The 55,464-nt window shown below is 71.9% G+C and carries 55 protein-coding genes, 5 tRNA genes and 1 pseudogene; 49 read left to right on the forward strand and 12 right to left on the reverse strand.

Going from position 1 to position 55,464, the window contains the following annotated elements; all coding sequences use genetic code 11:
* Positions 1-91: 91 nt before the first annotated feature.
* A pseudogene (locus ACFYOJ_RS22830) lies at positions 92-928 on the reverse strand (Scr1 family TA system antitoxin-like transcriptional regulator); the annotation flags it as partial.
* A gap of 125 nt (positions 929-1,053) precedes the next feature.
* Here ACFYOJ_RS22830 and ACFYOJ_RS22835 point away from each other — a divergent pair.
* The 7 genes from ACFYOJ_RS22835 to ACFYOJ_RS22865 all read left to right on the forward strand — a co-directional run bounded on the left by ACFYOJ_RS22835 (position 1,054) and on the right by ACFYOJ_RS22865 (position 2,894).
* Positions 1,054-1,518 (forward strand): ATP-binding protein, encoded by a 465-nt coding sequence (locus ACFYOJ_RS22835; protein WP_356553795.1) that lies wholly within the window; start codon positions 1,054-1,056, stop codon positions 1,516-1,518.
* Between the two features lie 35 nt (positions 1,519-1,553).
* Positions 1,554-2,288, forward strand: a complete 735-nt coding sequence (locus tag ACFYOJ_RS22840; RefSeq protein ID WP_356553793.1) for an HAD family hydrolase — start codon at positions 1,554-1,556, stop codon at positions 2,286-2,288.
* A gap of 93 nt (positions 2,289-2,381) precedes the next feature.
* Positions 2,382-2,453, forward strand: a tRNA-Gln gene (locus ACFYOJ_RS22845).
* A 39-nt stretch (positions 2,454-2,492) separates the two neighbouring features.
* Positions 2,493-2,565 (forward strand) — tRNA-Glu (locus tag ACFYOJ_RS22850).
* A gap of 62 nt (positions 2,566-2,627) precedes the next feature.
* A tRNA-Glu gene (locus ACFYOJ_RS22855) sits at positions 2,628-2,700 on the forward strand.
* A 21-nt stretch (positions 2,701-2,721) separates the two neighbouring features.
* Positions 2,722-2,793 (forward strand) — tRNA-Gln (locus tag ACFYOJ_RS22860).
* Between the two features lie 28 nt (positions 2,794-2,821).
* A tRNA-Glu gene (locus ACFYOJ_RS22865) sits at positions 2,822-2,894 on the forward strand.
* 68 nt (positions 2,895-2,962) lie between these two features.
* On the opposite strand, the gene ACFYOJ_RS22870 is transcribed toward ACFYOJ_RS22865, so the two are convergent.
* Entirely contained in the window at positions 2,963-3,607 is a 645-nt protein-coding gene (locus ACFYOJ_RS22870) for a MerR family transcriptional regulator (RefSeq protein ID WP_356553791.1), read from the reverse strand.
* 71 nt (positions 3,608-3,678) lie between these two features.
* Here ACFYOJ_RS22870 and ACFYOJ_RS22875 point away from each other — a divergent pair, with 71 nt between their 5' ends.
* Positions 3,679-4,173 (forward strand): DUF4188 domain-containing protein, encoded by a 495-nt coding sequence (locus ACFYOJ_RS22875; protein ID WP_356553813.1) that lies wholly within the window; start codon positions 3,679-3,681, stop codon positions 4,171-4,173.
* An 89-nt stretch (positions 4,174-4,262) separates the two neighbouring features.
* Here ACFYOJ_RS22875 and ndgR read toward each other — a convergent pair whose 3' ends face one another.
* The gene (gene ndgR, locus ACFYOJ_RS22880; RefSeq protein ID WP_356553789.1) at positions 4,263-4,979 is read right to left on the reverse strand and encodes an IclR family transcriptional regulator NdgR; all 717 of its coding nucleotides are present in this window, start codon (positions 4,977-4,979) and stop codon (positions 4,263-4,265) included.
* Between the two features lie 197 nt (positions 4,980-5,176).
* Here ndgR and leuC point away from each other — a divergent pair, with 197 nt between their 5' ends.
* The 4 genes from leuC to ACFYOJ_RS22900 all read left to right on the forward strand — a co-directional run bounded on the left by leuC (position 5,177) and on the right by ACFYOJ_RS22900 (position 8,577).
* Entirely contained in the window at positions 5,177-6,607 is a 1,431-nt protein-coding gene (leuC, locus tag ACFYOJ_RS22885; RefSeq protein WP_356553787.1) for a 3-isopropylmalate dehydratase large subunit, read from the forward strand.
* A 6-nt stretch (positions 6,608-6,613) separates the two neighbouring features.
* Positions 6,614-7,207 (forward strand): 3-isopropylmalate dehydratase small subunit, encoded by a 594-nt coding sequence (gene leuD, locus ACFYOJ_RS22890; RefSeq protein ID WP_356553785.1) that lies wholly within the window; start codon positions 6,614-6,616, stop codon positions 7,205-7,207.
* Positions 7,208-7,560: 353 nt separating this feature from the next.
* The gene (locus ACFYOJ_RS22895; protein WP_356553784.1) at positions 7,561-7,791 is read left to right on the forward strand and encodes a hypothetical protein; all 231 of its coding nucleotides are present in this window, start codon (positions 7,561-7,563) and stop codon (positions 7,789-7,791) included.
* Positions 7,792-7,926: 135 nt separating this feature from the next.
* Positions 7,927-8,577 (forward strand): HU family DNA-binding protein, encoded by a 651-nt coding sequence (locus ACFYOJ_RS22900; protein WP_356553782.1) that lies wholly within the window; start codon positions 7,927-7,929, stop codon positions 8,575-8,577.
* 103 nt (positions 8,578-8,680) lie between these two features.
* Here the strand turns inward: ACFYOJ_RS22900 and ACFYOJ_RS22905 are convergent, their stop codons facing one another.
* A complete protein-coding gene (locus ACFYOJ_RS22905) occupies positions 8,681-8,884 on the reverse strand; it encodes a hypothetical protein (RefSeq protein ID WP_356553780.1) in 204 nt (67 codons plus the stop codon).
* Between the two features lie 10 nt (positions 8,885-8,894).
* Positions 8,895-9,533 carry a 2-phospho-L-lactate guanylyltransferase gene (gene cofC, locus ACFYOJ_RS22910; protein WP_356553779.1) on the reverse strand — a complete coding sequence of 213 codons (639 nt, stop codon included), beginning with the start codon at positions 9,531-9,533 and terminating at the stop codon, positions 8,895-8,897.
* A gap of 143 nt (positions 9,534-9,676) precedes the next feature.
* Here cofC and ACFYOJ_RS22915 point away from each other — a divergent pair, with 143 nt between their 5' ends.
* The 3 genes from ACFYOJ_RS22915 to ACFYOJ_RS22925 all read left to right on the forward strand — a co-directional run bounded on the left by ACFYOJ_RS22915 (position 9,677) and on the right by ACFYOJ_RS22925 (position 12,734).
* On the forward strand, positions 9,677-10,474 hold the full coding sequence (locus ACFYOJ_RS22915) for a lysophospholipid acyltransferase family protein (RefSeq protein ID WP_356553777.1): 798 nt from the start codon (positions 9,677-9,679) through the stop codon (positions 10,472-10,474).
* A complete protein-coding gene (locus ACFYOJ_RS22920) occupies positions 10,471-11,481 on the forward strand; it encodes an NAD(P)H-dependent glycerol-3-phosphate dehydrogenase (protein WP_356553776.1) in 1,011 nt (336 codons plus the stop codon). The genes ACFYOJ_RS22915 and ACFYOJ_RS22920 overlap by 4 nt, the downstream gene beginning before the upstream one ends.
* Positions 11,482-11,573: 92 nt before the next feature.
* Positions 11,574-12,734, forward strand: a complete 1,161-nt coding sequence (locus tag ACFYOJ_RS22925; protein ID WP_356553775.1) for a D-alanine--D-alanine ligase family protein — start codon at positions 11,574-11,576, stop codon at positions 12,732-12,734.
* 21 nt (positions 12,735-12,755) lie between these two features.
* On the opposite strand, the gene ACFYOJ_RS22930 is transcribed toward ACFYOJ_RS22925, so the two are convergent.
* Positions 12,756-13,238: a DUF3515 domain-containing protein gene (locus ACFYOJ_RS22930; RefSeq protein WP_356553773.1), complete on the reverse strand. Its 483-nt coding sequence runs from the start codon at positions 13,236-13,238 to the stop codon at positions 12,756-12,758.
* Between the two features lie 20 nt (positions 13,239-13,258).
* Positions 13,259-13,492, reverse strand: a complete 234-nt coding sequence (locus tag ACFYOJ_RS22935; RefSeq protein ID WP_356553772.1) for an Lrp/AsnC ligand binding domain-containing protein — start codon at positions 13,490-13,492, stop codon at positions 13,259-13,261.
* Positions 13,493-13,691: 199 nt separating this feature from the next.
* Between ACFYOJ_RS22935 and ACFYOJ_RS22940 the strand changes: the two genes are divergently transcribed.
* Positions 13,692-14,660, forward strand: coding sequence for a thiamine-phosphate kinase (locus tag ACFYOJ_RS22940; RefSeq protein ID WP_356553770.1), 969 nt, complete (start codon positions 13,692-13,694; stop codon positions 14,658-14,660).
* Positions 14,657-15,460, forward strand: a complete 804-nt coding sequence (gene thiD, locus ACFYOJ_RS22945) for a bifunctional hydroxymethylpyrimidine kinase/phosphomethylpyrimidine kinase (RefSeq protein ID WP_356553768.1) — start codon at positions 14,657-14,659, stop codon at positions 15,458-15,460. The genes ACFYOJ_RS22940 and thiD overlap by 4 nt, the downstream gene beginning before the upstream one ends.
* Before the next feature lie 114 nt (positions 15,461-15,574).
* Here the strand turns inward: thiD and rpmB are convergent, their stop codons facing one another.
* Positions 15,575-15,760, reverse strand: coding sequence for a 50S ribosomal protein L28 (rpmB, locus tag ACFYOJ_RS22950; RefSeq protein ID WP_004924906.1), 186 nt, complete (start codon positions 15,758-15,760; stop codon positions 15,575-15,577).
* Positions 15,761-16,023: 263 nt separating this feature from the next.
* Here rpmB and ACFYOJ_RS22955 point away from each other — a divergent pair, with 263 nt between their 5' ends.
* The 9 genes from ACFYOJ_RS22955 (at position 16,024) to mutM (ending at position 25,243) form a co-directional block, all read left to right on the forward strand.
* Positions 16,024-17,739 (forward strand): DAK2 domain-containing protein, encoded by a 1,716-nt coding sequence (locus tag ACFYOJ_RS22955; protein ID WP_356553766.1) that lies wholly within the window; start codon positions 16,024-16,026, stop codon positions 17,737-17,739.
* Between the two features lie 50 nt (positions 17,740-17,789).
* Entirely contained in the window at positions 17,790-19,997 is a 2,208-nt protein-coding gene (recG, locus tag ACFYOJ_RS22960) for an ATP-dependent DNA helicase RecG (RefSeq protein ID WP_356553764.1), read from the forward strand.
* Positions 19,998-20,075: 78 nt separating this feature from the next.
* Positions 20,076-20,663, forward strand: a complete 588-nt coding sequence (gene rsmD, locus ACFYOJ_RS22965) for a 16S rRNA (guanine(966)-N(2))-methyltransferase RsmD (protein ID WP_356553762.1) — start codon at positions 20,076-20,078, stop codon at positions 20,661-20,663.
* A gap of 26 nt (positions 20,664-20,689) precedes the next feature.
* The gene (coaD, locus tag ACFYOJ_RS22970; RefSeq protein WP_356553812.1) at positions 20,690-21,169 is read left to right on the forward strand and encodes a pantetheine-phosphate adenylyltransferase; all 480 of its coding nucleotides are present in this window, start codon (positions 20,690-20,692) and stop codon (positions 21,167-21,169) included.
* Between the two features lie 142 nt (positions 21,170-21,311).
* On the forward strand, positions 21,312-22,430 hold the full coding sequence (locus ACFYOJ_RS22975; protein WP_356553811.1) for an ATP synthase F0 subunit B: 1,119 nt from the start codon (positions 21,312-21,314) through the stop codon (positions 22,428-22,430).
* A 145-nt stretch (positions 22,431-22,575) separates the two neighbouring features.
* Positions 22,576-23,220: a DUF177 domain-containing protein gene (locus ACFYOJ_RS22980; RefSeq protein ID WP_356553760.1), complete on the forward strand. Its 645-nt coding sequence runs from the start codon at positions 22,576-22,578 to the stop codon at positions 23,218-23,220.
* 2 nt (positions 23,221-23,222) lie between these two features.
* Entirely contained in the window at positions 23,223-23,396 is a 174-nt protein-coding gene (rpmF, locus tag ACFYOJ_RS22985; protein ID WP_003951102.1) for a 50S ribosomal protein L32, read from the forward strand.
* Positions 23,397-23,403: 7 nt separating this feature from the next.
* On the forward strand, positions 23,404-24,303 hold the full coding sequence (rnc, locus tag ACFYOJ_RS22990) for a ribonuclease III (protein ID WP_356553757.1): 900 nt from the start codon (positions 23,404-23,406) through the stop codon (positions 24,301-24,303).
* A 79-nt stretch (positions 24,304-24,382) separates the two neighbouring features.
* Positions 24,383-25,243: a bifunctional DNA-formamidopyrimidine glycosylase/DNA-(apurinic or apyrimidinic site) lyase gene (mutM, locus tag ACFYOJ_RS22995; RefSeq protein WP_356553756.1), complete on the forward strand. Its 861-nt coding sequence runs from the start codon at positions 24,383-24,385 to the stop codon at positions 25,241-25,243.
* Here the strand turns inward: mutM and ACFYOJ_RS23000 are convergent.
* Positions 25,198-25,629, reverse strand: a complete 432-nt coding sequence (locus ACFYOJ_RS23000) for a helix-turn-helix domain-containing protein (RefSeq protein ID WP_356553754.1) — start codon at positions 25,627-25,629, stop codon at positions 25,198-25,200. The two genes, mutM and ACFYOJ_RS23000, sit on opposite strands and share 46 nt — an antisense overlap.
* A gap of 74 nt (positions 25,630-25,703) precedes the next feature.
* On the reverse strand, positions 25,704-26,858 hold the full coding sequence (locus tag ACFYOJ_RS23005) for a CAP domain-containing protein (protein WP_356553752.1): 1,155 nt from the start codon (positions 26,856-26,858) through the stop codon (positions 25,704-25,706).
* A gap of 177 nt (positions 26,859-27,035) precedes the next feature.
* On the opposite strand from ACFYOJ_RS23005, the gene ACFYOJ_RS23010 reads away from it, so the two are divergent.
* The 5 genes from ACFYOJ_RS23010 (at position 27,036) to ftsY (ending at position 34,805) form a co-directional block, all read left to right on the forward strand.
* Complete coding sequence (locus ACFYOJ_RS23010) at positions 27,036-27,317, forward strand: acylphosphatase (protein ID WP_356553751.1); 282 nt, start codon at positions 27,036-27,038, stop codon at positions 27,315-27,317.
* A 369-nt stretch (positions 27,318-27,686) separates the two neighbouring features.
* Complete coding sequence (locus ACFYOJ_RS23015; RefSeq protein ID WP_030188592.1) at positions 27,687-27,899, forward strand: hypothetical protein; 213 nt, start codon at positions 27,687-27,689, stop codon at positions 27,897-27,899.
* A gap of 234 nt (positions 27,900-28,133) precedes the next feature.
* Complete coding sequence (gene smc, locus ACFYOJ_RS23020) at positions 28,134-31,721, forward strand: chromosome segregation protein SMC (RefSeq protein WP_356553749.1); 3,588 nt, start codon at positions 28,134-28,136, stop codon at positions 31,719-31,721.
* 202 nt (positions 31,722-31,923) lie between these two features.
* Positions 31,924-33,342, forward strand: coding sequence for a sugar porter family MFS transporter (locus tag ACFYOJ_RS23025; protein ID WP_356553748.1), 1,419 nt, complete (start codon positions 31,924-31,926; stop codon positions 33,340-33,342).
* Between the two features lie 251 nt (positions 33,343-33,593).
* Entirely contained in the window at positions 33,594-34,805 is a 1,212-nt protein-coding gene (ftsY, locus tag ACFYOJ_RS23030; RefSeq protein WP_356553746.1) for a signal recognition particle-docking protein FtsY, read from the forward strand.
* 131 nt (positions 34,806-34,936) lie between these two features.
* On the opposite strand, the gene ACFYOJ_RS23035 is transcribed toward ftsY, so the two are convergent.
* Positions 34,937-35,608, reverse strand: coding sequence for a bifunctional DNA primase/polymerase (locus tag ACFYOJ_RS23035; protein ID WP_356553744.1), 672 nt, complete (start codon positions 35,606-35,608; stop codon positions 34,937-34,939).
* 446 nt (positions 35,609-36,054) lie between these two features.
* Here ACFYOJ_RS23035 and ACFYOJ_RS23040 point away from each other — a divergent pair, with 446 nt between their 5' ends.
* The 6 genes from ACFYOJ_RS23040 (at position 36,055) to ftsH (ending at position 45,798) form a co-directional block, all read left to right on the forward strand.
* On the forward strand, positions 36,055-37,548 hold the full coding sequence (locus tag ACFYOJ_RS23040) for a hypothetical protein (protein ID WP_356553742.1): 1,494 nt from the start codon (positions 36,055-36,057) through the stop codon (positions 37,546-37,548).
* A 390-nt stretch (positions 37,549-37,938) separates the two neighbouring features.
* Positions 37,939-39,285: an ammonium transporter gene (locus tag ACFYOJ_RS23045; protein WP_356553740.1), complete on the forward strand. Its 1,347-nt coding sequence runs from the start codon at positions 37,939-37,941 to the stop codon at positions 39,283-39,285.
* Positions 39,282-39,620 carry a P-II family nitrogen regulator gene (locus ACFYOJ_RS23050; RefSeq protein WP_356553738.1) on the forward strand — a complete coding sequence of 113 codons (339 nt, stop codon included), beginning with the start codon at positions 39,282-39,284 and terminating at the stop codon, positions 39,618-39,620. Before ACFYOJ_RS23045 ends, ACFYOJ_RS23050 begins: the two co-directional genes overlap by 4 nt.
* A gap of 28 nt (positions 39,621-39,648) precedes the next feature.
* Positions 39,649-42,081: a [protein-PII] uridylyltransferase gene (locus ACFYOJ_RS23055; protein ID WP_356553737.1), complete on the forward strand. Its 2,433-nt coding sequence runs from the start codon at positions 39,649-39,651 to the stop codon at positions 42,079-42,081.
* Between the two features lie 120 nt (positions 42,082-42,201).
* Entirely contained in the window at positions 42,202-43,752 is a 1,551-nt protein-coding gene (gene ffh / locus ACFYOJ_RS23060) for a signal recognition particle protein (protein WP_356553735.1), read from the forward strand.
* A 102-nt stretch (positions 43,753-43,854) separates the two neighbouring features.
* Positions 43,855-45,798, forward strand: a complete 1,944-nt coding sequence (ftsH, locus tag ACFYOJ_RS23065) for an ATP-dependent zinc metalloprotease FtsH (RefSeq protein ID WP_356553733.1) — start codon at positions 43,855-43,857, stop codon at positions 45,796-45,798.
* 51 nt (positions 45,799-45,849) lie between these two features.
* Here the strand turns inward: ftsH and ACFYOJ_RS23070 are convergent, their stop codons facing one another.
* Positions 45,850-46,728, reverse strand: a complete 879-nt coding sequence (locus tag ACFYOJ_RS23070; protein ID WP_356553732.1) for a class I SAM-dependent methyltransferase — start codon at positions 46,726-46,728, stop codon at positions 45,850-45,852.
* A gap of 670 nt (positions 46,729-47,398) precedes the next feature.
* On the opposite strand from ACFYOJ_RS23070, the gene ACFYOJ_RS23075 reads away from it, so the two are divergent.
* The 12 genes from ACFYOJ_RS23075 to ACFYOJ_RS23130 all read left to right on the forward strand — a co-directional run bounded on the left by ACFYOJ_RS23075 (position 47,399) and on the right by ACFYOJ_RS23130 (position 55,384).
* Positions 47,399-47,995, forward strand: a complete 597-nt coding sequence (locus ACFYOJ_RS23075; protein WP_356553730.1) for a hypothetical protein — start codon at positions 47,399-47,401, stop codon at positions 47,993-47,995.
* A gap of 209 nt (positions 47,996-48,204) precedes the next feature.
* On the forward strand, positions 48,205-48,624 hold the full coding sequence (gene rpsP, locus ACFYOJ_RS23080) for a 30S ribosomal protein S16 (protein WP_356553729.1): 420 nt from the start codon (positions 48,205-48,207) through the stop codon (positions 48,622-48,624).
* A gap of 2 nt (positions 48,625-48,626) precedes the next feature.
* Positions 48,627-48,866, forward strand: coding sequence for an RNA-binding protein (locus ACFYOJ_RS23085; RefSeq protein ID WP_003973401.1), 240 nt, complete (start codon positions 48,627-48,629; stop codon positions 48,864-48,866).
* A 127-nt stretch (positions 48,867-48,993) separates the two neighbouring features.
* A complete protein-coding gene (rimM, locus tag ACFYOJ_RS23090; protein ID WP_356553727.1) occupies positions 48,994-49,548 on the forward strand; it encodes a ribosome maturation factor RimM in 555 nt (184 codons plus the stop codon).
* Positions 49,548-50,381: a tRNA (guanosine(37)-N1)-methyltransferase TrmD gene (trmD, locus tag ACFYOJ_RS23095; RefSeq protein WP_356553725.1), complete on the forward strand. Its 834-nt coding sequence runs from the start codon at positions 49,548-49,550 to the stop codon at positions 50,379-50,381. Before rimM ends, trmD begins: the two co-directional genes overlap by 1 nt.
* Before the next feature lie 136 nt (positions 50,382-50,517).
* Positions 50,518-50,868 carry a 50S ribosomal protein L19 gene (rplS, locus tag ACFYOJ_RS23100; RefSeq protein WP_016432403.1) on the forward strand — a complete coding sequence of 117 codons (351 nt, stop codon included), beginning with the start codon at positions 50,518-50,520 and terminating at the stop codon, positions 50,866-50,868.
* 45 nt (positions 50,869-50,913) lie between these two features.
* Positions 50,914-51,636, forward strand: coding sequence for a signal peptidase I (lepB, locus tag ACFYOJ_RS23105; RefSeq protein WP_356553724.1), 723 nt, complete (start codon positions 50,914-50,916; stop codon positions 51,634-51,636).
* A complete protein-coding gene (gene lepB, locus ACFYOJ_RS23110) occupies positions 51,629-52,840 on the forward strand; it encodes a signal peptidase I (protein WP_356553722.1) in 1,212 nt (403 codons plus the stop codon). Before lepB (ACFYOJ_RS23105) ends, lepB (ACFYOJ_RS23110) begins: the two co-directional genes overlap by 8 nt.
* Positions 52,800-53,618, forward strand: a complete 819-nt coding sequence (gene lepB, locus ACFYOJ_RS23115; RefSeq protein WP_388597731.1) for a signal peptidase I — start codon at positions 52,800-52,802, stop codon at positions 53,616-53,618. The genes lepB (ACFYOJ_RS23110) and lepB (ACFYOJ_RS23115) overlap by 41 nt, the downstream gene beginning before the upstream one ends.
* Positions 53,619-53,728: 110 nt before the next feature.
* The gene (gene lepB, locus ACFYOJ_RS23120) at positions 53,729-54,505 is read left to right on the forward strand and encodes a signal peptidase I (protein WP_356553719.1); all 777 of its coding nucleotides are present in this window, start codon (positions 53,729-53,731) and stop codon (positions 54,503-54,505) included.
* The gene (locus tag ACFYOJ_RS23125; RefSeq protein ID WP_356553718.1) at positions 54,495-55,019 is read left to right on the forward strand and encodes an NUDIX hydrolase; all 525 of its coding nucleotides are present in this window, start codon (positions 54,495-54,497) and stop codon (positions 55,017-55,019) included. Before lepB (ACFYOJ_RS23120) ends, ACFYOJ_RS23125 begins: the two co-directional genes overlap by 11 nt.
* 56 nt (positions 55,020-55,075) lie before the next feature.
* Positions 55,076-55,384, forward strand: a complete 309-nt coding sequence (locus ACFYOJ_RS23130; RefSeq protein ID WP_003965949.1) for a DUF2469 domain-containing protein — start codon at positions 55,076-55,078, stop codon at positions 55,382-55,384.
* Positions 55,385-55,464: the final 80 nt, after the last annotated feature.

A 55,464-nucleotide genomic window follows, 5' to 3' on the forward strand; every position in this document is an offset into this window, starting at 1 on the left:
GGCGAGCGTTTTGTGGGCACTGCTGCGCGACAACCGGGTGTTCACCCCCGATCCGCCCGTCCCGCAAACAGCTTGACACCGTCATTGAGACTCCTTGCAGCGACTTTTCGATGAAGCGCTGAGACTCCTGAGGGGACAGCGCCTGTGCCCGGATGATTCCATACCGGGCGGCGATCCCCCGGACGGTTTCCCGATGGCTGAGGACGCGACCGCTCCCCTGACTCTCCAGGTAGGCCACTTGCTCCCCTCCCTCCGGCACCATGAGGGTGAAGGGACCATCCACACAGGCGTGGTCGATCGTTCGGGTCGGCATCACCTGGATCTCCACGTTGGGGTTCTGCCCAGTCAGGAGCAGATGCTCCAACTGCCCCCGGAGGACGTCCACCCCGCCGATGGGCCGTTGGAGGACTGCTTCCTCCAGTACGAAACTGAGTACAGGCGCGGGTTTGCGGTCGAAGAGCTTGTGCCGTTCAAGCCGTGCCGAGACCATTTGTTCAATCTCGGCTTCGCTCCGCCGTGGACGCCAGACGGTGAACATGGCTCTGGCGTACTCCTCGGTCTGGAGCATGCCGGGAACGATCAGCGGGGCGTACTGGTGGAACTCGGCCGCCGTCTCCTCGATCCGGGCCGCGTCCCGGAAGAACGCTGGGTACCGGGTCAGCGCCACGGGTCGCTTCATGACCAGCAGCATGCCTTCGGCTTCCAGCAACTGATCGAGCTTGTCGATGGTGTCGGGCCGTGGGATGCGCCGTCCTTGCTCGATGGCTGCGATCTGCGCCTCGCTATATCCGAGAAGCTGCCCCAGAGCGGCCTGGGTGTGCCCGGCCCGCTCGCGGAGAATCTTGACCTGCCTGCCGAACGACCGCAGCAACTCGTCGGCCGGGTCCTCGCTCCGCCGCGCGACAGCCTGCTCCGGAATCTGCGTCATGGGTTTTCCCTCCAGCACCTGGCTCACCACTGACCCCGACAGGGCACCCACCGCAGCCGTACGACGACGCTGTGTGAGGATGTCGTTGCTGGTCAAGGTAAGCGCGTCGGCCCACGCTCGTGGCCATGACGACAGAAACGCACTCTTCCGGGGAGACCTGCCGACTTCCGCTGCCCGTGCGGGAGTTCCGTATGGCGTTCACGTCCACGCCGCGCGGCGCACGGCTGGCCCGCCGGCTCGCCTCCCATCGCCTCGACGCCTGGGGGCACCCGTACGAGTCCGACCTGAACCGCACGGTGACCCTGATCGTGGGCGAGCTCACCGCCAACGCCGTGACGCACGGTCGCGTACCCGGTCGTGACTTCAGGCTGTGTCTGTGGCTCGACCCGGCCGCAGGACTCGTACGGGTGGAAGTGACGGACACCCGGGACGACCGCCTGCCACCGCAGTCACCCTCACTGCCGCCCGAGCCGGATGCGGAGTCGGGCCGCGGCCTCTGCCTGGTCTCGGCTCTGGCGAGCCGGTGCGCGGTGGTACCGCGCACGGACGGAGGGCCGGGCAAGACGCTGCGCGCGGAGGTGGACATCTGAGGAGCCGGCGGCCCCGGCCGCCTAGGCTGGGTGTCATGCCGATCAGAGCCGTCGTCTGGGACGTCGACGACACCCTCTTCGACTACACCACCGCCGACCGCGAGGGCATGCGCGCCCACCTGGCCGCCGAGGGCCTGCTCGCCGGGTACGGGTCGGCCGAGGAGGCCCTCGTGCGCTGGCGGGAGATCACCGACCGGCAGTGGGCCCGCTTCGCGGCCGGCGAGGTGGACTTCCTCACACAGCGGCGCGACCGCACCCGCGTCTTCCTGGGCCGCCCCGGCATGACGGACGCCGAGGCCGACGACTGGTTCCGGCGTTACGTCGCCCACTACGAGGCCGCCTGGTCCCTCTTCCCGGACGTGCTGCCCGTCCTCGACGCCCTCGCCGGCAGCCACCGGCACGCGGTGCTCTCCAACTCCAGCCTCACCGTCCAGGACCGCAAGCTGCGGATCCTCGGCGTGCACGACCGCTTCGAGGCGATCCTGTGCGCCGCCGAGCTGGGCGTCTCCAAGCCCGAGCCCGGAGCCTTCCTGGCCGCCTGCGACGCCCTGTCGCTGGCCCCGGCCGAGGTCGCCTACGTCGGCGACCACCCGGAGATCGACGGGCGCGGGGCCCACGACGCCGGGCTGCTGTCGGTCTGGATCGACCGCGGCGGCGCGTACGCGACCCTCGATCCACCCACCGGTCCGCGCCGTATCGCGTCCCTCTCGGAGCTGCCGGCGCTCCTCGCCGCCGATACTCGTTTTGGAGCCCCGTCCACCTTCGGGTAATGTTCTTCCTGCGCCGCCGGGGAGCGGGCCGAAAGGGCCGGGAACCGGAAGCGCGAAACTAGAACAAGAACCCCTCTGGGGCTTGCGTTCCAGTGGCCTATGGTGTAATTGGCAGCACGACTGATTCTGGTTCAGTTAGTCTTGGTTCGAGTCCAGGTAGGCCAGCTCGCAGAGCTTATCTGCACCGCGGAGATCATCCGCAAAGCCCCCGTTGTGTAGCGGCCTAGCACGCTGCCCTCTCAAGGCAGTAGCGCCGGTTCGAATCCGGTCGGGGGTACAGATCCTTCCCGCGAGGACAGTCAGGGTAGCTCCCGCTGGCCTCGATGCAGGATCGCTAGGGCCCCCGTTGTGTAGCGGCCTAGCACGCCGCCCTCTCAAGGCGGTAGCGCCGGTTCGAATCCGGTCGGGGGTACTGACTGGTCTAAACCATCATTGGTCTATGGTGTAATTGGCAGCACGACTGATTCTGGTTCAGTTAGTCTTGGTTCGAGTCCAGGTAGACCAGCTCGGACCTGCGGAAACGCAGAGTCCACGCCCCCGTTGTGTAGCGGCCTAGCACGCCGCCCTCTCAAGGCGGTAGCGCCGGTTCGAATCCGGTCGGGGGTACACAGAGAAGGCCCTCCGCTTCGGCGGAGGGCCTTCGTCGTATCCGCCCGGCCGACTCGGCCCCGCCCTCACTCGAAGCCGTACCGCCGCGCCGTCTCCTCCTCCTGCGCCAGCCGGTGCAGCGCCTGGAGCACCGGCTCGTTGAGGACCGCCCCCAGGACCGCGAACTCCGCCCGCTCCGCCTCCGTCGGGTACCGCTCCAGGTTGTCCAGGTCCAGGGCGGCCGTGCGGTACATCAACTCCGCGTACGGCGCGAGCTGTTCGGCCCCCCAGTCGTAGCCGAGCCGGCGGAACGTGGCCACCCCCGTGACCAGCGCCCGGTACGCGGGGGAGAGGCTCGTCAGCTGCTTGGCGTTCTCCCAGCCGAGCCGGTCCAGGAGCGCGGCGACCTCCTGGTGCGCGGCCCGGACGTGCTCGTCCTCCTCGTCCGGCTGCGGGCCCTGCGGCAGCTCCCACACGGCCGCGCCCAGCCGGACGGAACGGCCCAGGGAGTCGTCGTCGATGTGCCGCAGCACCTCGCGGACGGTGGCCACCGGCACCTTGCCGACCTGGATCAGCGCCCGCACCAGCCGCAGCCGGCGCAGGTGCGTCTCGTCGTACTCCGCGGTGGTCGCGTTGATCTGGCGGCCGGGCGGCAACAGCCCCTCACGCAGGTAGTACTTGATCGTCGCGGTGGAGACACCGCTGCGGTTGCTCAGTTCGGCCAGCCGCATGTCTTGCGCCTTCCTTTGGGTAGCGGCACTATCCAAGCATGGCCGACACGGGAGAAGAGACCGGCCGCACCATGCGGCTGACGACCGCGGATGCTCGGGGGGACGTCGTCGTCCTGCTGATCGGGATGCGGATCAACAGGTTCTGGGCGGTGCACCACTGGCTGCCCGTGATGCTCGCGATGTTCCGGATGCTGGCGGAACTGAAACGGGCCCCGGAACGGGGACTGCTGTCGAAGGTGATGCTCACGGCCTCCCCGCGGACGTACTGCATCGTCCAGTACTGGGAGTCGAAGGAGAAGCTGTACGGGTACGCGAGCGCGGCGGACGCGTTCCACCGCGTCGTGTGGGCGCGGGTGAACCGGATGGACCGCAGCGGCAAGGTACGGGGTCACGTCGGCATCTGGCACGAGGCGTACGTCGTGCCGGAGGGGTCGTACGAGGCGGTCTACGGGGACATGCCGGCCTTCGGGCTGGCGGAGGCGCACGGTCAGGTGCCGCTGGAGGCCCGGGGGCGGTACGCGAAGGACCGGTTCGCCCACCGGTCGGGGGAGGAGAAGGCCGTCTGAACACCGTCGGGATCGCACTCCCGGCCGGGGAGGGCCTGCCGCGGCGTTGAGGCCGGCCCTTCCCGACGGGGAGTGCTCGCGGACACGGGTCAGCCGGAGCGGCGCAGAGCCTCGGAGAGGCGGCCGGCGGCGTCTATGACGGCCTGGGCGTGCATCCGGCCCGGGTGGCGGGTGAGACGCTCGACGGGACCGGAGACGGACACGGCGGCCACCACGCGGTTCGAGGGGCCGCGCACCGGGGCGGAGACGGACGCGACGCCGGGCTCCCGCTCGCCGATCGACTGGGCCCAGCCCCGGCGCCGTACGCCGGACAGCGCCGTCGCTGTGAAACGGGCGCCCTGCAGGCCGCGGTGGAGACGCTCGGGCTCCTCCCAGGCCATCAGGATCTGCGCCGAGGAACCGGCCTTCATCGTGAGCGTCGAGCCCACCGGGACGGTGTCCCTGAGGCCCGAGAGCCGCTCGGCCGCCGCCACGCAGATGCGCATGTCGCCCTGGCGGCGGTAGAGCTGGGCGCTCTCGCCCGTGACGTCACGCAGGTGGGTGAGGACCGGGCCCGCGGTGGCGAGCAGACGGTCCTCACCGGCCGCCGCGGCCAACTCGGCCAGGCGCGGGCCGAGAATGAAACGGCCCTGCATGTCGCGCGCCACCATACGGTGGTGTTCCAGCGCCACGGCCAGGCGGTGGGCCGTGGGTCGTGCCAGTCCGGTCGCCGCGACCAACCCCGCGAGGGTGGCCGGGCCGGACTCCAGAGCGCTCAGGACGAGGGCCGCCTTGTCCAGAACGCCGACGCCGCTACTGTTGTCCATGCAACGATACTCCCGTCTCACTCTGTGAAACGCAAGTTCAATTTTCCGTGGAACCCGCCACTCTTGGTGGCAGGAAGTCACAGCGGCCCGTGACGAAAGGGCCTGGTGGCGGTTGCCCGGAAACACAGGGGTGCGGGCGCCGCTTCCCCAAGATCTCTAGTTGGGCCGTCGCGTTGTCGCCAGCCGGAGGGAAAGCGATGGGTAGGACACTCGCGGAGAAGGTCTGGGACGACCACGTCGTCCGGCGCGCCGAGGGCGAGCCCGACCTCCTCTACATCGATCTGCACCTGCTGCACGAGGTGACCAGCCCGCAGGCCTTCGACGGCCTCCGCAAGAGCGGCCGCCCGGTGCGCAGGCTCGACCTGACCATCGCCACCGAGGACCACAACACCCCGACCCTCGACATCGACAAGCCCATCGCGGACCCGGTCTCCCGGGCCCAGCTGGAGACGCTGCGCAAGAACTGCGCCGACTTCGGCATCCGGCTGCACCCGCTGGGCGACGTCGAGCAGGGCGTCGTGCACGTCGTCGGCCCGCAGCTGGGCCTGACCCAGCCCGGTACCACCGTGGTCTGCGGCGACTCGCACACCTCCACGCACGGCGCCTTCGGCGCGCTGGCGTTCGGCATCGGCACATCCCAGGTCGAGCACGTGCTGGCCACCCAGACGCTGCCGATGGCCCGCCTGAAGACCATGGCGATCACCGTCAACGGCGAACTGCCCGAGGGCGTCACCGCCAAGGACCTGATCCTCGCCATCATCGCGAAGATCGGCACCGGCGGCGGCCAGGGCTACATCCTGGAGTACCGCGGCGAGGCCATCGAGAAGCTCTCGATGGAGGCCCGCATGACCATCTGCAACATGTCGATCGAGGCCGGCGCCCGCGCGGGCATGATCGCCCCCGACGAGACCACCTTCGCCTACCTCCAGGGCCGCCCGCACGCCCCCGAGGGCGCCGACTGGGACGCCGCGGTCGAGTACTGGAAGACGCTGCGCACCGACGACGACGCCGAGTTCGACGCCGAGGTCGTCATCGAGGCCGCCGAACTGTCGCCGTTCGTCACCTGGGGCACCAACCCGGGCCAGGGCGCGCCGCTGTCCGCCGCCGTCCCCGACCCGGCCTCGTACGAAGACGCTTCGGAGCGCCTCGCCGCCGAAAAGGCCCTGGAGTACATGGGGTTGGAGGCCGGCCAGCCGCTGCGCTCCATCAAGGTGGACACCGTCTTCGTAGGTTCCTGCACCAACGGCCGCATCGAGGACCTGCGCGCCGCCGCCGAGATCGTCAAGGGCCGCAAAGTCGCCGACGGCGTACGGATGCTGGTCGTCCCCGGCTCCGCGCGGGTGGGTCTGCAGGCCGTCTCCGAGGGCCTGGACGTGGTCTTCAAGGAGGCCGGCGCCGAATGGCGGCACGCGGGCTGCTCCATGTGCCTGGGCATGAACCCGGACCAGCTGGCCCCCGGCGAGCGCTCCGCGTCCACCTCCAACCGCAACTTCGAGGGACGGCAGGGCAAGGGCGGCCGCACCCACCTGGTGTCGCCGCAGGTCGCGGCCGCCACGGCGGTCCTGGGCCACCTGGCCTCCCCGGCCGACCTCGCCGCCTCCGACGTCCTCACGCCCGCTGGAGTCTGATCAGTCATGGAAGCATTCACCACCCACACCGGCCGGGCCGTCCCGCTGCGCCGCAGCAACGTCGACACCGACCAGATCATCCCCGCCCACTGGCTCAAGAAGGTGACGCGGGACGGGTTCGAGGACGGTCTCTTCGAGGCCTGGCGCAAGGACCCGCAGTTCGTCCTCAACCAGCCCGAGCGGCAGGGCGCCACCGTGCTGGTCGCCGGTCCCGACTTCGGCACCGGCTCCTCCCGCGAGCACGCCGTCTGGGCGCTGCAGAACTACGGTTTCAAGACCGTGATCTCCTCCCGCTTCGCCGACATCTTCCGCGGCAACTCGCTGAAGAACGGCCTGCTCACGGTGGTCATCGACCAGAAGATCGTGGACGCGCTGTGGGAGCTCACGGAGAAGGACCCCGAGGCCGAGATCACCGTCGACCTCGAGACCCGCGAGGTGCGCGCCGAGGGCGTCACCGCCTCCTTCGAGCTGGACGAGAACTCCCGCTGGCGGCTGCTGAACGGGCTGGACGACATCTCGATCACCCTCCAGAACGAGGCCGACATCTCCGCCTACGAGGCGAAGCGCCCGTCGTACAAGCCGCAGACGCTCCAGGTCTGAACCGGCAGGCAGGCAGGCAGGCAGGTAGGCAGGCCCGGCCCGCCGGGACCGACCCGCCGGATCCGGCCGACAGGTCCGGCCGGGCACCCGGCCCGGCCGCGCACAAGGTCGAGTTTCGGCCACCAGGAACCGCCTCCGTACCCCCGATCTTCCCGATCGGGGGTACGTCCGTGTCTGGGCCCGGTCATCCCCCGGAAGCCCCCACCGGATACACAACTCCCCACGTTACGGCCGTGTTTGCCGGGGTACACGCGATGTGGAACCCCCAGCTCCGTGACCGCCCGGACGGCCGCACGAGGCGGTAGTTGCCCCCTGCGCAGGCGACAACTCGCCCCAGATGGCACAATCTGTGCATGGAACACGACGGCCAACTCGAGCTCTATGCGGCGGTCGCGATCCGGCTGAAAGAAGCGCACACAAGAGTGCGCGCACTGCAAGTCCCGGAGGGCGTACGGATGGCGCTGACCCGGAAGCTGCTGGTCATTACGGCCGCGGCCAAACACGATCTCGCCGGCGCGGCCAGGCGTCTGGACCGCTTCACGGCGGACCTCGACGAGGGGCGATTCCCCGACGGGGAACCCTGAACAGGCCGGGCGACCGACTCCGTTGCGGCACAAGGGTGATTAGCCCGTTTCGTGTTTGATTTGCGGTATATATCTGCCTAACGTGCGAAAAAGCTTGAACACATTCGTTCTGGCGATGTCTCCGAAGGGGAAGACGTGAACAAGGCGCAGCTCGTAGAAGCGATTGCCGACAAGCTCGGCGGCAGGCAGCAGGCCGCCGACGCTGTCGACGCGGTCCTGGACGCCCTCGTCCGTGCTGTGGTCGCGGGCGACCGGGTCTCGGTCACCGGCTTCGGTTCCTTCGAGAAGGTCGACCGCCCGGCCCGCTACGCCCGCAACCCCCAGACGGGCGAGCGGGTTCGGGTCAAGAAGACCTCCGTGCCGCGCTTCCGTGCGGGCCAGGGCTTCAAGGACCTGGTGAGCGGAACGAAGAAGCTCCCGAAGAACGACATCGCGGTGAAGAAGGCCCCCAAGGGCAGCCTGTCCGGCACGTCGCCCACCATCTCCAAGGCCGCGGGCAAGAAGGCCGCCGCCAAGAAGACGACGGGTGCGGCGAAGAAGACCACAGGCGCGGCCAAGACCACCGCGGCGAAGAAGACCACCGCCAAGAAGACCGCCGGCACGGCGACGGCCCCGGCCAAGAAGTCCGCTGCCAAGACCACCACGGGTGCGGCGAAGAAGACCACCGCCAAGAAGGCCACCGCCAAGAAGGCCCCCGCCAAGAAGGCGACTGCCACCAAGGCCCCGGCCAAGAAGTCCACCGCCCGCAAGACCACCGCCAAGAAGGCCACCGCCCGGAAGAAGTGACGGGCGGCAGGGCACAGGGCACTCACGCGCCGGGCCGGACTCCCTCGGGAGTCCGGCCCGCGGCCTGTCCGGGACCCGTGCGGCGCCGGACCAGGAGGTCTGCTCAGAAGGTCTGCAGAGTCACCAGCGTGATCCTGCGGTCCGCGCCGTCCCCCTCGGTCTCGATGCGCACCCGCTGCCCGGGCCGCAGCAGCCTCAGCCCTCCCGCGTCGAACGCCGCCGCGTCGAAGGGCACGGGCGTGCCGTCGTCGAGCAGCACCTGCCCGCTGCGGCTGTCGGGGTCGTACGTGTACGCGGTCGCCTGCATGTCCCGCAGCCTACTGGCCGGCGATCAGCAGCCGCGCCGCCACCGCGGCCGTACGGGGCCCCACCCCCAGCGCCAGCGCGGTCCGCAGGTCGGCGCCGGTGTCGACGTCCTGCCGTACCGAATCCACCGTGCCGAGAAGGAGTTCCACCGCGCCCGAGGCCCGGTGGCGGACCCGGGAATCCGGGCCGAATGCCGGGAGCAATTCCTGGCCCGGCGCGGCGGCGAGCAGAGTCGTTCCGATTCCGGCCGCGTCGGAGAGAAAAGCGCGCCGGAATTGCGTGGCCGCCGTCAGTACCCGCGTCAATTCCGCCGGCCGCAGAGCGGGGAGATCGGCGTTGAGAGCGGCCACGGCGCTTCGGGGACGTGCGGCCCGGACCGCCGCGGCCCCGTGTGCCAGAGCGGCGTTCAGACCGTCCCCCGGCTCGTCCGCGACGACCCGGGCGCCCAGCCCCGCCAGCTCCCGGCCGGCCCGCGCGTCGTCCGTGACGACTGCCACATCCGCCACCGCCGGGCAGGCCAGCGCGGCCGCCACGGTGTCCTGCGCGAACGCCAGCGCGAGAACCGGCCGCATCCCGTCGTCCGCGGTGTCGGCCAGTCTGCTCTTGGCCCGGGCGAGGGTCTTCACGGGCACGACCAAGGTCCACTGCACGAGCGTTCCGTCCTTCTCTCGTCGCCGTCATTGTCACCCGCGGGATCTGGTGGTTCACCCGCCGGGGCGTACGGTGTTCTCGACAGAAGGACGGCCCGGGGCGACACTTGTCCGGCCCCAGGCCCAGGAGGAAAGGTGTCCGCGTGCCCCGCCGCAGAATCGGCTTCTGGTACCGCTTCGCCGCGGTGATCTGCAAACCGCCGCTGGTGCTTCTGATCAAGCGGGACTGGCGGGGAATGGAGAACATGCCGGCCGACGGCGGATTCATCACCGCCGTGAACCACAATTCGCACGTCGACCCCTTTGCCTACGCGCACTACCAGTACAACACCGGACGCGTACCGCGTTTCCTGGCGAAGAGCGGCCTTTTCAAGAAGGGATTCGTCGGCGCCGCGATGCGCGGAACCGGACAGATCCCCGTCTACCGCGAGAGCACGGACGCGCTCAGCGCCTTCCGGGCCGCGATCGCCGCCGTGGAGCGCGGCGAGTGCGTCGCCTTCTACCCCGAGGGCACCCTCACCCGCGACCCGGACGGCTGGCCGATGACCGCCAAGACCGGTGCCGCGCGCGTCGCCCTGCAGACCAGGTGCCCGGTGATCCCGGTCGCCCAGTGGGGCTGCAACGAACTGCTGCCGCCGTACTCCAGGAAGCCGCGCCTGTTCCCGCGCAAGACCCACCACGTGCTGGCGGGACCCCCGGTGGACCTGTCGCGGTTCTACGGCAAGGAGATGACCGCGGACCTGCTGAAGGAGGCCACCGAGGTCATCATGGCCGCCGTCACCCGTCAGCTGGAGGAGATCCGCGGCGAGAAGGCGCCCGACACCCCCTACGACCCGCGCCGCGAACGCATCGAGCAGCGGCGCCGGACCCAGGCACAGACGCGGACGGCACAGGCGCGGACGCACGCGCAGGGACAGCAGTCAGAAGGGCAGGGCACGTGAACAAGCCCGTCAAGGCGGCCGTTTTCGGCACCGGATCGTGGGGCACCGCCTTCGGAGCGGTCCTCGCCGACGCCGGGTGCGACGTCACCCTGTGGGGACGCCGCGCCGGACTCGCCGACGCCGTCAACTCCACCCGGACCAACCCGGACTACCTGCCCGGCGTCGAACTCCCCGAGAACCTTCGGGCCACCACCGACGCCGCCGAGGCCGCGAAGGGCGCCGACTTCACCGTCCTCGCGATCCCCTCCCAGACCCTGCGCGCCAACCTCGCCGCCTGGACGCCGCTGCTGGCGCCCGGCACCGTCCTCGTGTCGCTGATGAAGGGCGTCGAACTCGGCTCCGCGATGCGGATGAGCGAGGTCATCGAGGACGTCGCGGAGGTCGGCGCCGAACGCATCGCCGTCGTCACCGGTCCCAACCTGGCCCGGGAGATCGCCGCCCGCATGCCGGCCGCCGCCGTGGTCGCCTGCCCCGACGAGGCCGTCGCCCAGCGTCTCCAGAGGGCCTGCCACACCCCGTACTTCCGTCCGTACACCAACACCGACGTCATCGGCTGCGAACTCGGCGGCGCCGTGAAGAACGTCATCGGGCTGGCCGTCGGCATCGCGGACGGCATGGGCCTCGGCGACAACGCCAAGGGCTCCCTCATCACCCGCGGCCTCGCCGAGACCACCCGCCTCGGGGTGGCCCTCGGCGCGGACCCGCTGACCTTCTCCGGGCTCGCCGGGCTCGGCGACCTGGTGGCGACCTGCTCCTCGCCGCTGTCCCGCAACCACACCTTCGGCACCAACCTCGGCAAGGGCATGACCCTCGAGGAGACCATCGCCGTCACCAGGCAGACCGCCGAGGGCGTCAAGTCCTGCGAGTCGGTGCTGGATCTGGCCCGTCGGCACGGCGTCGACATGCCGATCACCGAGACGGTCGTCGGCATCGTGCACGAGGGCAAGGCCCCGGCGGTCGCCCTCAAGGAGCTGATGTCGCGCAGCGCGAAGCCCGAGCGACGCTGAGCGACGCCGCGCCGGACCCCGGACGCGACCCGCGCCACGCGGCCCCGCCGACGCTGTCTCGCGACCCTACGGGCGGGTACGCTCAACGCGATATGAGCACCGAGAACCTCCCCACCCAGAGCCCCGAGCAGCCGCCGCGCAAGCCGCGTGTGGCCGTCGTGTTCGGCGGGCGCAGCTCCGAACACGGGATCTCCGTGGTCACCGCCGGCGCCGTCCTCGCGGCCATCGACCGGACGAAGTACGACGTCCTGCCGATCGGCATCACCCAGGACGGGCGCTGGGCGCTCACCGCCGACGAGCCGGAGCGCATGGCGATCACCGAACGGCGCACCCCGAGCGTCGACCAGCTCGCCGAGACCACCGAGGGCACCGTGGTGCTCCCTGTCGACCCCGCCAGCCGCGAAGTCGTCTACAGCGAACCGGGCTCGGTGCCCAAGGCGCTGGGCGAGGTCGACGTCGTCTTCCCCGTCCTGCACGGCCCCTACGGCGAGGACGGCACCCTGCAGGGCCTGCTGGAGCTGTCCGGCGTGCCCTACGTCGGCTCGGGCGTGCTCGCCTCGGCCGTCGGCCAGGACAAGGAGTACATGAAGGCGGTGTTCACCTCCTACGGGCTCAAGGTCGGCCCGTACACGGTGATCCGCCCCCGCGAGTGGGAGCAGGACCGTTCCGCCGCCCGCAGGAAGATCGTCGACTTCGCCGGTGAGCACGGCTGGCCGCTGTTCGTGAAGCCCGCCCGCGCGGGCTCCTCCATCGGCATCACCAAGGTCGACGACCTCGCCGGCCTCGACGAGGCGATCGAGGAGGCCCGCCGCCACGACCCGAAGATCCTCGTCGAGGCGGCGCTGCGCGGCCGCGAGATCGAGTGCGGGGTGCTGGAGTTCGAGGACGGTCCCCGGGCCTCCGTCCCCGCCGAGATCCCGCCGCCCTCGGCGCACGCGTACTACGACTTCGAGGCCAAGTACATCGACTCCACGCCCGGTGTCGTCCCCGCCCCGCTGACGCCCGAGGAGACCGCCGAGGTGCGGCGCCTGGCCGTCGAGGCGTTCGACGCGGCGTCCTGCGAGGGACTCGTGCGCGCGGACTTCTTCCTCACCGAGGACGGCGAGTTCGTCATCAACGAGATCAACACGATGCCCGGCTTCACGCCGATCTCGATGTACCCGAAGATGTGGGAGGCCACCGGCGTCGGCTACGCGGAGCTGGTGGACCGGCTGGTCCAGGCGGCGCTGGGACGCTCCACGGGACTGCGCTGACCCTCGCCGGAGCCGCGGACGTCAGGAGGCGATCCCCTCGGGGATCGCCTTCTTCACGGCCGGGGCCAGATCCACCAGGGGCGCCATCCCGTTCCCGGCGCGCTCCTTCGGAATGGTCACCTCGACATACGCCTCCCGCAGCACCGAGGTGAACCGGAACGCACCGCCCTCCTGCTTCTGCAACTGCCAGCCGACGCCGTCGACCTCGACGCCGTCGGCCTGCGGATCGTCCATCTCCGCGGGCCGCTCCACCCCACAGCGCAGTATGATCAGCGGGTTTCCCCAGCCCGCCGTCAACGCCGAGGCGGGCTCGGGATCCTCACGGTTCAGGCCGTCCACCGTCGACGGCAGCGCCCTGTCCAGGTTCTGGCACAGCTCGGTGGCCTTCGCGTCCGGGCTGGGAACCGCCGCCGAGACGCTGTCGTCCGCTGAGGAACAGCCTGCGACGGCGATCAACAGCGCGAGAGCGGGCAGGCGGCGGCACCGGTGACGGAAGAAGTTCACCGGCCCAGCGTAGACGGGGGCTAGAGATGGACGACCGGGCAGGTCAGGGTGCGGGTGATGCCGTCCACCTGCTGGATCTTGGCCACCACCATGCGGCCCAGCTCGTCGACGGTGTCGGACTGGGCACGGACAATGACGTCGTACGGTCCCGTCACGTCCTCGGCCTGGATCACTCCAGGGATCTTGCTGATCGTCTCGGCGACGGTCGACGCCTTGCCGACCTCCGTCTGGATCAGGATGTACGCCTGTACCACGGAACCTCCACAGCGGCCACGAGGATCATGTGGGGAAAAGGAACGCCACGGTATCGCGTCGCCGCTCCCCGCGGGGAGACTTGCGGGGCGTGGAGCCCGCGCGCCGGGGTGCTGTGATGACACAGGTTGACGGCCGCGCCGGCCGTGACCACGTGCGGCCGGGCACGGACAGGTACAGGGACAGAAGGGGCGTAAGGCAATGAAGGGCACTGTTGGTGAGCTCGGTGAGTTCGGGCTCATCAGGGAGCTCACCTCCCGTCTCACCTCCACCCCGGCGGTCCGGGTCGGCCCCGGCGACGACGCCGCGGTGGTCGCCGCGCCCGACCGCCGGGTGGTGGCCAGCACCGACATCCTCGTCGAGGGACGGCACTTCCGCCGGGACTGGTCGACCGCGTACGACGTGGGCCGCAAGGCGGCGGCGCAGAACCTCGCCGACATCGCCGCGATGGGTGCCGTGCCGACCGCGCTGCTGCTCGGCCTGGTCGTGCCCGCCGAACTCCCGGTGACCTGGCCGACCGAGCTGATGGACGGGCTGCGCGACGAGTGCCAGGTCGCGGGCGCCTCCGTGGTCGGCGGCGACGTGGTGCGCGGCGACACCATCACCGTGTCCATCACCGCCCTCGGCGACCTGCGCAACCAGGAGCCCGTCACCCGGAGCGGCGCCCAGCCCGGCGACCTCGTCGCGGTGACCGGCTGGCTCGGCTGGTCCGCGGCCGGTTTCGCCGTGCTCTCCCGGGGTTTCCGCTCGCCGCGCGCCTTCGTCGAGGCCCACCGCCGTCCCGAACCGCCCTACCACGCGGGACCGGCCGCCGCCGGACTCGGCGCCACCGCGATGTGCGACGTGAGCGACGGGCTGATCGCCGACCTCGGGCACATCGCCGAGGCCAGCAAGGTCCGCATCGACATCCGCTCCGGGCAGATCGACATCCCGACCCAGATGAACGACATCGGCCAGGCCGTCGGCGTCGACCCGATGCAGTGGGTGCTCACCGGGGGAGAGGACCACGCGATCGTGGCCACCTTCCCGCCGGACGTGAAGCTGCCCGCCCGGTGGAAGGTCATCGGCGAGGTCCTCAACCCCTCCGCGCTGCCCCAGGTGACCGTCGACGGGGCGCCCTGGACCAGCAAGGGCGGCTGGGACCACTTCGGCACGGAGGCAGAGGCATGAGGCCGCCCCTGGTCCTCACGGTGGCCGGCTCCGACTCCGGCGGCGGCGCCGGCGTCCAGGCCGACCTGAAGACGATGCTCGCCCTCGGCACGCACGGCATGAGCGTCCTGACCGCGGTCACCGCGCAGAACTCCCTCGGTGTGCGGGGCGCCTGGGAACTGCCCGTGGAGGCGGTGCGGGCCCAGTACCGCGCCGTCGTGGACGACATCGGCGTCCAGGCGGTCAAGACCGGCATGCTGTCCTCGGCGGAACTGGTCGAGACCGTCGCCGAGTTGATCGGCGGCACCGACGCCCCGGCCGTCGTCGACCCGGTCGGCGTCTCCAAGCACGGGGACTCGCTGCTCGCCGCCTCCGCACTGGACTCCGTACGCACCAAGCTGCTGCCGGCGGCCACCGTCGCCACGCCGAACCTCGACGAGGTCGCCCAGCTCACCGGCGTACACGTCGAGTCGGAGGCCGGTCTGCGCCGGGCCGCCGCGGCCGTGCTGGAGTACGGCCCGCGATGGGTGCTGATCAAGGGCGGTCACCTGGACGGCGACGCCGTGGACCTGCTCACCGACGGCACCGAGGAGCACTGGCTGCGCGCCCCGCGCCTCGACAACCGGCACACGCACGGCACGGGCTGCACCCTCGCCTCGGCCATCGCCTGCGGCCTGGCGAAGGGACGGTCCGTACCGGAGGCGGTGACCGCGGCCAAGGAGTACGTCACCGGCGCGATCGCGGCCGGGTTCGCGCTGGGCGGCGGCATCGGTCCCGTCGACCACGGCTGGACGCTGGGGCGGGACACGCCCTCGGCGTGACTCCTGCGTCGGGCGCGGAGAACGGTCCCGGGTACCGCAAAAAGCCGGTCCACCGAGGTGGACCGGCTCAGTACGGCGTAACCGGACAGTGGCCGCGCGCGCTCAGCTGACGCGTCAGCGCGAGACCTTTCCGGCCTTGATGCACGAGGTGCAAGCGTTCACGCGCTTCGGCGTCCCGCCGACCACGGTACGCACGCGCTGGATGTTCGGGTTCCAGCGACGGGGCGTACGGCGGTGCGAGTGCGAGATGTTGTTGCCGAAGCCCGGCCCCTTGCCGCAGACGTCGCAGTTGGCAGCCACGGGTCACTCCAAAGACTTCAGATGCACTTACGGTGGATCCCGGCATGCCGGGACAGGATCTCGAGCACGAACGGTCCGGGATCTGAGTGGCGGTGCCAGGGGGAGAGCCCGATCGGATCGGGCAACCGGAGCAGCATACAACGACTGCTTCCGTACAACGAAACTACCATGACGGTGCGACGGTCCGCCCCCGGCCCTCTTCCGCCGGACGCCCCCTCGGGGTCTACGCTGCCTGCCACGTCCAGCAGCTCAGGGAGGCGCAGGTGGCGCAGGTGCCGCAGAGGTTCTTCGACGCTCTGGCGGTGCGCACCTGGTGCGGCCTGTCGCTGCGCGCACTCGGGCAGGCGCGTGAGGAGATCGACGCGATCAACGTCTATCCGGTCGCGGACGGGGACACCGGCACCAACCTCTATCTGACCGTGGAGTCCGCCGCCACCGCGGTGGAGGCGGTGTTCGCCGCGCACGAGGCCGGCGGCACGGCGAAGTCCGCCACCCCCGCGGACCCCGCGCGGGCCCTCGCCGGACCCACGCTGGCCGACGCCGTGGGCGCCATGGCGCACGGCGCGCTGATCGGCGCGCGGGGCAACTCCGGCACGATCCTGGCCCAGCTGCTGCGCGGCATGGCCCAGGCGCTCACGGCACCGGGTGAGCCCGCTCACACCGACGGCCCGGGACTGCGCCGGGCCCTGCGGCGCGCGGCCGACTCCGCACGGCAGGCCGTGGCCCACCCGGTCGAGGGCACCGTCCTCACGGTCGCCTCCGCCGCCGCCGACGCGGCGGACCGGACCGAGGGCGACTGCGCGGCCGTGGCGCTCGCCGCGCTCGAGGGCGCCCGCACGGCGCTCGCCGCGACCCCGGGGCAGCTGCTCGTGCTGGAGCGCGCCGATGTGGTCGACGCCGGAGGGCTCGGCCTGGTGACCGTGCTCGCCGCCCTCGTCCAGACCTTCACCGGACAGGCCCCGGCGGCCGGACCGGCCACCGCGGCGCACACGTGCGCGAAACGCCCCGGTCCGCCGGCCGGCGGGGAGTGTGCCGTGGCCGACGACGCCGGGGACGGCCCCGCCTTCGAGGTGATCTACCTCCTGGAGGCCGAGGACACCGCCGTCGCCCGGCTGCGGCAACGGCTCGACGCCCTCGGGGACTCGCTCGTCGTGGTCGGCGGCGACGGGCTGTGGAACGTCCACGTGCACGTCGACGACGCCGGCGCCGCCGTGGAGGCGGGCGTCGAGGCCGGACGGCCGTACCGCATCCGCATCACCCACTTCGGGCACGAAGAGGCACGCGCAGGTGGCGCCGGGCGCCCGCCCCGGGAGCGGACCCGGCGCGCCGTGGTCGCCGTCGTGCCCGGCGAGGGCCTGGCCGGGCTCTGCGCCGAGGCCGGCGCCACCACCGTGCTCGCCCGCCCCGGCGAGCCGCCCGCGAGCGGGGAGCTCGTCCAGGCCCTGCGGCGGGCGCACGCGCGCGAGGTCGTCCTGCTGCCCAACGACGCCGAGCTGCGGCACACCGCCGCCGCGGCGGCCGAGCAGGCCCGCACCGAGGGCATCCGCGTCGCGCTCATCCCGACCCGGTCCGCCGTCCAGGGCATCGCCGCGCTCGCCGTGCACGAACCCGAGCGGCGCTTCGACGAGGACGTCGTGGCGATGACCTCGGCGGCCGGCGCCACCCGCTACGCCGAGGTCACCGTCGCCGAGCACCGCTCCTGGACCACGGCCGGCATCTGCCAGGCCGGTGACGTCCTCGGCCTCGTCGACGGCGACGTGGCCGTGATCGGCACGGACGTCGCGGCCGTCGCGGGGACCGTGCTGGACCGCATGCTCGCGGCCGGCGGCGAACTGGTCACGCTGGTCCTCGGCGACGACGCCCCCGAGACCCTCGCCGGACTCCTGGAGGACCGTGTCCGCAGGACGTACCTCGCCGTCGACACCGTGGTCCACCGGGGCGGCCGGCAGGGCGCGCTGCTCCTGATCGGCGTGGAGTAGCCCGCCCTGTTCCGGCGGGGTCCGCGGCGTTGTCAGTGGCGTGGTGTGCAATGGATGCCGTGTCCGGACTGCAAGAACCCCTCAAGAAGGTGCTCGGCCCCGCCACCGCGAAGGTGATGGCCGAGCACCTCGGCCTGCACACCGTCGGCGACCTCCTCCACCACTATCCCCGCAGATACGAGGAGCGGGGCCAGCTCACCCACCTCGCCGACCTCCCCATGGACGAGCACGTCACGGTGGTCGCCCAGGTCGCCGACGCACGTCTGCACACCTTCGCCTCGTCCAAGGCCCCGCGCGGCAAGGGGCAGCGCCTCGAGGTCACCATCACGGACGGCAGCGGACGCATCCAGCTCGTCTTCTTCGGCAACGGCGTCCACAAGCCCCACAAGGAACTCCTGCCGGGCACCCGCGCGATGTTCGCGGGCAAGGTCTCCGTCTTCAACCGCCGCCTGCAACTCGCCCACCCCGCGTACGAGTTGCTGCGCGGGGACGGCGAGGGCGGAGAGGCCGTCGAGACCTGGGCGGGCGCCCTCATCCCCCTCTACCCGGCCACCGCCAAGCTGGAGTCCTGGAAGCTCGCCAAGGCGATCCAGACGGTCCTGCCCAGCGCCCGGGAGGCCGTCGACCCCCTCCCGGACTCCCTGCGCGAGGGCCGTGGCCTGGTCTCCCTCCCCGAGGCCCTCCTGAAGATCCACCGCCCGCACACCAAGGCCGACATCGAGGACGCCCGCGCCCGTCTGAAGTGGGACGAGGCCTTCGTCCTCCAGGTCGCCCTGGCCCGCCGCCGCCACGCCGAGACCCAACTCCCCGCGGTCCCGCGGAGACCGAAGCCGGACGGCCTGCTCGCGGCCTTCGACGACCGCCTCCCCTTCACCCTCACCGACGGCCAGCGGAAGGTCTCCCGCGAGATCTTCGACGACCTCGCCACCGACCACCCGATGCACCGGCTCCTCCAGGGGGAGGTCGGCTCGGGCAAGACGCTGGTCGCCCTGCGCGCCATGCTCGCCGTCGTCGACGCGGGCGGGCAGGCCGCGATGCTGGCGCCCACCGAGGTGCTGGCCCAGCAGCACCACCGGTCGGTCGTCGAGATGATGGGGGAGCTGGCCGAAGGGGGGATGCTCGGCGGGGCCGAGCACGCCACCAAGGTGGTGCTGCTCACCGGCTCGATGGGTGCCGCCGCCCGCCGTCAGACCCTGCTCGACCTGGCCACCGGCGAGGCCGGCATCGTCATCGGCACCCACGCGCTGATCGAGGACAAGGTGCAGTTCCACGACCTCGGCCTGGTCGTCGTCGACGAACAGCACCGCTTCGGCGTCGAGCAGCGCGACGCCCTGCGCGGCAAGGGCAAACAGCCCCCGCACCTGCTCGTCATGACCGCCACCCCCATCCCGCGCACCGTCGCCATGACCGTCTTCGGCGACCTGGAGACCTCCGTCCTGGACCAGCTCCCGGCCGGCCGCTCACCCATCGCCAGTCATGTCGTCCCGGCCGCCGACAAACCGCACTTCCTGGCCCGGGCCTGGGAGCGCGTCCGCGAGGAGGTGTCGGGCGGCCACCAGGCGTACGTCGTCTGCCCGCGCATCGGCGACGAGGACGAGGACCCGAAGAAGAAGGGCAAGCCGCCCGCGGACGACGCCGAGAAGCGGCCCCCGCTCGCCGTCCTCGACGTCGCCGAACAGCTCGCGAAGGGCCCGCTGCAGGGCCTTCGGGTCGAGGTCCTGCACGGCCGCATGCCGCCCGACGACAAGGACGCCGTCATGCGCCGCTTCGCCGCCGGGGAGACCGACGTCCTGGTCGCCACGACCGTCATCGAGGTCGGCGTCAACGTCCCCAACGCCACCGCGATGGTGATCATGGACGCGGACCGCTTCGGCGTCTCCCAGCTCCACCAGCTGCGCGGCCGCGTCGGCCGTGGCTCCGCCCCCGGCCTGTGCCTGCTGGTCACCGAGATGCCCGAGGCGAGCGCGGCCCGGCAGCGGCTGAACGCCGTCGCCGGCACCCTCGACGGCTTCGAACTCTCCCGCATCGACCTCGAACAGCGCCGCGAGGGCGACGTCCTCGGCCAGGCCCAGTCCGGCGCCCGCACCTCCCTGCGCGTCCTCGCGGTCATCGAGGACGAGGAGATCATCGCCGAGGCGAGGGCGGAGGCGGCGGCGGTCGTCGCCGCCGACCCGGAGCTGACGAGCCTGCCCGGCCTGCGGACGGCCCTGGACGCCCTCCTGGACGAGGAGCGGGAGCAGTACCTGGAAAAGGGCTGACCCCGCCCACCCGAGGACGCGTGGCACCGAACGACCCGCCACACTGGACGCAATGCCGCTCACAACCAAGGACCCCAGATGACCCGCGTGATCGCCGGCAAGGCCGGCGGACGTCGCCTAGCCGTCCCGCAGGGAGGCCGCACCCGTCCCACCTCCGACCGCGCGCGCGAGGGCCTCTTCTCCACCTGGCAGTCCCTGCTCGGCGGCCCTCTCGACGGCGAACGGGTCCTCGACCTGTACGCCGGATCCGGCGCCGTCGGCCTGGAGGCGCTGTCGCGCGGCGCGGGCCATGTCCTGCTCGTCGAGGCCGACGCCCGGGCCGCCCGTACCGTCCGGGAGAACGTCAAGTCCCTCGGGCTGCCCGGCGCCGAGGTCAGGGCGGGCAGAGCGGAACAGATCATTCACACCCCGGCCCCGGCCGAGCCGTACGACATCGTCTTCCTGGACCCGCCGTACGCCGTCTCCGACGACGATCTTCGCGAGATCCTGCTCACACTCCGCACCCAGGGGTGGCTCACTGAGCAAGCGCTCGTCACCGTGGAGCGCAGCACCAGAGGCGGCGAGTTCGGCTGGCCCGACGGCTTCGAGGCGATCAGGTCCCGTCGCTACGGCGAGGGAACGTTTTGGTACGGTCGCGCCGCCTCCACGTGCGAAGACGCACGATGACCGGACCTGAGAGCGAGGGAACTCAAGTGCGCCGCGCCGTCTGTCCCGGGTCGTTCGACCCGATCACCAACGGACACCTCGACATCATCGCCCGTGCCTCCCGGCTCTACGACGAGGTCTACGTCGCGGTGATGATCAACCAGGCCAAGAAGGGCCTGTTCGGGATCGAGGAGCGGATCGACCTCATCCGCCAGGTCACCGCCGAGTACGGGAACGTCCGCGTGGAGTCCTTCCACGGCCTCCTCGTCGACTTCTGCAAGCAGCGCGAGATCCCGGCCATCGTCAAGGGGCTGCGCGCCGTCAGCGACTTCGACTACGAGCTGCAGATGGCCCAGATGAACAACGGCCTCTCCGGTGTGGAGACCCTCTTCATCCCCACCAACCCCACCTACAGCTTCCTGTCGTCCTCCCTGGTCAAGGAGGTCGCGACCTGGGGCGGCGACGTCTCCCACCTGGTGCCGCCGCTGGTCCTCGAAGCCCTTTCGGAACGCCTGAAGCAGGACTGAGCACGCCCCCGCGCGCTCTCCGCACGCCCTTTGCGCACCCCCGGAGACTGACATCCCGTCACCCGGTGTCCCCCCGGCACCGGCGGGTCGTACAGTCGTGGCGTCCGTCTCCAACACAGCTGTAGAGAGTGGCGAGCACACGGTGGACGTGCAGAAGAAGCTCGACGAGATCACCGCGATGGTCTCCGGCGCCCGCGCCATGCCCATGTCGGCCTCGTGCGTGGTCAACCGCGCCGAACTGCTCGCCCTGCTGGAGGAGCTGCGCACCGGGCTGCCCGGCTCCCTCGCCCAGGCCCAGGAGCTGATCGGCGACCGCGAGCAGATGGTCGCGCAGGCCCGTCAGGAGGCCGACCGGATCATCGAGAGCGCGCACGCCGAGCGCGGCGCGCTGATCGCCGAGACCGAGATCGCCCGCCGCTCCCAGGCCGAGGCCGACCGGATCCTCGCCGAGGCCCGCCAGGAGGCCGACGAGATCCGTGCCGAGGCCGACGACTACGTCGACTCCAAGCTCGCCAACTTCGAGGTCGTCCTCACCAAGACCCTCGGCTCCGTCGGCCGCGGCCGCGAGAAGCTCCTCGGCACCGGTCCCGGCCTCGACGAGAACGGCTACGAGGACGAGGACGCCCCCGAGCGCAGCCACGACCCCGAGATCCTGCGCCGCGACGCCGACGCCTACGTCGACACCAAGCTCGGCGCCTTCGAGGCGGTGCTGGCCAAGACCCTGGAGGCGGTCGGACGCGGCCGCCAGAAGCTGCACGGCCGGATCGCCACCGACGACCTCGGCGCCCTCGCCGACGACCTGAGCACCGTCCAGCACTCCAGCGACGCCGACTACCTCGCCGGCCTCGCGGCCCTCCCGGACGCCCCCGCCGGGCCGCCCCGGCAGCGGGAGTACGGCGAGCAGCAGCCGGCCGCGGCCCAGGCGCCGGCCGTACCGCAGACGCCGTCGCAGCAGCCCGCGTACGGCTACGCCCAGCAGCAGCCCGACCCGTACACCGGCTACCAGCAGACCTACGCCGGCGGACAGGACGCGTACGGCTACCAGCAGCAGACCGCCGACGCCTACTCCTCCGGCTACGCACCGGCCGGAGGAACCCCCGTCCAGGGCTACGACCCCCAGGGCTACGCGCTGCCCCCGCAGCCGGAGCAGCCCCCGCAGCCGCCGGCCCAGCCGCACACCCTCGACGAGACCAGCCTCTTCGACACCAGCATGATCAGCGCCGAACAGCTGCGGGCCTACGAACAGGGCCGCGGACTCTAGCCCGACCGCCGGCCCCGGGGCCGGATTGGGCCGTGAGCGAAAGGTCCAGTATCCTGGCTCTTCGGTCGCGCGTACGTCCGCGATCAACGCTGCCCGGGGACACCGCAGGGCGGCGTTCCCCCCAGCACGAAGATCGAAAGCAGGAATGGCTCTGAACGCCCGCCTCGACCACCGCAACCCTCTCGTGTTCGACACACATGAGCTGGGGCGGCGTCCTGGTGCGCTGCAGCGCCTGAACCGCACGGTCGACGCTCCCCGGGACCTCGGTGTCGCGGGAGTCATCGGAGTGCCGGAAGGCGCCCCGGTGGAGCTCGAGCTCCGGCTCGAATCGGTCATGGAAGGGGTGCTCGTCACAGGCACCGCCCGTGCCAAGGCCGAGGGGGAGTGCGTAAGGTGTCTGGAGCCGCTGGAGCAGCAGCTCGAAGCGGACTTCCAGGAGATGTTCTCGTACCCTGACGCCGACGACCGGGGCCGCGTGAAGGCGGAACCGGCCGACGACGCCGAGGAAGACGAGGACAGGCTCTACATCGAGGACGGTCTGTTCGACCTCGAGCCCGTGCTGCGCGACGCGGTGGTGCTCGCACTGCCGATGCAGCCGGTGTGCCAGGAAGACTGCCAGGGCCTGTGCTCCGAGTGCGGGGTACGCCTGTCGGACGACCCGGACCACCACCATGACGCCGTCGACATCCGTTGGGCGGCTTTGCAGGGACTCGCCGGTTCACTCGAAGACGGCGAGAAGGACGAGATGAGCGGCGCCGAACCTGGCGTCGACGAGAAGCAGGAGAAGTAGCCGTGGCTGTTCCGAAGCGGAAGATGTCGCGCAGCAACACGCGCCACCGCCGGTCGCAGTGGAAGGCTGCGGTCCCCACCCTGGTTGCGTGCGAGCGCTGCCACGAGCCCAAGCAGCAGCACATCGCGTGCCCGTCTTGCGGCACTTACAACAAGCGCCAGGTCCTCGAGGTCTGAGCGGCTGGTGAGAGGCACTGTGTCAGTCCCCAAGAAGGCGGATGACGCCAAGGCGGACCCGTCCGCCAAGAAGAAGGTGGACAACAACCAGGCCTCGTCCCACACGCTTCTGGAAGGGCGGCTCGGCTATCAGCTCGAGTCCGCCCTTCTGGTGCGTGCGCTGACCCACCGTTCCTACGCGTACGAGAACGGCGGCCTGCCGACGAACGAGCGGCTGGAGTTCCTCGGTGACTCCGTCCTCGGCCTCGTCGTCACGGACACGCTGTACCGCACCCACCCCGACCTGCCCGAAGGCCAGCTGGCCAAGTTGCGGGCCGCGGTGGTCAACTCGCGTGCGCTGGCTCAGGTGGGCCGCGGGCTCGACCTCGGTTCCTTCATCCGGCTCGGCCGCGGTGAAGAGGGCACGGGCGGCCGGGACAAGGCGTCCATCCTCGCCGACACCCTCGAAGCGGTGATCGGCGCGGTCTATCTCGACCAGGGCCTCGACGCGGCCTCCGAACTGGTGCACCGCCTGTTCGACCCGCTCATCGAGAAGTCCTCCAACCTCGGTGCCGGCCTGGACTGGAAGACCAGCCTCCAGGAACTCACCGCGACCGAAGGGCTCGGCGTCCCCGAGTACCTGGTCACGGAGACCGGCCCGGACCACGAGAAGACCTTCACTGCTGCCGCCCGCGTCGGAGGCGTCTCGTACGGCACCGGCACCGGCCGCAGCAAGAAGGAGGCGGAGCAGCAGGCCGCGGAATCCGCGTGGCGGTCCATCCGGGCCGCGGCGGACGAGCGCGCCAAGGCGACGGCGGCCGAGCAGGCCACCGGAGCAGCAGCGGAGCCGGTCACCGGAGCGGTGGCCGAACCGGTCACCGAAGCGGTGGCCGAGCCGAACGCCGACGCACCGTCGGCCTCCGCCTGATCCACCGCACGTCCCGAACGCCCGTCCCGCTCCCGGGGCGGGCGTTCGGCTCGTCCACCCGACCGTCCGAGGGGATGCCATGCCCGAGTTGCCCGAGGTGGAGGTCGTCCGCCGCGGCCTGGAACGCTGGGTCGCCCACCGGTCCGTCGCCGACGCCGAGGTCCTGCACCCGCGCGCGGTACGCCGGCACCTCGCCGGCGGCGACGACTTCGCCCAGCGCCTGAAGGGCCACCGCGTCGGCGTGCCCGGCCGCCGCGGCAAGTACCTGTGGCTGCCTCTGGAGGACACCAACCAGGCGGTCCTCGCGCACCTCGGCATGAGCGGCCAGCTGCTGGTCCAGCCGCACGAGGCACCGGCCGAGAAGCACCTGCGCGTCCGCGTCCGCTTCGCCGACGCCCTCGGCACCGAGCTCCGCTTCGTCGACCAGCGCACCTTCGGCGGCCTGTCCCTGCACGACACCACCCCCGACGGACTGCCCGACGTCATCGGGCACATCGCCCGCGACCCCCTCGACCCGCTCTTCGACGACGAGGCGTTCCACCTGGCCCTGCGCCGCAGGCGCACCACGATCAAGCGGGCTCTGCTCGACCAGTCCCTGATCAGCGGCGTCGGCAACATCTACGCGGACGAGGCCCTGTGGCGCTCCCGCCTGCACTACGAACGCCCCACGGCGACCCTCACCCGCCCCCGCACCGCCGAACTCCTCGGCCACGTCCGGGACGTGATGAACGCGGCCCTCGCCGTCGGCGGCACCAGCTTCGACAGCCTGTACGTCAACGTCAACGGCGAGTCCGGCTACTTCGACCGCTCGCTCGACGCGTACGGCCGCGAGGGCCTGCCCTGCGGCCGCTGCGCCACCCCGATGCGCCGCCGGCCGTGGATGAACCGCTCCAGCTACTTCTGCCCGAAGTGCCAGCGCCCGCCGCGCGCCCCGTCCTGACCCGCGTCGTACCGCTCGCGCGCCGCGAGGACCTCGTCCATGTGCCCCTCCAGGCACGCGATGAGGCTGATCAGCCGCCCGGTCACCGCACGCCCCAGCGGTGTCAGTTCGTAGTCCACCCGGGGCGGGTTGGTGGGCCGGGCCTCGCGGTGCACCAGACCGTCGCGCTCCAGCGCGTGCAGGGTCTGGGACAGCATCTTCTCGCTCACGCCGTCGACCCGGCGCCGCAGCTCGTTGAAACGGAACGGCCCCTTGTGGAGCGCGCCGAGCGTCAGCGCGCCCCAGCGCCCCGTGACGTGCTCCAGGACGCCGCGCGAGGGACAGGTCCGGGAGAACACGTCGTAGGGGAGACCCCGCCCCGCCGTGCGCTCCTGCCTGGTCGACATGCTCCCAGCGTACGTGCGCACCGCGCCGCCCCGCAGAGCGTGCCGCGCGCCCGGCGGCACGCCGGGGGAGGGGCTCAGTAGCCGAAGTTCTGGGTCCACCAGGGCCCGCCGGGGCCGAAGTGGACGCCGACACCGAGGGTCCGGAAGTCGCAGTTCAGAATGTTGGCCCGGTGACCCGGGCTGTCCATCCAGGCGTCCATGACGGCCTGGGCGTCGGCCTGTCCGCGGGCTATGTTCTCGCCGCCGAGATCGCTTATCCCGGCCGCCTCGGCCCGGTCCCACGGCGTGGCGCCGCTGGGGTCGGTGTGGTCGAAGAAGCCCTGCTCCGCCATGGCCTGGCTGTAGTCCGCGGCCAGTTCGCTCAGCGCACTGTTCGCGGCCACCGGGCTGCAGCCCGCCTTGGCCCGCTCGTCGTTGACGAGCTTGACCACCTGGGCGGCGGCGACGGCCTGCCCGGACACCGTGGTGGAGGCGCCGGCCTTTTGCTCCGGAGTCTTCGTGGCCGTGCGCGAGGGGGAGGACTGCTGCTTCCGGGCGGGCGCGGACGACTCAGGCTCCGCCGTCGACGGCGTCCCGGACGGGGCGGCCGACGTCGGCTTCGAGGCCGAGGGGGAAGGGGAGGCGGAAGCGGAGGGCGACGAGGAAGAGGCGGAGGACGAGGGCGAGCGGCCCGCGGTGCCGCGGCTCGTGGGAGCGTCGGCGTCGTGACCGGTCTCGGCGCTGCCGGAGGCGCCGCCCAGCCCGGCCGGGCTGTTGGCCGGGACGTCCGCGGTCTCCACCCGGCCGCCGCCGTCGGCGGCGCCGCCGATCCGGTAGCTGTCGAGGCCGGGCACCACGCCCGTGGCCACCGCGACCGTACCGAGGGCGACGGCGGCGGAGACGCCGAGCAGGCCCGTGCGGACCGGCGTCGCGGCCCTCCTTGCGCGGCGCCGCCGGGATCCCGCGCGCTGTCGCGGACCGCCGTCGGGCACGAAGCCGTCACCGGGGGAGGGGACCGTGCGGCCGGTCCCGGGGTGCCCCGCGTCGGACGGGTCGTCCAGTGCGAACAGGTACGCGTCGCTCTTCGCGCGGACCTCGGCGTACGCCTCGGGGTTCGGATAGGGGGCGATGCCCGCCGAGGGGCGCTCGTCCGCGTGCGAGGCCGGCGGTTCGTCACGCCGGGCCGCGGTGCCGTCTGCGTGGTGGCTCCCCGCGGCGCTTCCGGCGGCGGAGCGTCGGTGGCGTCCCATGTCCTGGCCTTCCTCGTCCTCGCGGTCGACGTGTCCTCGCGATCGACATGTCCTCGCGTCACCACAGAACTCACACGTTCGGGTGAGTTTCAGATGGGATGCGTTGCGTCGGGACGGTACCGCATGACGCCAGGGAGTGAAGTGCCGAGAGAGACATTGACTGGTTAGGTTGCCCCCATGAGCGAGGATGTACGGCTGGTCGCGTGGGTGCGCGGACAGGTCCAGGGTGTGGGTTTCCGCTGGTTCACGCGGGCCAGGGCGCTGGAGCTCGGCGACATGAGTGGTTTTGCTCTCAATCTGGCCGACGGGCGCGTCCAGGTGGTCGCGGAAGGCCCGCGGGACCGCTGCGAGGAGCTCCTCGACTGGCTGCGCGGCGACGACACGCCCGGACGCGTGGACGGCGTCACCGAGATCTGGGACACACCCCGCGGCGGCTACGACGGCTTCGCCATCCGCTGACGCGGCCCCCGCCCGATGCCGGACCGGCGGCTCGCCGGAGGGCCGCCGGAAGGAAAACGGGCAGGTGGTTGCCAAGAGCGCCGGCCTCATGGCAGGCTCCGCACCCAGGATGATCGCCACGCCCCCGCGGGCCCGCAGGAGTCGCAGCGCCGCCGTTCCCCGGCCGCGCGCCCCCGGCGCCCGCCAATACGGGGTGTGATCGTGTTGACCGTCAAACTTTTTGGTGAGACGCTGAAAGTCCCCGCGCACCTCAGCTGTTTGGCATGGTTGAACGGCAGTAAAAACTGAAGAGTGCCAAGCACCGCGGGTGCGAATCCCTCACGACCCACACCGCTTCGGTCGGTCACTCATTGTGGAGGACCATCCATCATGGCAAAGGCGCTTCTCGGTTACGTCGGCGGCTCCGACCCGCGACTCCTCGCCGAGATGCGACGGCTCCAGCAGCGTGTCCAGGACCTGGAGTCCGAGCTCGGACGAATCCAGGCGGAGAAGGACGCGCTGGCGGCTGCCGCTTCTCACGACAGGATCATGGAGAGCATGGAGAGCGTTGACGCACACCAGGCGGAGCCTGCGCTCACCTGATCACTGCATCGCTCCACAACGGCAACAGCACCGGCCGGGCACGCCCGGCCGACCGCTCGGTTGCCGCAGTTGCAAGGGACGCTTCGGCGTCCCTTCTTTCTTCCCGCCCCGTTCTTCCTGCCCGCCCCGTGCACCCTTCTCCACGTCTGGTGTGCCCTGCATGTTCACTCGTGAAACCGCACCGGTTCACCGGCTCATGCAGTGAGACAGCGGCGAGAGGTAGAGTCCGGCGGCGTGCACCTGAAGGCCCTGACCCTGCGCGGGTTCAAGTCGTTCGCCTCGGCGACCACGCTCCGCTTCGAGCCCGGCATCACCTGCGTCGTCGGCCCCAACGGCTCCGGCAAGTCCAATGTCGTCGACGCGCTCAGCTGGGTCATGGGCGAACAGGGTGCCAAATCGCTGCGCGGCGGCAAGATGGAGGACGTCATCTTCGCCGGCACCACCGGCCGCCCGCCGCTCGGCCGGGCCGAGGTGTCCCTGACCATCGACAACTCCGACGGCGCCCTGCCCATCGAGTACGCCGAGGTCACCATCACGCGGACCATGTTCCGCAACGGCGGCAGCGAGTACCAGATCAACGGCGACACCTGCCGTCTCCTCGACATCCAGGAACTCCTGTCCGACTCCGGCATCGGCCGCGAGATGCACGTCATCGTCGGCCAGGGCCAGCTCGACTCCGTCCTGCACGCCGACCCCATGGGCCGCCGCGCCTTCATCGAGGAGGCCGCCGGCGTCCTCAAGCACCGCAAGCGCAAGGAGAAGGCGCTCCGGAAACTGGACGCGATGCAGGCCAACCTCGCGCGCGTGCAGGACCTCACCGACGAGCTGCGCCGCCGGCTCAAGCCGCTCGGCCGGCAGGCCGCCGTCGCGCGCCGGGCCGCCGTCATCCAGGCCGACCTGCGTGACGCGCGTCTGCGCCTCCTCGCCGACGACCTCGTCCGGCTGCGTGAGGCGCTGGAGGCCGAGATCGCCGACGAGGCCGCCCTCAAGGAACGCAAGGAAGCCGCCGAACGGGAACTGGGCAGGGCCCTGCGGCGCGAGGCGGAGCTGGAGGACGAGGTCCGCCGTCTCACCCCGCGCCTGCAGCGGGCCCAGCAGACCTGGTACGAGCTGTCCCAGCTCGCCGAACGGGTGCGCGGCACGATCTCCCTGGCCGAGGCCCGGGTGAAGAGCGCCACCTCCGCGCCCCCCGAGGAACGGCGCGGCCGCGACCCGGAGGACCTGGAACGCGAGGCCGCCCGCATCCGCGAGCAGGAGGCCGAACTGGAAGCGGCCCTGGAGGCGGCCGAGCGGGCCTTGGAGGACACCGTCGCCCGCCGCGCCGACCTCGAACGCGAGCTGGCCCTCGAGGAACGCCGTCTCAAGGACGTCGCGCGTGCCGTCGCCGACCGGCGCGAAGGACTGGCCCGGCTCGGCGGACAGACCGCCGCCGCCCGTTCGCGCGCCGCCGCCGCGCAGGCGGAGATCGAGCGGCTGGCCGCCGCCCGCGACGAGTCGCGGGAACGCGCCGCCGCCGCCCAGGAGGAGTACGAGGCGCTCCGGGCCGAGGCCGACGGGCTCGACGCCGGCGACGAGGAACTGGCCGAGCGGCACGAGGCCGCCAAGCGGCGGCTGGCCGAGGCGGAGGCGGCCCTGGGCGCCGCCCGCGAGGAGGCCACCGCGGCGGAGCGCGAGCGTGCGGCGACACGGGCCCGCCACGACGCGCTCGCCCTGGGCCTGCGCCGCAAGGACGGCACCGGCGCGCTGCTCGCCGCGCAGGAACGCCTCGCCGGACTGCTGGGCCCGGCCGCCGGCCTGCTGACCGTGACACCGGGGCACGAGATCGCCCTGGCCGCCGCCTTCGGAGCCGCCGCCGACGCCCTCGCGGTGACCTCCCCGGCCGCCGCCGCCGACGCCATCCGCCTGCTGCGCGGGCAGGACGCCGGACGGGCCGCGCTGCTGGTCGCCGGCGCCCCCGACGACGTACCGCGGGAGCCGCGCGGGGACGGGCCGCCGTACGCCGCCGATCTCGTACGCGGGCCCGCGGAGCTGATGCCCGCCGTGCGGCGGCTGCTGCGCGGGATCGTCGTCGTCGCCACCCTGGAGGACGCCGAGGACCTCGTCCGGACCCACCCCGGCCTGACCGCCGTCACCGCCGAGGGCGACCTGCTGGGCGCCCACTTCGCTCTGGGCGGGTCCGCCGGGGCGCCCAGCCTGCTGGAGGTGCAGGCGTCCGTGGACGAGGCCGCCGCCGCGCTGGCGGAACTGGACGTGCGGTGCGCGGAACTGGCGAAGGCGCAGGAGACGGCCGCCGGACGGCGCCGGGAGTGCGCCGCGCTCGTCGAGGAGCTGGGGGAGCGGCGCCGGGCCGCCGAGCGGGAGAAGTCGTCCCTCGCCCAGCAGCTCGGCCGCCTCGCCGGGCAGGCGCGGGGCGCGGCAGGCGAGGCCGAGCGGTCCGCCGCCGCGGCACAGCGGGCCCAGGAGGCGCTGGAGGCGGCGCTCACGGAGGCCGAGGAACTGGCCGAGCGGCTCGCCGTCGCCGAGGAGACGCCGCTCGAGGAGGAACCCGACACCTCCGTGCGCGACCGGCTCGCCGCCGAAGGCGCCAACGCGCGGCAGACCGAGATGGAGGCCCGTCTCCAGGCCCGGACCCACGAGGAGCGGGTCAAGGCGCTCGCCGGACGCGCCGACTCCCTCGACCGGGCGGCCCGCGCCGAACGCGAGGCACGCGCACGCGCCGAGCAGCGGCGCGCGCGGCTGCGGCACGAGGCGGCCGTCGCCGGGGCCGTCGCCGCGGGTGCCCGGCAGCTGCTCGCGCACGTCGAGGTCTCGCTGGCGCGCGCCGACGAGGAACGCACCGCCGCCGAAGCGGCCAGGGCCCGGAGCGAGCAGGAGCTGGCCGCCGCGCGCACCGCCGGACGCGACCTCAAGGCCGAGCTCGACAAGTTGACGGATTCAGTTCACCGGGGCGAGGTACTCGGCGCCGAGAAGCGGCTGCGCATCGAGCAGCTGGAGACCAAGGCGCTGGAGGAATTCGGTGTGGAACCGGCGGGACTCGTGGCCGAGTACGGGCCGCATCGACTGGTACCGCCCTCGCCCGCCGCCGAGGGCGAGCAGCTTCCGGACACCGGATCCGACGGCGGTCCCGCCGCGGGCGACGACCCGCGCAGCCGCCCCCGGCCCTTCGTCCGGGCCGAGCAGGAGAAGCGGCTGAAGGCGGCCGAACGGGCGTACCAGCAGCTCGGCAAGGTCAATCCGCTGGCCCTGGAGGAGTTCGCGGCGCTGGAGGAACGGCACCAGTTCCTCAGCGAGCAGCTCGAGGACCTGAAGAAGACCCGCGCCGACCTGCTGCAGGTCGTCAAGGAGGTCGACGAACGCGTCGAGCAGGTCTTCACCGAGGCCTACCGGGACACCGCCCGGGAGTTCGAGGGCGTGTTCGGCCGGCTGTTCCCCGGCGGCGAGGGCCGTCTGGTGCTCACCGACCCCGACAACATGCTCACCACGGGCGTGGACGTCGAGGCACGGCCCCCGGGCAAGAAGGTCAAGCGGCTCTCGCTGCTCTCGGGCGGGGAGCGCTCGCTGACCGCCGTGGCGCTGCTCGTGTCGATCTTCAAGGCGCGGCCGAGCCCGTTCTACGTCATGGACGAGGTCGAGGCGGCGCTGGACGACACCAACCTGCAGCGGCTGATCGGGATCATGCGGGAGCTGCAGGAGGCCTCGCAGCTGATCGTCATCACGCACCAGAAGCGGACGATGGAGATCGCCGACGCGCTGTACGGCGTGTCGATGCAGGGCGACGGAGTGTCGAAGGTGATCAGCCAGCGCCTGCGACAGCCCGCGTAAGAGGCCACAGAACGGACCCCTTGGCTTCAACTGTTGAACACATCGGTGACGACTTCATCGGATAACTCACATCTCCTTCCCTATTGACTTCGAAACTTGAAGGCATAGTCTCTGCAACGTTGCTTTTACCTTCAGGTCCCTTTCAGTGGCATCTCGAAGGCGAACCACCCCGGCAGCGTTGCCGGTAGCCCGAGGAGTACACGTGGCCAGCACATCGCAGGCACCCAGTCCCGGAGCCAGGACGGCTCACCCCGAACATCTCGGGCACGTCATCTTCATCGCGGCGGCTGCCGCGATGGGCGGCTTCCTCTTCGGTTACGACAGCTCCGTGATCAACGGCGCGGTCGAGGCCATCCGGGACCGCTACGACGTCGGTTCCGCGATGCTGGCCCAGGTCATCGCCATCGCGCTGATCGGCTGCGCCATCGGCGCCGCCACCGCGGGCCGCATCGCCGACCGCATCGGCCGCATCCGCTGCATGCAGATCGCCGCCGTCCTGTTCACCGTCAGCGCCATCGGCTCCGCACTGCCCTTCGCGCTGTGGGACCTCGCCATGTGGCGCGTCATCGGCGGTTTCGCCATCGGCATGGCCTCGGTGATCGGCCCGGCCTACATCGCCGAGGTCTCCCCGCCCGCCTACCGCGGCCGGCTCGGCTCCTTCCAGCAGGCCGCGATCGTCGTCGGCATCGCGGTGTCGCAGCTGGTCAACTGGGGTCTGCTGAACGCCGCCGGCGGCGACCAGCGCGGTGAGCTGATGGGCCTGGAGGCCTGGCAGGTCATGCTCGGCGTCATGGTCGTCCCGGCCGTCCTGTACGGCCTGCTCTCCTTCGCCATCCCGGAGTCCCCGCGCTTCCTGATCTCCGTCGGCAAGCACGACCGCGCCCGCCAGATCCTCGAAGAGGTCGAGGGCAAGGACGTGGACCTCGACGCCCGCGTCACCGAGATCGAGACCGCGATGCACCGCGAGGAGAAGTCCTCCTTCAAGGACCTGCTCGGCGGCAGCTTCTTCTTCAAGCCGATCGTCTGGATCGGCATCGGCCTGTCGGTCTTCCAGCAGTTCGTCGGCATCAACGTCGCGTTCTACTACTCCTCGACGCTGTGGCAGTCGGTCGGCGTCGACCCGACGGACTCCTTCTTCTACTCGTTCACGACGTCGATCATCAACATCGTCGGCACCGTGATCGCGATGATCTTCGTCGACCGCGTCGGCCGCAAGCCGCTCGCGATCATCGGCTCGGTCGGCATGGTGATCGGCCTGGCGCTGGAGGCCTGGGCCTTCTCCTTCGACCTGGTCGACGGCAAGCTCCCGGCCACCCAGGGCTGGGTCGCCCTGATCGCCGCCCACCTGTTCGTGCTCTTCTTCGCCCTGTCCTGGGGCGTGGTCGTCTGGGTCTTCCTCGGCGAGATGTTCCCGAACCGGCTCCGCGCCGCCGCCCTGGGCGTGGCCGCCGCCGCGCAGTGGATCGCCAACTGGGCCATCACCGCGAGCTTCCCGTCGCTGGCCGAGTGGAATCTTTCCGGCACCTACGTGATCTACACGATCTTCGCCGCGCTCTCCATCCCGTTCGTCCTGAAGTTCGTGAAGGAGACGAAGGGCAAGGCCCTGGAGGAGATGGGCTGACCGCCCGCCCCGTACCCGGGGAGAAGGGCCAAGTCCCCGCTGCCCTCTCCCCGCACCGTCCGCCGCCCCCGGCCCGGGTCACCACCGGACCGGGGGCGGCGGTCTTCCGCGCCCGCACCGGGCGGCCCTCCCGGCACCGGACGGTGATCCCGCCGCCGCTCTCCGGGGCCCGGACGGCATCCCGTTCCGTGCCACGCCTGCCCCGTCGGCAACGAAGGGCCGGGGCAGGGGTCGCGCATACTGGAGCCGTTATGGAAATCGTCATCCTTGCTGTAGTCATCGCCGTGGTCGTGATCGGCGCGCTCGGCGGGCTGGTGGTGGGCAGTCGCCGCAAGAAGCAGCTGCCCCCGCCACCGCCTCCCTCGACGCCCGACATCACCGCCCCTCCGGCCGAGCCGCACGTCGGCGACGAGGCCGAGACGCCGCGCGACGAACCGCGCCGGACGATAGAGGAGGTGGACCTCGCGGCCGGCGGCACCGCCACCGTCGAGGAACCGCCCGTCGTCGAAGAGCTCGAGATCCCGCAGCTCGAGGTCCCCGAGCCCACCGCCGGCCGTCTGGTCCGGCTCCGCGCCCGCCTCTCCCGCTCGCAGAACGCGCTGGGCAAGGGCCTGCTGACCCTGCTCTCCCGTGAGCACCTCGACGAGGACACCTGGGAGGAGATCGAGGACACGCTGCTCACCGCCGACGTCGGCGTGCAGCCCACCCAGGAACTGGTGGAGCGGCTGCGCGAGCGCGTGAAGGTGCTCGGCACCCGTACGCCCGAGGAACTGCGCGGTCTGCTGCGCGAGGAGCTGATCACGCTGGTCGGCCCCGACATGGACCGCGAGGTCAAGACCGAGCCCGCCACCGGCAAGCCCGGCATCGTGATGGTCGTCGGCGTCAACGGCACCGGCAAGACCACCACCACCGGCAAGCTCGCCCGGGTCCTGGTCGCCGACGGCCGCAGCGTCGTCCTCGGCGCCGCCGACACCTTCCGCGCCGCCGCCGCCGACCAGCTGCAGACCTGGGGCGAGCGGGTCGGCGCCCACACCGTGCGCGGCCCGGAGGGCGGCGACCCCGCCTCCGTCGCCTTCGACGCGGTCAAGGAGGGCAAGGACGTCGGCGCCGACGTGGTGCTCATCGACACCGCCGGCCGCCTGCACACCAAGACCGGCCTCATGGACGAGCTCGGCAAGGTCAAGCGCGTGGTGGAGAAGCAGGCCCCGCTCGACGAGGTGCTGCTGGTGCTCGACGCCACCACCGGCCAGAACGGCCTGATCCAGGCCCGCGTCTTCGCCGAGGTGGTCAACATCACCGGCATCGTCCTCACCAAGCTCGACGGCACGGCCAAGGGCGGCATCGTCGTCGCCGTGCAGCGCGAGCTGGGCGTGCCGGTCAAGCTGATCGGGCTCGGCGAGGGCGCCGACGACCTGGCGCCGTTCGAGCCGGCGGCGTTCGTGGACGCGCTCATCGGCGAGTGAGACCGCGCCGGCCCGGTGCCGGTACGCGCACGAGGAAGCGCCCGCCCCCCGAGGTGCAGTCGGGGGACGGGCGCTTCGCCGTGCCGGGCGGACACCGGGCCGGCACGGTACCGGGCCGGAGGACAGACCGCCTACGCCCGTGACCGGTGGGCCACGTACGCCAGGGTGCCCAGGAGCAGCCGCGCCTCCGGCGGCTCCGTCGCCGAGTCGAGGGAGGGCGGACGCAGCCAGCGCACCGGGCCCAGCCCGCCCCGGCCAGAGGGCGGGGCCGTGATGTACGCACCGGGGCCGAGGCCGCGCAGATCGAGGGCGGACGGGGCGTCCCAGCCCATGCGGTAGAGCAGCCGGGGCAGTTCGGCGGCTGCGCCGGGGGCGACGAAGAAGTGGGCGCGGCCCTCGGGAGCCACCGTGACCGGGCCGAGGGGCAGGCCCATGCGCTCCAGCCGGGCCAGCGCCCGGCGCCCGACCCCCTCGGCCACCTCGATCACGTCGAACGTCCGCCCCACCGGCAGCATCACCGCGGCACCCGGGAACTCGGCCCAAGCCGCGCTCGCCTCGTCCAGTGTCGACCCGGCCGGCAGCTCGGGTGCGAAGCCCAGCGGATGCGCGCCCGGCGCCGGACAGCCGGACCGGCCGCAGGAGCAGACGCCGCCGCTCACCCGGGCCCCCGGGACCACGTCCCAGCCCCACAGCCCTGTGAACTCGGCCACGGCGGTGACCTCCGACGCGCGCCCGCGTCGGCGCGCGCCGGACCGGATCTCGCGCGAACCCCGACTGGTGCCGATGCCGATCGTGAAGCCCATGCCCCCTCCAACGGGTCCGACGCAGCGGCGGTTACGCAGCGGACGCAACCGGTGACTCCCTGTTTCCGGCTTCCCCGGTGCGGCGCCGTTCAGGCGGCGTCCGGAAGCGCCTCAGGTGGTGCGCACGGCGGCGCGCGCCCCACAGTGCACCGGTGCGCCGATCCCCGGTCGGCCTATGTCAAGTGAATCGCGTGCGGGTCACTCTAGGTTCATCCGAAGGGGTGGCGAATGGTGGCGATTCTCGAATCGCCATGGCCGTGCGCGTGATCGAGGGATTACTTTGTGTGCACGGAGCCTTGGGCACATGCACGTGTGGGTATGCCGGAGGCAACCCGGGTTTCCGTTCGGAGAGTGATGTGGGCCGAACGGCGGGTATGAGGCACCGGCATTCTGATAGGGCTTGGCGCACTCGGCGACAGATGGTCTCGAGGGATGGGGGCGTTCCAGTGAGCGGCAACGGCGAAGGCGGCAGGAGCGCGAGCAGCGCGACGCACGCTGACAAGCGCCCCAATGAGCTGCTCACCTCGTGGTTCACGCGCAGCGGCTGGTCCAAGGGCGAGCTGGCCCGGCAGGTCAACCGCAGGGCCCGCCAGCTCGGCGCCGGACACATCTCCACGGACACCTCACGCGTACGCCGCTGGCTCGACGGCGAGAACCCGCGCGAACCGATCCCGAAGATCCTCTCCGAGCTGTTCTCCGAGCGTTTCGGCGTCGTCGTCTCCGTCGAGGACCTGGGCCTGCGCAGCACCCGCCCGGCGCCCTCCCTGACCGGCGTCGACCTGCCCTGGACGGGTCCGCAGACCGTGGCCCTGCTCAGCGAGTTCTCGCGCAGCGACCTGATGCTGGCGCGGCGCGGCTTCCTCGGGAGCTCGCTGGCCCTCTCCGCGGGCCCGTCCCTCATCGAGCCCATGCAGCGCTGGCTCGTCCCCTCGCCCCCCGCCCCTCCGTCCGAACGCGGGACGGCACCCGCCACGCGAGCGCGCGGCCGGCTCTCCAAGCCGGAGCTGGACCTGCTCGAGTCCACCGCCGTGATGTTCCGCCGCTGGGACGCCCAGTGCGGCGGCGGCCTGCGCCGCAAGGCGGTCGTCGGTCAGCTGCACGAGGTGACCGACCTTCTCCAGGAACCACAGACGGAGACCACCCGCGCCAAGCTGTTCAAGGTCGCCGCCGAGCTCGCCGAGCTGGCCGGCTGGATGTCGTACGACGTCGGCCTCCAGCCCACCGCGCAGAAGTACTTCGTGCTCGCCCTGCACGCCGCCAAGGAGGCCGGGGACCGGCCGCTCGGCTCCTACATCCTCTCCAGCATGAGCCGCCAGATGATCCACCTCGGCCGGCCCGACGACGCCCTGGAGCTCATCCACCTCGCCCAGTACGGCAGCCGCGACTGCGCGAGCCCCCGCACCCAGTCCATGCTGTACGCGTTGGAGGCCCGCGCCTACGCCAACATGGGGCAGCCCGGCCGCTGCAAGCGGGCCGTCCGCATGGCCGAGGACACCTTCGCCGAGGCCGACGAGTGGGACGAGCCCGAGCCCGACTGGATCCGCTTCTTCTCCGAGGCCGAGCTCCACGGCGAGAACAGCCACTCCTTCCGCGACCTCGCCTACGTCGCCGGCCGCAGCCCCACCTACGCCTCCCTGGCCGAACCGCTGATGCGCCGGGCCGTCGAGCTGTTCGCCAAGGACCAGGAACACCAGCGCTCCTACGCGCTGAATCTGATCGGCATGGCCACCGTGCACCTGCTGCGCCGCGAACCCGAGGAGAGCACCGTCCTCGCCACCGAGGCCATGGCGATCGCCAAGAAGGTCCGCTCCGAACGCGTCAACACCCGCATCCGCAAGACCGTCGACACGGCCGTACGCGATTTCGGCGACCTCGCCGAGGTCACCGACCTCACCGCGCGGCTCGCCGTCGACCTGCCCGAGACCGCCGAAGCGGTCTGACCGCCCACCGACCCCGGCCGCGGCCGGCCCTCCCGAACTGCCCGACTCGGCTCCCCCATGCCAGGTCATTCGGAGGCCGTCCGCGGCCGGCTTCCTTCTGCGCCCGAGCCGGCACCGCTCTCGCGGAGGTGGTTGCCCGCCGTGGGGGTTGCTCGGTCGATGGTTGCGGCCGTCGCCGGGAAGGCCGCGTCACGATATCCGTGACCCGGCCCGCGAACCGGCAGTTCATCCACGCGTAACACGCACCGCGCCTTCGTCATGGCGGCGAAACAACGAGGGGCGCCCACCGAAACGGCGCTGCGTCAATCTCAGGCGCACAACCGGCCAACCCCCTCACCCGCCCGCCCAGGCTTCGCCCGCACGGGGCCGTACAACGACGAGGAGACGCCGATGGCTCCAGCCATCACGCTCGCCGCGGAGACCCAGCTCTCCGCCGCCAACACGGGCTTCATGCTCATCTGCTCCGCCCTGGTGATGCTCATGACGCCGGCGCTGGCCTTCTTCTACGGAGGCATGGTCCGGGTCAAGAGCACCCTGAACATGCTGATGATGAGCTTCATCAGCCTCGGCATCGTCACCGTCCTGTGGGTGCTCTACGGCTTCTCCATGGCCTTCGGCACGGACTCCGGCGGCATCGTCGGCTGGAACTCCGGCTGGGTCGGCCTGAGCGACATCGGCCTGACCGAGCTGTGGGACGGCTACACCATCCCGGTCTTCGTCTTCCTGGTCTTCCAGATGATGTTCGCCGTCCTCACCCCCGCCCTGATCAGCGGCGCCCTCGCGGACCGCGTGAAGTTCACGGCCTGGGCCCTGTTCGTCGCCCTGTGGGCCACCGTCGTCTACTTCCCCGTCGCCCACTGGGTCTGGGGCGCCGGCGGCTGGGCCTTCGAGCTCGGCGTGATCGACTTCGCCGGCGGCACCGCCGTGCACATCAACGCCGGCGCCGCGGCGCTCGGCGTGATCCTCGTCATCGGCAAGCGGGCCGGCTTCGGGAAGGACCCGATGCGCCCGCACAGCCTGCCCCTGGTCATGCTCGGCGCCGGTCTGCTCTGGTTCGGCTGGTTCGGCTTCAACGCCGGCTCCTGGCTCGGCAACGACGACGGCGTCGGCGCGCTGATGTTCGTCAACACCCAGGTCGCCACCGGCGCGGCCATGCTGGCCTGGCTCGCCTACGAGAAGATCCGCCACGGCGCCTGCACCACGCTGGGCGCCGCCTCCGGCGCCGTCGCGGGCCTCGTCGCCATCACCCCGGCCGGCGGCGCCGTCTCCCCGCTCGGCGCGATCGCCGTCGGTGCCGTCGCCGGCGTGCTGTGCGCCATGGCCGTCGGCCTGAAGTACCGCTTCGGCTACGACGACTCCCTCGACGTCGTCGGCGTCCACCTCGTCGGCGGCATCGCCGGCTCCCTGCTCGTCGGCCTCTTCGCCAGCGGCAAGGGCCAGTCCGACGTCCAGGGCCTGTTCTACGGCGGCGGCCTCGACCAGTTCTGGAAGCAGTGCGCCGGCGTCTTCGGCGTCCTCGCCTACTCCCTGGCCGTCTCCGCGCTCCTCGCCCTCCTGCTCGACAGGACGATCGGCATGCGGGTGACGGAGGACGACGAGGTGGCCGGCATCGACCGCGCCGAGCACGCCGAGACCGCGTACGACTTCAGCGGCGCCGGCGGTGGCACCGCCCGGACGGCCGCCGCGCCGGCCGCCTCCGCGGCCGGGCAGATCCCGAGCAAGAAGGTGGACGCATGAAGCTCATCACCGCCGTCGTCAAGCCGCACCGGCTCGACGAGATCAAGGAGGCCCTCCAGGCCTTCGGAGTCCACGGCCTCACCGTCACCGAGGCCAGCGGCTACGGCCGCCAGCGCGGCCACACCGAGGTCTACCGCGGCGCCGAGTACACCGTCGACCTGGTACCCAAGATCCGCATCGAGGTACTGGTCGAGGACGACGACGCCGACCAGCTGATCGACGTCGTCGTCGAGGCCGCCCGCACCGGCAAGATCGGCGACGGCAAGGTCTGGTCCGTCCCCGTCGACACGGCCGTACGGGTCCGCACCGGCGAGCGCGGCCCCGACGCGCTCTGAACCGGGACGAGGGAACAGGAGCCGCCGGATGACGCGAACGGACGTGACCGACGAAGCAGTGGACCCGGGACCCGGCGGCTACGCGGCGGCCCGGCTGCGCCTCCTCACCGAGGAGACGCGGCCCGGGCCGCCGCGCCGTACGGCCCTCGCCGCACTGACGGACCACTGGCTGGCCGGCCTCTTCGCCGCGGGCGCCGACGGGCTCCGCGGGGTGTCGCTCGTCGCGGTCGGCGGCTACGGACGCGGCGAGCTGTCCCCGCGCAGCGACCTCGACCTGCTCCTGCTGCACGACGGCGGCGACGACAAGGCGGTCGCCGCCCTCGCCGACCGCCTCTGGTACCCCGTCTGGGACCTCGGGATCGCCCTCGACCACTCGGTGCGCACCCTCGCACAGGCGAGACGGACGGCCGGTGAGGACCTCAGGGTCCAGCTCGGCCTCCTCGACGCCCGCCACCTCGCCGGAGACTTCTCCCTCACCGCCTCCCTGCGCACCGCCGTCCTCGCCGACTGGCGCAACCAGGCACCCCGGCGCCTCCCCGGACTCCGGGACCTGTGCGCCGAGCGCGCCGAACGCCAGGGCGAGCTGCAGTACCTGCTCGAACCCGACCTCAAGGAGGCCCGCGGCGGCCTGCGCGACGCCACCGCCCTGCGCGCCGTCGCCGCCTCCTGGCTCGCCGACGCCCCCCGCGAGGGCCTCGCCGACGCCCGGCGCCGCCTGCTCGACGTACGCGACGCCCTCCACCTGGCGACGGGCCGGGCCACCGACCGGCTGGCCCTCCAGGAGCAGGACCAGGTGGCCGCCGCCCTGGGCCTGCCCGACGCCGACACGCTGCTGCGGCAGGTCTACGAGGCCGCCCGCGTCATCTCCTACGCCGGGGACGTCACCTGGCGCGAGGTGGGACGCGTGCTGCGGGCGCGATCCGTACGGCCCCGCCTGCGCGCCGTACTGGGCGCGGGCCGGCAGAGCGCCGAACGCTCCCCGCTCGCCGAGGGCGTCGTCGAACAGGACGGCGAGGCGGTGCTCGCCCGCACCGCGCGTCCCGAACGCGACCCCGTACTGCCCCTGCGCGCCGCGGCCGCCGCCGCACAGGCCGGTCTCCCCCTCTCCCGCCACGCCGTACGGCGCCTCGCGGCCACCGCGCGCCCCCTGCCCGTGCCCTGGCCCGCGGAGGCACGGGAACAGCTGGTGACACTGCTGGGCTCCGGGCGGCCCACCGTGGAGGTGTGGGAGGCCCTGGAGGCCGAGGGTCTGATCACCCGGCTGCTGCCCGGCTGGGAGCGGGTGCGCTGCCGCCCGCAGCGCAACGCCGTGCACCTGTGGACCGTCGACCGGCACCTGATCGAGACCGCCGTACGCGCCGCCGGGTTCGCCCGCCGCGTCCACCGGCCCGACCTGCTGCTGGTCGCCGCCCTGCTGCACGACATCGGCAAGGGCGGGCCCGGCGACCACTCGGTGGCGGGGGAGACCATCGCCCGGGACACGGCCGTCCGCATCGGCTTCGACCACGCGGACGCGACCGTCCTCGCCACCCTCGTCCGCCACCACCTGCTGCTCGTCGAGACCGCCACCCGGCGCGACCTCGACGACCCGGCCACCGTCCGCGCGGTAGCCGGGGCGGTCGGCACCCAGGGCACCCTGGAACTGCTGCACGCCCTGACCGAGGCGGACGCGCTGGCCACCGGACCGGCCGCCTGGTCGGCCTGGCGCGCCTGCCTCGTCGCCGACCTGGTCGCACGCGTCTCGGCGGTCCTCGCAGGGGAGCCCCTGAAGGAACCGGAGACCCCCGCGCCCACCGCCGAGCAGGAACGCCTCGCCGTCGAGGCGCTCCGCACGGGCGGCCCGGTGCTGGCCCTGCGGGCCCGGACCGAGCCGCCGGCCGCCGAGCGGGAACCCCTCGGCGTGGAGCTGCTCGTCGCCGTACCCGACCGGCCGGGCGTGCTCCCCGCCGTCGCCGGCGTCCTGGCCCTGCACCGCCTGACCGTCCGCACCGCCGAGCTGCGCTCCCTGCCCCTGCCCGACGGCGTGGCGGGCTCCGTCCTGCTGCTGGCCTGGCGGGTCGCCGCCGAGTACGGCTCCCTGCCGCAGGCCGCCAGGCTCCGCGCCGACCTCGTCCGTGCCCTCGACGGCACCCTGGACATCGCGTCCCGCCTCGCCGAGCGCGACGCCGCCCACCCGCGCCGCCGGGGCGTGGTCCCGCCCCCGCCCCGGGTCACCGTGGAGCCGGCCGCCTCCCGTCACGCCACGGTGATCGAGGTCCGCGCCCAGGACGCGCCCGGCCTGCTGTTCCGCATCGGCCGGGCCCTGGAGGGGGCGGGGGTGCGGGTACGGAGCGCGCATGTGTCGACGCTGGGTTCCAACGCCGTGGACGCCTTCTACGTCACCCGCCCGGAGGGGACGCGGCTGCCCGGGGAGGAGGCGGAGAAGGTGGCCCGGACGCTGGAGGAAGCGCTACGGGGGTGACGCGGCCCCCGCCGCACGGCTCCCGCACACCGAATGCGTCGGGCGGGAACGATTGTCCTGCGCAGCCGGATACCCTGGAAGGCGCTCAGACTGCCCCCGACTCCGAGGACCGACGCCGCCGTGTTCGACACTCTCTCCGACCGCCTCAGCGCGACTTTCAAAAACCTCCGCGGGAAAGGCCGGCTGAGCGAAGCGGACATCGACGCCACGGCGCGCGAGATCCGCATCGCACTGCTCGAAGCGGACGTGGCCCTCCCGGTCGTCCGGGCGTTCATCAAGAGCGTCAAGGAAAGGGCCCTCGGTTCCGAGGTCTCCAAGGCGCTCAACCCTGCGCAGCAGGTCGTCAAAATCGTCAACGACGAGCTGATCACCATCCTCGGCGGCGAGACCCGCCGCCTGCGCTTCGCCAAGCAGCCGCCGACCGTGATCATGCTCGCGGGTCTGCAGGGTGCCGGTAAGACCACCCTCGCGGGCAAGCTCGGCAAGTGGCTCAAGGACCAGGGGCACTCCCCGCTCCTGGTCGCCTGTGACCTCCAGCGCCCCAACGCCGTCAACCAGCTCAGCGTCGTCGCCGAGCGCGCCGGCGTCGCGGTGTACGCGCCCGAGCCGGGCAACGGCGTCGGTGACCCGGTCAAGGTCGCCCAGGACTCCATCGAGTTCGCCAGGGCCAAGGTCCACGACATCGTGATCGTCGACACCGCCGGCCGCCTCGGCATCGACCAGGAGCTGATGCAGCAGGCCGCGGACATCCGCGACGCCGTCCGCCCCGACGAGATCCTCTTCGTCGTCGACGCGATGATCGGCCAGGACGCCGTCAACACCGCCGAGGCCTTCCGCGACGGCGTCGGCTTCGACGGCGTGGTGCTCTCCAAGCTCGACGGCGACGCCCGCGGTGGTGCGGCCCTGTCGATCGCCTCGGTGACCGGCAAGCCGATCATGTTCGCCTCCAACGGCGAGAAGCTCGACGACTTCGACGCCTTCCACCCGGACCGGATGGCCTCCCGCATCCTCGACATGGGTGACCTGCTCACCCTGATCGAGCAGGCGGAGAAGACGTTCAGCCAGGAAGAGGCCGAGAAGATGGCCTCCAAGCTGGCGTCCAAGAAGGGCCAGGACTTCACCCTGGACGACTTCCTGGCCCAGATGGAGCAGGTCAGGAAGATGGGCAGCATCTCCAAGCTGCTCGGCATGCTGCCCGGCATGGGGCAGATCAAGGACCAGATCAACAACCTCGACGAGCGGGACGTCGACCGCACCGCCGCCATCATCAAGTCGATGACCCCGGCCGAGCGCCAGGACCCGACGATCATCAACGGCTCGCGCCGCGCCCGTATCGCCAAGGGCTCCGGTGTGGACGTCAGCGCGGTGAAGGGCCTGGTCGAGCGGTTCTTCGAGGCCCGCAAGATGATGTCCCGCATGGCCCAGGGCGGCGGCATGCCCGGTATGCCGGGCATCCCCGGCATGGGCGGCGGACCCGGCCGGCAGAAGAAGCAGCAGAAGAAGGCCAAGGGCAAGCAGCGCTCCGGCAACCCGATGAAGCGCAAGCAGCAGGAGCAGGAGGAGGCCGCCCGGCGTGCCGCCGCCGCGCAGGGCGGGGGTGCCTTCGGGCTGCCGCAGCAGGGCGGGCAGGACTTCGAGCTGCCGGACGAGTTCAAGAAGTTCATGGGCTGACGGCCCGCACCGTCGTACGCCGGGGGCGCCCCTTGCCGAAGGGGCGCCCCCGGCGTCGTACACGCACATGCCCGCGCGGCTTTCCTGTCGTAACGTCCCGGTATGACCAACCCCTCCCCGCCGCGCAAGGCCCCCGAGCCGCCCTGGCGCACCGAGGGCACGCCCGACGAGCCGCCGAAGCCGCCCTCCGGTGGACGGAGATGGCGCGGCGGCTGGTGGAACCTGGTCCTCGCCGCGCTGATCGTCTACCTCATCGCCAACCTGGTGCTGTCGTTCTTCAACGAGGGCGACGAACCGACCATCTCGTACACCGAGTTCAGCAGGCAGGTCGACGAGGGCAACGTCAGCAAGATCTACGCCAAGGGTGACGCGATCCAGGGCCAGCTGAAGAAGGCCCGGGACAATCCCGAGGGCGACGGGACGTACACCAAGTTCACGACCGAGCGGCCGACCTTCGCCGACGACCGGCTCTGGGCGGAGCTGACCGAGCACAAGGTGACCGTCACCGCCGAACCGGTCGTCCAGCAGCGCAGCTTCCTGGCCAACCTGCTGATCTCGCTGGCCCCGATGCTGATCCTGGTCGTGCTGTGGGTCGTCATCGCGCGGCGGATGCGCGGGGCGATGGGCGGCGCGGGCGGCATGCTCGGCCGCAAGGCGCCGCCCAGGCCGGTCGAGCTGGAGGCGGGCAAGCCGCGCACCACCTTCGCGGACGTGGCCGGCATCGACGAGGTGGAGGGCGAGCTCAGCGACGTCGTCGACTTCCTGAAGAATCCCGGTGCCTACCGCCGGATGGGTGCCAAGATGCCCCGGGGCGTCCTGCTGACCGGCCCGCCCGGCACCGGCAAGACGCTGCTGGCGCGGGCGGTGGCAGGTGAGGCGGGGGTGCCGTTCTTCTCCGCGTCCGCGTCCGAGTTCATCGAGATGATCGTGGGCGTGGGCGCCTCCCGGGTGCGGGAGCTGTTCGCGGAGGCGCGGAAGGTGGCGCCGTCGATCATCTTCATCGACGAGATCGACACCATCGGCCGGGCCCGGGGCGGTGGCTCCGGCATGGGCGGCCACGACGAGCGCGAGCAGACCCTGAACCAGATCCTCACCGAGATGGACGGCTTCTCGGGCGCCGAGGGCGTCATCGTCATCGCCGCCACCAACCGTGCCGACATCCTCGACCCGGCCCTGACCCGCCCGGGCCGTTTCGACCGGGTGGTGAGCGTCTCGCCGCCCGACCGGGACGGCAGAAAGGCCATCCTGGAGATCCACACCCGCGAGATCCCGCTCGCCCCGGACGTCGACCTCGCCCAGGTCGCCCGTACGACGCCGGGGATGACGGGTGCCGAGCTGGCCAACCTCGCCAACGAGGCGGCCCTGCTCGCGGTCAAGCGGAAGCAGGACCGGGTGACGCAGGCGAACCTCTCCGAGGCGCTGGAGAAGGTCCAGCTCGGTGCCGAACGCCCGCTGGTGATGCCCGAGGAGGAGCGCCGGCGCACCGCCTACCACGAGAGCGGCCACGCCCTGCTGGGCATGCTGCAGCCGGGCGCCGACCCCGTACGCAAGATCACCATCGTGCCGCGCGGCCGGGCGCTCGGCGTGACGCTGTCGACGCCGGACGCGGACAAGTACGCGTACACGGAGGAGTACCTGCGGGGCCGGATCATCGGCGCGCTGGGCGGCATGGCGGCCGAGCAGGTCGTGTACGACGTGATCACGACCGGTTCGGAGAGCGACCTCGAGCAGGTCACCCGGATCGCGCGCGGCATGGTCGGCCGCTGGGGCATGAGCGAGCAGGTCGGCCGGCTCTCCGCGCTGCCCGGCGACGCCCAGCAGGCCTACGGGCTGGCCGCCGCCCCGGGCACCCTGAACGCCATCGACGACGAGATGCGCCGGGTCGTCGACGAGTGCTACGCGGAGGCCGTCCGCAAACTGCGCGACCACCGCGGGCAGCTCGACGCCCTCGCCGAGGCGCTGCTGGCCGACGAGACGCTGGACGAGGCGGACGCCTACCGGATCGCCGGGATCACCCGGCTGAGGAAGGACGACCCGCGGGCCTGAGTCCGCCCGCCCCCGTACGCGGTGCGGACCGGTGCGGAGGCGGGCGGTGCGTCAGCGGATGCGTGCGACGAGGTAGCGGAACACGTTCGGCATCCACACCGTCCCGTCCGGACGCCGGTGCGGGTGCAGGGCCTCGGTGAGCTCCTTGTCCACCTGTTCCTGGTCGGTGGCGGCGATCGCCGCGTCGAACAGTCCGGTCGACAGCAGTCCGCGCACCGCACTGGCGACGTCGGCGTACCCGAACGGGCAGGCCACGCGTCCGGAGCCGTCCGGGGCGAGTCCGGCGCGGTGGGCGACCTCCTCCAGGTCGTCACGGAGCGCCGGGCGCCAGCTGCCGGCGCTGCGCAGCGGATCCGCCAGCTTGGTGGCCACCCGCAGCACGGACGTCGTGGCGCACCGCTCCGGCGGGCCCCAGCCGGCCAGCACCACGGCCGCTCCGCGCGCGGCGAGCGGTGTGGCCTCCGCCAGCAGCTCGCCCAGGCCCTCCGAGTCGCCCGCGAGGCATCCGATGGGCTCGAAGGCGGTCACCAGGGTGAAGGCGGGCGCCGACGGATCCCGTGCCTCGCGGGGGTCTCCCTCGACGATCCGGGCGTCCGTGCGCGCGGGGACGCTCCGCTCCCCGGACCGTTCCCCGGGCGCCTCGGGCAGCAGCCGCTGCCGTGCGAGGGCCAGGCGCTCCGGTGAGCCGGACTCGACGCCGGTCACGGCCGCGCCCCGCGAGGCGGCCATCAGCAGGGCCAGCCCGGAACCGCAGCCCAGTCCCAGCATCCGGGTGCCGTCGCCGACGTCCAGTCGCTCGTAGACGGCCTCGTAGAGCGGTACGAGCATCCGCTCCTGTATCTCGGACCAGTCACGCGCGCGTGCATCCAGGTCCACGCCGGGCGTCGCCCTCGCGTGGGATGAGTGCTGCCGCACGAGCGTAGGTGTCATAGGAAAGTGCCCCAATCGCCGACCGTTGCCGATGTGCCCGATTCCATGGCCCCCGTGCAGTGCGCTCGCACTCCCCCCGTATGTCAGGTAACTCCGGGCTCGCCGTGGCGTCCAGTGGTAGCGAGGGCCGGTTTGCCCGATCCCCGTCCGAGTGGCGAGATTTCACTTCCCGGTAACGTCCGCCTGGCCGCGGGATACGCCCGGTAGCCCCTTTCCGGGCTCCGCGGCGGATGGCCTGATCGTGCCGGTCGGTGATGACAGCGGGTGGCGACGGTGCCGGAGAGGCCGTTCCGGCCAGGGCCGGGCGGGCCGCGCGGACGTCCCCGGGGCCGCGGGCGGCCGTGGGGCGGGGCGGTGCCGCAGGCCGGCGGCCGACCCGGTAACGTCACGCCCGTCGCTGTGCCTGCCCGGGTGGCGTTCCTCCGTTCCGCCGGCGGCCGAAACGTCCCTTGCGCGTCCGCGCGTCCGCGCGCCCCGGCGTGCGGAGAGGGTCTACGCGCCGGCGCGTACGGCGGACTACGCACCGGCTTGGTACGAGCTGCGAGGCTTCTCCGCAGATCAGCGCACCCGCCCTCGTCACAGCGCATCAGCGGCAACTGACGGGTACGTGCAAATTATTTGGGATGCCCCGGAATAGGAACACAGCGGCACCCCGGCTCGTTGCCATTACGTGAGCACGACACCACCTGTTCTCGCCGCAGAGCTGGCGCAGGCGTGGGCCGACATTCAGCGGCACCACTCCGAGCTGCCCGATCTTGCCGCGCCCGAGTCCCTGATCGGAGAGTCGTCGTCCGCCTGCGGACACGAACTCTCCTTCGAACGACTGCTTCACGAGGCAGTCCACGGCATCGCCGCCGCGCGTGGAGTGCGCGACACCTCCCGTGCCGGCCGCTACCACAACCGACGGTTCCTCGCGATCGCCGAGGAGCTGGGGCTGGACCACCCCGAGGAGCCGCACCCCAGCAGCGGTTTCTCGCTGGTCACGCTCACCCCCGAGGCGAAGCGCCGCTATCGCCCGACGATCGACCGCCTCCAGCGGGCGCTGAAGGCCCACACCGCCGCGACCGCGGCCGACTCGGCCCGCAGCTTCCGCGGCCCGGCCGCCCGGCACGGCTCCTCCGGGGGCGGTGTGCGCGTGAAGGCGGTCTGCGACTGCGGGCGCAACGTGCGCGTCGTCCCGTCGGTCCTGGCGCAGGCCCCGATCGTGTGCGGCGGCTGCGGGAAGCCGTTCCGCATCCCGGAGGCGGTCGGCGCCGCCGCGGGCTGACGGTCCGGCCGCCCGCGGCGGCCGGACCGCGGGCAGGACCCCTCGGTCGGAAAGACCGGCCGTGTGTGGCAGAATGGCCAGCTGTACTCGACAGCCGAACAGGACCCCTCTCTCCTCCGGCTGACGCGTCCGTCGGGCACTCGGGTACCGCAACCCCACGCGGCATGCTCGCCGTGCCCAACCACGTCAATCCAGGAGAACCCACTCCCGTGGCAGTCAAGATCAAGCTGAAGCGTCTGGGCAAGATCCGTTCGCCTCACTACCGCATCGTCGTCGCCGACTCCCGTACCCGCCGTGACGGCCGGGCCATCGAGGAGATCGGCAAGTACCACCCGACGTACAACCCGTCGGTGATGGAGGTCGATTCCGAGCGTGTGGCGTACTGGCTCGGTGTCGGCGCCCAGCCGACCGAGCCCGTGCTCGCCATCCTGAAGAAGACCGGCGACTGGCAGAAGTTCAAGGGCGAGCCCGCCCCGGCGCCGCTGCTGCAGCCGGCCGAGAAGGCGGCCCGCCCGTCCTTCGAGGCGCTCGGTGGCGAGGACGAGGGCAAGGGTGAGGCCATCACCCCGAAGAAGAAGGCCGACAAGAAGGACGAGGCTGCCGCCGAGTCCGAGTCGACCGAGGCCTGAGCATGCTCGAGGAGGCTCTCGAGCACCTCGTGAAGGGCATCGTCGACAACCCTGACGATGTGCAGGTCGCCTCGCGCAACCTGCGCCGTGGGCGCGTGCTCGAGGTCCGGGTCCACCCGGACGACCTCGGCAAGGTGATCGGCCGCAACGGCCGCACCGCACGCGCTCTGCGCACCGTCGTGGGCGCCATCGGCGGCCGCGGTGTCCGCGTCGACCTCGTCGACGTGGACCACGTCCGCTGACGCTTCACAACGCAGCACCGGCTCGGGCCGGGGAGGGCCACACGGCCGTCCCCGGCCCGCAGTCGTCTGAGCCGTGACCGGCTCGCCGTACGTCCGAGTCGCAGTTCCGACAGGAGAACCAAGCACCGTGCAGCTGGTAGTCGCTCGCATCGGCCGCGCCCACGGCATCAAGGGCGAGGTCACCGTGGAGGTCCGCACCGACGAACCGGAGCTCAGGCTCGGCCCCGGCGCCGTCCTGGCCACCGACCCCGCGTCCGTCGGCCCCCTCACCATCGAGACCGGCCGCGTGCACAGCGGGCGCCTCCTGCTGCGCTTCGAGGGCGTCCACGACCGCACCGCCGCCGAGGCGCTGCGCAACACCCTCCTGATCGCCGACGTCGACCCCGACGAGCGGCCGGAGGAGGAGGACGAGTACTACGACCACCAGCTGATCGACCTCGACGTGGTGACCACGGACGGCACCGAGGTGGGCCGGATCACCGAGATCTCCCACCTGCCCACCCAGGACCTGTTCGTCGTGGAGCGCCCGGACGGCAGCGAGGTCTACGTGCCGTTCGTCTCCGAGATCGTCACCGAGATCGACCTGGAGGAGCAGCGGGCGGTCATCGACCCGCCGCCGGGCCTGATCGACGACCGGGCCGAGATCGCCTCCTCGCGCGGGACCACCGGGGACGACGCCTGATGCGGCTCGACGTCGTCACGATCTTCCCCGAGTACCTGGAGCCGCTGAACGTCTCCCTCGTCGGCAAGGCCCGCGCCCGCGGACAGCTCGACGTCCACGTCCACGACCTGCGCGACTGGACGTACGACCGGCACAACACCGTCGACGACACCCCCTACGGCGGCGGACCCGGCATGGTCATGAAGACCGAGCCCTGGGGCGACGCCCTGGACACCGTCCTGGCCGACGGCTACGAGTCGGGCTCCGGCGGGCCCGTCCTCGTCGTGCCGACGCCCAGCGGCCGGCCCTTCACCCAGGAACTCGCCGTCCACCTCTCCGAGCGGCCCTGGCTGATCTTCACTCCCGCCCGCTACGAGGGCATCGACCGTCGCGTCGTCGACGAGTACGCGACCCGGATGCCCGTGTACGAGGTGTCCATCGGCGACTACGTCCTGGCCGGCGGCGAGGCGGCCGTCCTCGTCGTCACCGAGGCCGTCGCCCGGCTGCTGCCCGGCGTCCTCGGCAACGCCGAGTCCCACCGGGACGACTCCTTCGCCCCCGGCGCCATGGCCAACCTGCTGGAGGGGCCCGTCCACACCAAGCCGCCCCTGTGGCGCGGGCGCGGCATCCCGGACGTGCTGCTCAGCGGTCACCACGGGAAGATCGCCCGCTGGCGCCGCGACGAGGCCCTGCGGCGCACCACCGCCAACCGGCCCGACCTCATCGAACGGTGCGAGCCCGCGGCCTTCGACAAGAAGGACCGCGAGATGCTCTCCATCCTGGGCTGGGAACCCGATCCGGACGGGGAGCCGTACGGCCGATTTTGGCGCAGGGTGCCGGGCGTGGAACAATAGGCCGCTGTTGTGCGTCCGTCCGGAGCGCGCCCCTGCCACAGGGGGAGACGACGCCCGTCCCGACCCGCACGACCCTCCTTCCGAAACACCGAGTTTCCGTTGATGACCTGTGGCATCAGCGAAGAAAGCAGACGAAATGTCTCACCTGCTCGACTCCGTCGACGCCGCGTCGCTGCGCAGCGACGTCCCGGCCTTCCGCCCCGGCGACACCGTCAACGTCCACGTCCGCGTCATCGAGGGCAACCGCTCCCGCGTGCAGCAGTTCAAGGGTGTCGTCATCCGCCGCCAGGGCGCCGGCGTGCGCGAGACCTTCACGGTCCGCAAGGTCTCCTTCTCCGTCGGCGTCGAGCGCACCTTCCCGGTGCACACCCCGATCGTGGAGAAGATCGAGCTCGTCACCCGCGGTGACGTCCGTCGCGCCAAGCTGTACTACCTGCGCGAGCTGCGGGGCAAGGCCGCGAAGATCAAGGAGAAGCGCGAGAGCTGAGCGCACTCCGAGGTCCATGACCCGGCCGGATAGCATCTGGCTGCGATGGACACCGAAGCACAGCCCACGGAGCGCGACCGCTCCTCCCGCCCTTCCGGCACCGAGCACCCCTCGGAGCCGGCGGGCCCGGAGGAACGGTCGCGTTCCGCGTTCCCGGGGCGGATCGCCGGCTGGGTGCCCGGCGGACGCCTCACCCTCACCCTGCTCGTCCTGCTGGTGTTCCTCCTGCTGGTCAGCACCTTCGTGCTGCGGCCGTTCCAGATTCCCAGCGGCTCCATGGAGCAGGGGCTGAGAATCGGTGACCGGGTCCTCGTGAACAAGGTCGCGTACCGCTTCGGCGGCCGTCCGCAGCGGGGCGACATCGTCGTGTTCGACGGCACCGGGCTCTTCGGGCACGGCGACTACATCAAACGCGTTGTCGGTGTGGGCGGGGACCATGTGGAGTGCTGCGACACGGAGGGGAGGGTCCGGGTGAACGACAGCGCGGTCGACGAGTCGGCCGTCCTGTACCCCGGCGACCGCCCGTCCACGGTGCCCTTCGACGTCGTCGTGCCCGACGGCACCCTGTTCGTCCTCGGCGACCACCGCGGCAACTCCAGCGACTCCCGGGACCGCCTGGGCTCGCCGGGCGGCGGCATGGTGCCGGTGGACGCGGTGATCGGCCGCGCCGACTGGATCGTCTGGCCCTTCGGGCACGCCACGCACCTCGACCGTCCCGATGTGTACGCGCGCGTGCCGGAACCGGCGGCCGAGGGCGCCGATGGGTAGCCGGGGCAAGCCCCGGGGAGCGCCCGGCAGCCCCGCGGGGAACCCGCTGCCCTCCGGCTCCCGGCGGTCCGCGTCCTCCGGCTCCCGGCGGTCCGCGCCCTCCGGCGGCCGTACCCGCGCCGAACGGCGCAAGCTCCAGCGCAAGGTCAGACGGCGCCGCAGACGCGGCGCGGTCAAGGAGATCCCCCTCCTCATCGGCGTCGCCGTCCTCATCGCGCTGGTCCTGAAGACCTTCCTCGTCCAGGCCTTCGTCATCCCGTCGGGCTCCATGGAGCAGACGATCCGGATCGGCGACCGGGTCCTGGTGGACAAGCTCACCCCGTGGTTCGGCTCGGAACCGCAGCGCGGGGACGTCGTCGTCTTCCGGGACCCCGGCGGCTGGCTCCAGGGCGAGCAGACCACCGGGAAGGACGACGACCCCGTCGTCCTCGAGCAGGTGAAGGAGGGCCTCGCCTTCATCGGGCTGCTGCCCTCCGACGACGAGAAGGACCTCATCAAACGGGTCGTCGGCGTCGGCGGCGACCACGTGAAGTGCTGCGACGCCCAGGGCCGGATCACCGTCAACGGCGTCCCCCTGGACGAGGACTACCTCTACCCGGGCGACGTCCCGTCCACGACGCCGTTCGACGTCACCGTCCCCGAGGGGCGGCTGTGGGTGATGGGCGACCACCGGTCCGACTCCGCCGACTCCCGTTTCCACCAGGGCGCCGACTTCGGCACGGTGTCCGAGGACGGAGTGGTGGGACGGGCCGTGGTGATCGCGTGGCCGTTCGGTCACTGGACCTCCCTGGACGAACCGGGGACGTACGCCTCCGTGCCCGACGCGGCCTCCGGACCGGTCGCCGCTCCCACGTCGTCGCATAGGGTTGCCCCCTACGATCCGAACACAATGATCCGACTCCCGATCCCTGCGGAACTCCCGCTCGTTATGGGAGTGGTGGGCCTGCGCCGAGCACGGTGCGGGCTGCGGCAGAGAGTGAGGAGTTGGCGTGGGGGATGTGGCGGTTGGCGCACGGTCCGGTCACGACGGCGAGGAGCAGCGGGGACGTCCCGTGGAAGCGGCCGGCCGGACGGCGGACGGCGCCCCGGCCTCCGGGAGCGGCTCCAGGACCGAGGACGGCAGGGTGACGGACGAACACAACAGGACGACCGAGGACGAAGGAGTGGGCGCGAACCCGCCCGCGACGCCCCCCGCGGCCGGTAAGCAGCGCTCCTTCTGGAAGGAACTGCCCATCCTCATCGGCATCGCGCTGGTGCTCGCGCTGCTGATCAAGACCTTCCTGGTGCAGGCGTTCTCGATCCCGTCCGCATCGATGCAGAACACCCTGACGGAGGGCGACCGCGTCCTCGTCGACAAGCTCACCCCGTGGTTCGGGTCCGAGCCCGAGCGCGGCGAGGTCGTCGTCTTCCACGACCCCGACCAGTGGCTCGCGGGCGAACCGACACCCGACCCGAACGCCCTGCAGACGTTCCTCAGCTGGATCGGCCTGATGCCGTCCACGGACGAGAAGGACCTGATCAAGCGCGTCATCGGGGTCGGCGGCGACACCGTGGAGTGCAACGGCACCGGGCCGCTCAAGGTCAACGGCAAGGAACTGAAGGAGCAGTACGTCTACCCGGGCAACACCCCGTGCAGCGTCGACGACCAGGGCGGCCAGTTCAAGGTCAAGGTCCCCGAGGGCTCCATCTGGGTCATGGGCGACCACCGGCAGAACTCGCGGGACTCCCGCTACAACCAGTCGGACCGCAACGGCGGCATGGTCCCCGTGAAGGAGGTCGTCGGCCGCGCCGTCGTGGTCGCCTGGCCGATCAGCCACTGGGACACCCTGCCCGTGCCCGACACCTTCGACCAGGCCGGTCTGGACGACCAGCAGGCCGCCGCGGCGGCGCTCACGGTCGCCCCCCAGGGCCTGGCGGTCGCCGGCGCCCTCCCGGTGCTCTGGTGGCGCCGCCGCAGGCACACCCCCGCGAAGACCCGCTGAGCCCGCCGGGACACGGTGGAGCCCCGCGGCTCCTGGCGTCCGCGTCCGCGGATCCCGGCGCCCGGAAGGGGGCTGCCCCGTCCGGGTACCGCCGGGTAGGGTGCGGACCCATGGGTGGCGAGAGCACGACACGTACGGCCCCGCGCGGCGGCGGCGTGAACACGGCCCCGGCGGGCAGCAGGGCCGGACAGCGGCTGTCCGGCCTCGCCGTGGCGCTGGGCCTGGTGCTGTTCCTCGGCGGATTCGCCTGGGGAGCGGTGGTCTACCGGCCGTACACCGTGCCGACCACCTCCATGACGCCGACGATCCACGCCGGAGACCGGGTGCTCGCACAGCGGATCGACGGCTCGGACGTCCGCCGCGGCGACGTCGTCGTCTTCAAGGACGCCGGCTGGGCCGACGCCCCCATGATCAAGCGCGTCGTCGCCGTCGGCGGGGACACCGTCTCCTGCTGCGAGAAGGGCCGCCTCACGGTCAACGGCAAGGCGATCGACGAGCCCTACCTGCCCGCTGGCACACTCGCCGAGGGCGGCGGCTTCCCGGCCGTGACCGTCCCCGAGGGACGCCTGTTCCTGCTCGGCGACGAACGCGGCAGCTCCGTGGACTCCACCTCCCACCTCACCGACGCCGCGCAAGGCAGCGTGGCGAGTGCCGCCGTGGAGGCGCGCGTGGACGCCGTGGTCTGGCCCGTGAACGGCATGCTCGAGCGGCCGTCCGGCTTCGGGGCGGTGGGCGCCGTCTCCTCGCCCGGCCCGCTCAGGACGGTGACCGCGCTGGTCGTCGCCGGGGCCGTGCTGATCCTCGGCGGCGCCGCGTACGGGCCCGTCGCCAAGCGGGCCGCGGCCGCCCGCGCCCGGACCGGGACGGGGAACGCCGGTGGCCGCTGAGCCGGTCCCGGCCGGCCGGGACACCGGCGAGGGCGGACTGCGCAGGGTGGCCCGGGTGGTGCTGCTCGACCCCGAGGACCGCATCCTGCTGCTGCACGGGCACGAACCCGACGACCCGGCCGACGACTGGTGGTTCACCCCCGGCGGCGGCGTGGAGGGCGACGAGACCCGCGAGGAGGCCGCCCGGCGGGAGCTCGAGGAGGAGACCGGCATCACCGAGGTCGAACTCGGCCCCGTGCTGTGGCGGCGCCGGTGCTCCTTCCCGTTCGCGGGCCGCCGCTGGAACCAGGACGAGTGGTACTACCTGGCCCGCACCGCGCAGACCGCGACCGAGGCGGCCGGCCTGACCGAGCTGGAACGGCGCAGTGTCGCCGGATTCCGCTGGTGGACCTGTGCGGAACTGACCCGGGCGCATGAGACGGTGTATCCGACCAGACTCGCCGAGCTGCTGCGCACGCTGCTCGACGAAGGTCCCCCCGCCGCCCCGGTGACCCTGGACACCGAAATCGTCTAGGGCCGCGCGGGACTGGCGCACAATGGGTGGATCGTACGGCTGAAGGGGAACATGCCATGAGCGCCGAGGACCTCGAGAAGTACGAGACCGAGATGGAGCTCAAGCTCTACCGGGAGTACCGCGACGTCGTCGGTCTGTTCAAATACGTGATCGAGACCGAGCGGCGTTTCTATCTCACCAACGACTACGAGATGCAGGTCCACTCGGTCCAGGGCGAGGTGTTCTTCGAGGTCTCCATGGCCGACGCCTGGGTGTGGGACATGTACCGGCCGGCCCGCTTCGTGAAGCAGGTGCGCGTGTTGACGTTCAAGGACGTGAACATCGAGGAGCTGAACAAGAGCGATCTGGAGCTCCCCGGCGGGTGACGGAGTTTTCCACAACCGGTGAGTAGTCCACCGTGAGTCACGGGCTCGGCCCGTCTGCGTGATCGTCGGCACCGGAGGTG

Source organism: Streptomyces sp. NPDC006384 (assembly GCF_042870695.1).
Classification (GTDB): Bacteria; Actinomycetota; Actinomycetes; order Streptomycetales; family Streptomycetaceae; genus Streptomyces.

Excerpts from the sequence above, each read along its gene's own strand:
- ACFYOJ_RS22835 (WP_356553795.1), top strand. The coding sequence starts at position 1,054 with ATGACGACAGAAACGCACTCTTCCGGGGAGACCTGCCGACTTCCGCTG.
- ACFYOJ_RS22840 (WP_356553793.1), top strand. The coding sequence starts at position 1,554 with ATGCCGATCAGAGCCGTCGTCTGGGACGTCGACGACACCCTCTTCGAC.
- ACFYOJ_RS22870 (WP_356553791.1), bottom strand. The coding sequence starts at position 3,607 with ATGCGGCTGGCCGAACTGAGCAACCGCAGCGGTGTCTCCACCGCGACG.
- ACFYOJ_RS22875 (WP_356553813.1), top strand. The coding sequence starts at position 3,679 with ATGCGGCTGACGACCGCGGATGCTCGGGGGGACGTCGTCGTCCTGCTG.
- ndgR (WP_356553789.1), bottom strand. The coding sequence starts at position 4,979 with ATGGACAACAGTAGCGGCGTCGGCGTTCTGGACAAGGCGGCCCTCGTC.
- leuC (WP_356553787.1), top strand. The coding sequence starts at position 5,177 with ATGGGTAGGACACTCGCGGAGAAGGTCTGGGACGACCACGTCGTCCGG.
- leuD (WP_356553785.1), top strand. The coding sequence starts at position 6,614 with ATGGAAGCATTCACCACCCACACCGGCCGGGCCGTCCCGCTGCGCCGC.
- ACFYOJ_RS22895 (WP_356553784.1), top strand. The coding sequence starts at position 7,561 with ATGGAACACGACGGCCAACTCGAGCTCTATGCGGCGGTCGCGATCCGG.
- ACFYOJ_RS22905 (WP_356553780.1), bottom strand. The coding sequence starts at position 8,884 with ATGCAGGCGACCGCGTACACGTACGACCCCGACAGCCGCAGCGGGCAG.
- ACFYOJ_RS22925 (WP_356553775.1), top strand. The coding sequence starts at position 11,574 with ATGAGCACCGAGAACCTCCCCACCCAGAGCCCCGAGCAGCCGCCGCGC.
- ACFYOJ_RS22940 (WP_356553770.1), top strand. The coding sequence starts at position 13,692 with ATGAAGGGCACTGTTGGTGAGCTCGGTGAGTTCGGGCTCATCAGGGAG.
- thiD (WP_356553768.1), top strand. The coding sequence starts at position 14,657 with ATGAGGCCGCCCCTGGTCCTCACGGTGGCCGGCTCCGACTCCGGCGGC.
- recG (WP_356553764.1), top strand. The coding sequence starts at position 17,790 with ATGGATGCCGTGTCCGGACTGCAAGAACCCCTCAAGAAGGTGCTCGGC.
- rsmD (WP_356553762.1), top strand. The coding sequence starts at position 20,076 with ATGACCCGCGTGATCGCCGGCAAGGCCGGCGGACGTCGCCTAGCCGTC.
- ACFYOJ_RS22980 (WP_356553760.1), top strand. The coding sequence starts at position 22,576 with ATGGCTCTGAACGCCCGCCTCGACCACCGCAACCCTCTCGTGTTCGAC.
- mutM (WP_356553756.1), top strand. The coding sequence starts at position 24,383 with ATGCCCGAGTTGCCCGAGGTGGAGGTCGTCCGCCGCGGCCTGGAACGC.
- ACFYOJ_RS23000 (WP_356553754.1), bottom strand. The coding sequence starts at position 25,629 with ATGTCGACCAGGCAGGAGCGCACGGCGGGGCGGGGTCTCCCCTACGAC.
- ACFYOJ_RS23005 (WP_356553752.1), bottom strand. The coding sequence starts at position 26,858 with ATGGGACGCCACCGACGCTCCGCCGCCGGAAGCGCCGCGGGGAGCCAC.
- ACFYOJ_RS23010 (WP_356553751.1), top strand. The coding sequence starts at position 27,036 with ATGAGCGAGGATGTACGGCTGGTCGCGTGGGTGCGCGGACAGGTCCAG.
- ACFYOJ_RS23015 (WP_030188592.1), top strand. The coding sequence starts at position 27,687 with ATGGCAAAGGCGCTTCTCGGTTACGTCGGCGGCTCCGACCCGCGACTC.
- ftsY (WP_356553746.1), top strand. The coding sequence starts at position 33,594 with ATGGAAATCGTCATCCTTGCTGTAGTCATCGCCGTGGTCGTGATCGGC.
- ACFYOJ_RS23035 (WP_356553744.1), bottom strand. The coding sequence starts at position 35,608 with ATGGGCTTCACGATCGGCATCGGCACCAGTCGGGGTTCGCGCGAGATC.
- ACFYOJ_RS23045 (WP_356553740.1), top strand. The coding sequence starts at position 37,939 with ATGGCTCCAGCCATCACGCTCGCCGCGGAGACCCAGCTCTCCGCCGCC.
- ACFYOJ_RS23050 (WP_356553738.1), top strand. The coding sequence starts at position 39,282 with ATGAAGCTCATCACCGCCGTCGTCAAGCCGCACCGGCTCGACGAGATC.
- ACFYOJ_RS23055 (WP_356553737.1), top strand. The coding sequence starts at position 39,649 with ATGACGCGAACGGACGTGACCGACGAAGCAGTGGACCCGGGACCCGGC.
- ftsH (WP_356553733.1), top strand. The coding sequence starts at position 43,855 with ATGACCAACCCCTCCCCGCCGCGCAAGGCCCCCGAGCCGCCCTGGCGC.
- ACFYOJ_RS23070 (WP_356553732.1), bottom strand. The coding sequence starts at position 46,728 with ATGACACCTACGCTCGTGCGGCAGCACTCATCCCACGCGAGGGCGACG.
- ACFYOJ_RS23085 (WP_003973401.1), top strand. The coding sequence starts at position 48,627 with ATGCTCGAGGAGGCTCTCGAGCACCTCGTGAAGGGCATCGTCGACAAC.
- trmD (WP_356553725.1), top strand. The coding sequence starts at position 49,548 with ATGCGGCTCGACGTCGTCACGATCTTCCCCGAGTACCTGGAGCCGCTG.
- rplS (WP_016432403.1), top strand. The coding sequence starts at position 50,518 with ATGTCTCACCTGCTCGACTCCGTCGACGCCGCGTCGCTGCGCAGCGAC.
- lepB (WP_356553724.1), top strand. The coding sequence starts at position 50,914 with ATGGACACCGAAGCACAGCCCACGGAGCGCGACCGCTCCTCCCGCCCT.
- lepB (WP_356553722.1), top strand. The coding sequence starts at position 51,629 with ATGGGTAGCCGGGGCAAGCCCCGGGGAGCGCCCGGCAGCCCCGCGGGG.
- lepB (WP_356553719.1), top strand. The coding sequence starts at position 53,729 with ATGGGTGGCGAGAGCACGACACGTACGGCCCCGCGCGGCGGCGGCGTG.
- ACFYOJ_RS23130 (WP_003965949.1), top strand. The coding sequence starts at position 55,076 with ATGAGCGCCGAGGACCTCGAGAAGTACGAGACCGAGATGGAGCTCAAG.